This window comes from Enhygromyxa salina, from assembly GCF_000737335.2.
Lineage (GTDB): Bacteria > Myxococcota_A > Polyangia > Nannocystales > Nannocystaceae > Plesiocystis > Plesiocystis salina_C.
On record NZ_JMCC02000021.1, the window covers coordinates 57,672 to 115,342 of the forward strand.

39 protein-coding genes (1 of these 39 only partly in view) are annotated in these 57,671 nt (G+C 67.3%); 21 read left to right on the forward strand and 18 right to left on the reverse strand.

What is annotated here, in order from left to right; all coding sequences use genetic code 11:
• A protein-coding gene (locus DB30_RS41330; RefSeq protein ID WP_153258266.1) for a hypothetical protein crosses the window boundary here: on the forward strand, positions 1-1,431 show its 3' portion. It extends 693 nt beyond the left edge of the window; the window shows 1,431 of its 2,124 coding nt (coding positions 694-2,124); the start codon falls outside the window, past its left edge; its stop codon occupies positions 1,429-1,431.
• A gap of 84 nt (positions 1,432-1,515) precedes the next feature.
• Here DB30_RS41330 and DB30_RS09695 read toward each other — a convergent pair whose 3' ends face one another.
• The gene (locus DB30_RS09695; protein ID WP_052548097.1) at positions 1,516-2,928 is read right to left on the reverse strand and encodes an NHL repeat-containing protein; all 1,413 of its coding nucleotides are present in this window, start codon (positions 2,926-2,928) and stop codon (positions 1,516-1,518) included.
• A 113-nt stretch (positions 2,929-3,041) separates the two neighbouring features.
• Between DB30_RS09695 and DB30_RS09700 the strand changes: the two genes are divergently transcribed.
• Entirely contained in the window at positions 3,042-4,277 is a 1,236-nt protein-coding gene (locus tag DB30_RS09700) for a Crp/Fnr family transcriptional regulator (protein ID WP_146658396.1), read from the forward strand.
• A 77-nt stretch (positions 4,278-4,354) separates the two neighbouring features.
• On the opposite strand, the gene DB30_RS09705 is transcribed toward DB30_RS09700, so the two are convergent.
• Positions 4,355-5,164: a mechanosensitive ion channel family protein gene (locus tag DB30_RS09705; protein ID WP_052548099.1), complete on the reverse strand. Its 810-nt coding sequence runs from the start codon at positions 5,162-5,164 to the stop codon at positions 4,355-4,357.
• A gap of 57 nt (positions 5,165-5,221) precedes the next feature.
• Entirely contained in the window at positions 5,222-6,349 is a 1,128-nt protein-coding gene (locus DB30_RS09710; RefSeq protein WP_146658398.1) for a SprT-like domain-containing protein, read from the reverse strand.
• 120 nt (positions 6,350-6,469) lie between these two features.
• Between DB30_RS09710 and DB30_RS09715 the strand changes: the two genes are divergently transcribed.
• On the forward strand, positions 6,470-6,988 hold the full coding sequence (locus DB30_RS09715) for a DUF4333 domain-containing protein (RefSeq protein WP_146658399.1): 519 nt from the start codon (positions 6,470-6,472) through the stop codon (positions 6,986-6,988).
• A 1-nt stretch (position 6,989) separates the two neighbouring features.
• On the opposite strand, the gene DB30_RS09720 is transcribed toward DB30_RS09715, so the two are convergent.
• Positions 6,990-8,945: a nucleotide-binding protein gene (locus DB30_RS09720; RefSeq protein WP_146658400.1), complete on the reverse strand. Its 1,956-nt coding sequence runs from the start codon at positions 8,943-8,945 to the stop codon at positions 6,990-6,992.
• Between the two features lie 516 nt (positions 8,946-9,461).
• Here DB30_RS09720 and DB30_RS09725 point away from each other — a divergent pair.
• The 4 genes from DB30_RS09725 to DB30_RS09740 all read left to right on the forward strand — a co-directional run bounded on the left by DB30_RS09725 (position 9,462) and on the right by DB30_RS09740 (position 14,647).
• Positions 9,462-11,207: a DUF1592 domain-containing protein gene (locus DB30_RS09725; RefSeq protein ID WP_146658401.1), complete on the forward strand. Its 1,746-nt coding sequence runs from the start codon at positions 9,462-9,464 to the stop codon at positions 11,205-11,207.
• A complete protein-coding gene (locus tag DB30_RS09730; RefSeq protein WP_052548102.1) occupies positions 11,204-12,571 on the forward strand; it encodes a DUF1552 domain-containing protein in 1,368 nt (455 codons plus the stop codon). Before DB30_RS09725 ends, DB30_RS09730 begins: the two co-directional genes overlap by 4 nt.
• Positions 12,572-12,621: 50 nt before the next feature.
• Entirely contained in the window at positions 12,622-13,542 is a 921-nt protein-coding gene (locus DB30_RS09735) for a TapB family protein (protein WP_146658402.1), read from the forward strand.
• 124 nt (positions 13,543-13,666) lie between these two features.
• On the forward strand, positions 13,667-14,647 hold the full coding sequence (locus DB30_RS09740; protein WP_052548104.1) for a hypothetical protein: 981 nt from the start codon (positions 13,667-13,669) through the stop codon (positions 14,645-14,647).
• A gap of 385 nt (positions 14,648-15,032) precedes the next feature.
• On the opposite strand, the gene DB30_RS09745 is transcribed toward DB30_RS09740, so the two are convergent.
• Entirely contained in the window at positions 15,033-16,523 is a 1,491-nt protein-coding gene (locus DB30_RS09745) for a CotH kinase family protein (protein ID WP_146658403.1), read from the reverse strand.
• Between the two features lie 303 nt (positions 16,524-16,826).
• On the opposite strand from DB30_RS09745, the gene DB30_RS09750 reads away from it, so the two are divergent.
• Positions 16,827-18,578: an ATP-binding protein gene (locus DB30_RS09750; protein WP_052548106.1), complete on the forward strand. Its 1,752-nt coding sequence runs from the start codon at positions 16,827-16,829 to the stop codon at positions 18,576-18,578.
• Positions 18,557-23,563 carry a hypothetical protein gene (locus tag DB30_RS09755; RefSeq protein ID WP_146658404.1) on the forward strand — a complete coding sequence of 1,669 codons (5,007 nt, stop codon included), beginning with the start codon at positions 18,557-18,559 and terminating at the stop codon, positions 23,561-23,563. Before DB30_RS09750 ends, DB30_RS09755 begins: the two co-directional genes overlap by 22 nt.
• 27 nt (positions 23,564-23,590) lie before the next feature.
• Here DB30_RS09755 and DB30_RS09760 read toward each other — a convergent pair whose 3' ends face one another.
• The 3 genes from DB30_RS09760 to DB30_RS09770 are packed head-to-tail and all read right to left on the reverse strand — an operon-like array spanning position 23,591 to position 27,792.
• Positions 23,591-24,337 (reverse strand): hypothetical protein, encoded by a 747-nt coding sequence (locus tag DB30_RS09760; protein ID WP_052548108.1) that lies wholly within the window; start codon positions 24,335-24,337, stop codon positions 23,591-23,593.
• A gap of 59 nt (positions 24,338-24,396) precedes the next feature.
• A complete protein-coding gene (locus tag DB30_RS09765) occupies positions 24,397-26,565 on the reverse strand; it encodes a 3-hydroxyacyl-CoA dehydrogenase NAD-binding domain-containing protein (protein WP_052548109.1) in 2,169 nt (722 codons plus the stop codon).
• 21 nt (positions 26,566-26,586) lie between these two features.
• A complete protein-coding gene (locus DB30_RS09770; RefSeq protein ID WP_052548110.1) occupies positions 26,587-27,792 on the reverse strand; it encodes an acetyl-CoA C-acetyltransferase in 1,206 nt (401 codons plus the stop codon).
• Between the two features lie 200 nt (positions 27,793-27,992).
• Here DB30_RS09770 and DB30_RS09775 point away from each other — a divergent pair, with 200 nt between their 5' ends.
• Together DB30_RS09775 and DB30_RS09780 are read left to right on the forward strand one after the other, a co-directional pair.
• Positions 27,993-28,460 (forward strand): MarR family winged helix-turn-helix transcriptional regulator, encoded by a 468-nt coding sequence (locus DB30_RS09775; RefSeq protein WP_146658406.1) that lies wholly within the window; start codon positions 27,993-27,995, stop codon positions 28,458-28,460.
• A gap of 1,020 nt (positions 28,461-29,480) precedes the next feature.
• Positions 29,481-32,171, forward strand: coding sequence for a carboxypeptidase regulatory-like domain-containing protein (locus tag DB30_RS09780; protein ID WP_165703682.1), 2,691 nt, complete (start codon positions 29,481-29,483; stop codon positions 32,169-32,171).
• A 21-nt stretch (positions 32,172-32,192) separates the two neighbouring features.
• On the opposite strand, the gene DB30_RS09785 is transcribed toward DB30_RS09780, so the two are convergent.
• Positions 32,193-33,608: an RluA family pseudouridine synthase gene (locus DB30_RS09785; protein ID WP_146658408.1), complete on the reverse strand. Its 1,416-nt coding sequence runs from the start codon at positions 33,606-33,608 to the stop codon at positions 32,193-32,195.
• A gap of 103 nt (positions 33,609-33,711) precedes the next feature.
• On the reverse strand, positions 33,712-34,539 hold the full coding sequence (locus tag DB30_RS09790) for a hypothetical protein (protein WP_165703683.1): 828 nt from the start codon (positions 34,537-34,539) through the stop codon (positions 33,712-33,714).
• Positions 34,540-34,823: 284 nt separating this feature from the next.
• Between DB30_RS09790 and DB30_RS09795 the strand changes: the two genes are divergently transcribed.
• Both DB30_RS09795 and DB30_RS09800 read left to right on the forward strand, forming a co-directional pair.
• Positions 34,824-36,161 carry a hypothetical protein gene (locus tag DB30_RS09795; protein WP_146658409.1) on the forward strand — a complete coding sequence of 446 codons (1,338 nt, stop codon included), beginning with the start codon at positions 34,824-34,826 and terminating at the stop codon, positions 36,159-36,161.
• A gap of 354 nt (positions 36,162-36,515) precedes the next feature.
• Complete coding sequence (locus DB30_RS09800) at positions 36,516-36,692, forward strand: hypothetical protein (RefSeq protein ID WP_153258268.1); 177 nt, start codon at positions 36,516-36,518, stop codon at positions 36,690-36,692.
• Between the two features lie 29 nt (positions 36,693-36,721).
• Here the strand turns inward: DB30_RS09800 and DB30_RS09805 are convergent, their stop codons facing one another.
• Both DB30_RS09805 and DB30_RS09810 read right to left on the reverse strand, forming a co-directional pair.
• Complete coding sequence (locus tag DB30_RS09805) at positions 36,722-37,810, reverse strand: tetratricopeptide repeat protein (RefSeq protein WP_052548116.1); 1,089 nt, start codon at positions 37,808-37,810, stop codon at positions 36,722-36,724.
• A gap of 85 nt (positions 37,811-37,895) precedes the next feature.
• Entirely contained in the window at positions 37,896-38,462 is a 567-nt protein-coding gene (locus DB30_RS09810) for an endonuclease dU (protein ID WP_052548117.1), read from the reverse strand.
• A 234-nt stretch (positions 38,463-38,696) separates the two neighbouring features.
• On the opposite strand from DB30_RS09810, the gene DB30_RS09815 reads away from it, so the two are divergent.
• Positions 38,697-40,253, forward strand: coding sequence for a cytochrome P450 (locus DB30_RS09815; RefSeq protein WP_146658411.1), 1,557 nt, complete (start codon positions 38,697-38,699; stop codon positions 40,251-40,253).
• A gap of 34 nt (positions 40,254-40,287) precedes the next feature.
• On the opposite strand, the gene DB30_RS09820 is transcribed toward DB30_RS09815, so the two are convergent.
• The 4 genes from DB30_RS09820 to DB30_RS09835 form a co-directional block, all read right to left on the reverse strand.
• Positions 40,288-42,513: a transglutaminase TgpA family protein gene (locus tag DB30_RS09820; protein WP_052548119.1), complete on the reverse strand. Its 2,226-nt coding sequence runs from the start codon at positions 42,511-42,513 to the stop codon at positions 40,288-40,290.
• Positions 42,510-43,583, reverse strand: coding sequence for a DUF58 domain-containing protein (locus tag DB30_RS09825; RefSeq protein ID WP_052548120.1), 1,074 nt, complete (start codon positions 43,581-43,583; stop codon positions 42,510-42,512). Before DB30_RS09825 ends, DB30_RS09820 begins: the two co-directional genes overlap by 4 nt.
• A 317-nt stretch (positions 43,584-43,900) precedes the next feature.
• Positions 43,901-44,731 carry a hypothetical protein gene (locus tag DB30_RS09830; protein ID WP_146658412.1) on the reverse strand — a complete coding sequence of 277 codons (831 nt, stop codon included), beginning with the start codon at positions 44,729-44,731 and terminating at the stop codon, positions 43,901-43,903.
• Positions 44,732-44,910: 179 nt separating this feature from the next.
• Positions 44,911-45,372: a hypothetical protein gene (locus DB30_RS09835; RefSeq protein ID WP_052548122.1), complete on the reverse strand. Its 462-nt coding sequence runs from the start codon at positions 45,370-45,372 to the stop codon at positions 44,911-44,913.
• 188 nt (positions 45,373-45,560) lie between these two features.
• On the opposite strand from DB30_RS09835, the gene mtnB reads away from it, so the two are divergent.
• The 5 genes from mtnB (at position 45,561) to DB30_RS09860 (ending at position 51,447) form a co-directional block, all read left to right on the forward strand.
• Complete coding sequence (mtnB, locus tag DB30_RS09840; protein ID WP_052548123.1) at positions 45,561-46,244, forward strand: methylthioribulose 1-phosphate dehydratase; 684 nt, start codon at positions 45,561-45,563, stop codon at positions 46,242-46,244.
• A 10-nt stretch (positions 46,245-46,254) separates the two neighbouring features.
• Positions 46,255-46,701: a 1,2-dihydroxy-3-keto-5-methylthiopentene dioxygenase gene (locus DB30_RS09845; RefSeq protein WP_052548124.1), complete on the forward strand. Its 447-nt coding sequence runs from the start codon at positions 46,255-46,257 to the stop codon at positions 46,699-46,701.
• A gap of 31 nt (positions 46,702-46,732) precedes the next feature.
• A complete protein-coding gene (gene ahcY, locus DB30_RS09850) occupies positions 46,733-48,055 on the forward strand; it encodes an adenosylhomocysteinase (protein ID WP_052548125.1) in 1,323 nt (440 codons plus the stop codon).
• 233 nt (positions 48,056-48,288) lie between these two features.
• Entirely contained in the window at positions 48,289-49,173 is an 885-nt protein-coding gene (locus DB30_RS09855) for a PEGA domain-containing protein (protein ID WP_165703684.1), read from the forward strand.
• 24 nt (positions 49,174-49,197) lie between these two features.
• A complete protein-coding gene (locus DB30_RS09860; protein WP_146658414.1) occupies positions 49,198-51,447 on the forward strand; it encodes a protein kinase domain-containing protein in 2,250 nt (749 codons plus the stop codon).
• A gap of 30 nt (positions 51,448-51,477) precedes the next feature.
• On the opposite strand, the gene DB30_RS09865 is transcribed toward DB30_RS09860, so the two are convergent.
• The gene (locus tag DB30_RS09865) at positions 51,478-53,556 is read right to left on the reverse strand and encodes a M48 family metallopeptidase (protein WP_146658415.1); all 2,079 of its coding nucleotides are present in this window, start codon (positions 53,554-53,556) and stop codon (positions 51,478-51,480) included.
• A gap of 97 nt (positions 53,557-53,653) precedes the next feature.
• Between DB30_RS09865 and DB30_RS09870 the strand changes: the two genes are divergently transcribed.
• Both DB30_RS09870 and DB30_RS09875 read left to right on the forward strand, forming a co-directional pair.
• Entirely contained in the window at positions 53,654-55,564 is a 1,911-nt protein-coding gene (locus DB30_RS09870; protein WP_052548169.1) for an ABC-F family ATP-binding cassette domain-containing protein, read from the forward strand.
• Between the two features lie 147 nt (positions 55,565-55,711).
• Complete coding sequence (locus DB30_RS09875) at positions 55,712-57,094, forward strand: MFS transporter (protein WP_052548129.1); 1,383 nt, start codon at positions 55,712-55,714, stop codon at positions 57,092-57,094.
• On the opposite strand, the gene thpR is transcribed toward DB30_RS09875, so the two are convergent.
• A complete protein-coding gene (gene thpR / locus DB30_RS09880) occupies positions 57,071-57,634 on the reverse strand; it encodes an RNA 2',3'-cyclic phosphodiesterase (protein WP_052548130.1) in 564 nt (187 codons plus the stop codon). The genes DB30_RS09875 and thpR overlap by 24 nt on opposite strands.
• Positions 57,635-57,671 lie beyond the last annotated feature (37 nt).

The following is a 57,671-nucleotide window of genomic DNA, read 5'->3' on the forward strand; positions in this document are numbered from 1 at the left end:
ACCCTGATGCCCCAAAACGCCCGCGCCTGGCTCGGGCAGGTGGCCTTGTTCGATCCGCTCGAGGCCGCCGACATCAACATCCCGGTCGCGTCCTACTCGGGCGCGATCACCCTCGCCGGGGCGCCGCCGCCCGCCTTGGAGTATGACGACGCCAACATCCTGTTTCGGGATCACGGGACCGGCAACGAGGTCGTCGCCGGCAACACGCACGACGGCAGCTACAGCGTCCGCCTGGTCCCGGGCACCTACGACGTCGTCTATCGGGTCGAGACGCCCGGCCCCGTGATCCCTCGCAACGACGGCGCCGTGCTCGAGACCGTCAACGTGGAGTTCAGCGCCGTCGACAATATCGATGTTCCAAGCGTGGCGCTCGAGGGCACGTTCACGATCAACAGTGCGCCCGCGCCGGCCAGCGAGTACGACGACGCGAACATCGTGCTCGAGTCACAGACCGCGGGCACCGTCGCGCTTGGCAACACCCACGACGGCGGCTACGCGCTCAACGTGATCCCGGGTAGCTACGAGATGGTCTACATGCACGATACCGGCCCCAACGTGCCGCAGAACAAGCGCGCTCGGTTTGGCTCGTTCGACGTGTTCGCCCCCGAGGTCAAGCCCATCGACATCGAGATGGTCCAGCTCTCGGGCGCGCTGATGATCAACCAAGTTGCGGCGCCGGCCAGCGAGTTCGACGACGGCGTGGTGTACCTGCGCGGGGTCAACTCGGACGATGAGGTGCTGCTCGGCAACACCCACGACGGCGCCTACCTGGTCAATTTGATGCCGGGTACCTACGACACCTACTACTCGCAAGAGACCTCGGGCGGCACCGTGCCCGACAACAAGCACGCGCGGGTGTCGACCGGCACCACCGTCGTGAACACGGGCGAGGTCGAAGTCCACGACGTCAACGTCGCCGCCGTGGCGATCTCGGGCGCCTTCACCTTCGCCGGTGGGCCGCCGCCCGCGTCCGACTACGAGGACGGTCGCATCTACCTGCGCAGCACCACCACCGACGACGCGGTGCTGCTTGGCAACACCCACGACGGCAGCTACGCGGCGGTGGTCGTGCCCGGCGAGTACGAGGTCTTCTACGTGCAAGAGGCCGGCGGCGCGGTGCCGGGCAACCAAAACGCGATGCTGCAGAGCGTGTCGATCGGCATGGCCGCGAGCTACGATTTCGACGTCCCGATCGTCAGCCTCAACGGGAAGATCGTCGTCCAGAGCGGCGCGGCCCCGGCCAACGCCAGCGATGGCGGCCAGCTCTACCTGCGCACCCCCGGCGGCGACTCGGTCCTGCTCGGTGAGTCGTTCGCGGCCTACGCGACCAACCTGGTCGCGGGGACCTACGGGGTCTACTACCGGTCCGAGGCGAGCGTGACCATGCCAGAGAACGAGAACGGTCGGTTCGCCTGCATCACCGTCGAGTAGGCCCAGCTCAGCGCCAGCTCAGCGCCAGCGCAGTGCCAGCTCAGCGCCAGCGCAGTGCCAGCTCAGCGCCAGCGCAGTACCAGCTCAGCCTTGGGGGATCCCGCCAGAGGCCAAGTTCAGCCCCCACCCGGTCATGTCCGAGTAGGTGTAGGGCCCGTTGAGCCCGGCGTAGGCCTCCCAGGTCTCTGCTTCGGTGTCGACCCGCCACGCGCTGGTCTGCTGGTCGACGAACCACACGTACCCATAAAAGTCGACGCTGACACCACGCGCCGAGTTGGTCGGCAGCATGATCCACTTGCCCGGCTGCAGGGTCTCGATGTCGATCGCGCGCAGCCCCGGCGGGCTAAAGGTGCCCAGCCACATCGTCTTGTTCGCGTCCTCTTGCAGCCCGTAGCCAAGCAGCCCCGGCAGCACGGTGAACTGCTCGGTCTCGGGGTCGAACATGGCGGTGCCGTCACAGAACGCGCCGATCCACGGGCGGTCGAGCGAGTCGACGGTGAACCCGTAGCTGCACACCGACTGCGGCACGTCCCAGATCTGGTAGTCGAGGTTCTCGAAGTCGACCTGGACCAGCTTGCGCGGCGAGTCGTAGGTGATGAACCAATAGTCGTTCTCGGAGTTGACCGCCCCGCCGTAGCCGCCAAAGTAGCCCGGCGCGATCTCGGCGATCGGGAACTCCTCGTCGATGCTGCCATCGACGCCGTCGAGCAGCATCACGTGGAGGCTGCCCGGCTGCGACGAGGTTGAAGCCGTGCTCCACAAGAACTGATCTTCGACCTGGCAGGTGTTGGGGTTGAGCACGCCCGAGGTCCACGCCAGCGGGCGCTGGCTGGTGTAGGCCGGGTTGACCGGCGTGTACCAGGAGATGCAGTCGTCTTGGCCCCACGCGAGCACGTCGTTCTTGCCCGTCGAGGTCTGCAGGCCGGGCTGACCGTTGGTCATCTCGTCGCAATTCTCGTGCAGCGCGATCACCTTGGTCAGCCCGCCGTTGCGATTGGCGACCGCGACGTCGCCCGAGAGGTTGACCGAGGTTCGCGAGGGGCTGCCGTTCGCGTCGCTGCGCGTCCGGTAGCGGCCCTCTTCGAGCAGGGTCTCGGTGTTGACCTTGGAGATCGTGCCCTCGCCCGAGTTGGCCACCCAGATGTACGAAAATTCTGGCTCGCCGCCGCCCATGCCTTCGCAGTTGCCAACGCCAGCGTCGGGCAGACCCGGAAGGTCGAACTTGATGCCACCGTCGGGGTCCGCGTCGCCGTCACCGGTGTCCCCGTCCCCGTCCCCGTCCCCGGTGCTGGAGCTGGTGCTGGGATCGCCGTCGCCGTCACCCGTGTCGCCGTCGCCGTTGCTGTTGCTGTTGCTGTTGCCGTCGTCGGTCTCGAGCGTGGTGTGGGTGCCGAGCGTGGTGTTGGTGTCGGCGTTGAGCGAGTCCTTGGCGCCGTCGTCACCACATGCGACGAGCAGCAGGACACAAGTGAGCGGGACAAATGGGCGACTGAACATGGGAAACAACTCCTCGTGGGGCTACGGCGCATCGTATCAGGATTTCCCGCGTCCATGGGTCGCACGTGAACCCCAAAGTCTGGCTATTCTTCAGCCAGGAGACCCAACCGACGGTGCTCGAACTAACCACCAGGCTCGCGACTGTTCACCGGGCCACGAGCGCGGCCGAGCGCGAGGCGATCTACCGGATGCGCTACCAGGTTCGCGTTGACGATCGGGGCCAGGTCGAGAGCCCGGGCGTCGACCATGCCAAGCAGATGGTGTGCACGGTCAACGACGAGCTGCCGGACACCATCCACTTCTACACGGGCGAAGCTGCTGGCGTCGGCGAGATCGATGCCGTCGCGCGGATGCGCAGGTTCAACCCCGGCGACGTGCCCGACGAGGTCCGTGAGCGCTGGTCGCTCGACTTCGTCACCAACCTCGATAGCCTCGCGATCGCCGAGTTCTCGGAGCTGCTGGCGCGCCCACATGTCGCCGCGAGTCACGACCGCCTGTCGGTGCTCTCGCTGTTCAAGGCCGGCTTCGAGGCCTGCATGGAGCCGGGCGGCGCCGACTTGATCGTGTTCGACGCTCACCCCGGGCTGGTCACCCACTACGCCAAGCTCGTGGGCGCGCGTCGCTATGGCGGCGAGCCGATCGAGCGCAGCGCGGGCAAGGGCGTCGGCGTACCCATGGTGATCGCGGTCTCGGACACGCAACACCTCGAGCGGGTCGGCTCGCCCTTGGCGCCGCTGTCGTGGAAGACCTTCGTGCTGGGTCGCCGCGCCCAAGCGGACATTGGCTGCTTCTCGGTCCGCTTCGTTGATGACGTTCGCGATGACGTCCACCCCGAGCAGACCTGGCCAATGATGGAAGCGCGGTTCTTTCGGCGCGGGGTCGAGCGCTGGTCGTTCTTCGAGGGCCTGCGCCAAGCGATCATCGACGAGCTCATGGCCCGCGGCCGCGTGCGCGAGGTCGGCGAGGGCGAGCAGGTCGTCAGCGAAGGCGGCGACGACGGAGAGATGTTCGTCGTGCTCGACGGCAGCCTCGAGATCATCGCGGGCGGCAAGAGCGTGGACGTGGCGGGGCGGGGCGAGCTGATCGGCGAGATTGCGATCGTGAGCCCCGAGCGACGACGGACCGCCACGATCCGGGCGCTGGTCCCCTCGAAGCTGCTGGTGCTCACCCACGCCGCGCTGCGGTCGTTGGCGTTGGGCGACGCCGAGGCTGGGCACCAGGTGATGCTCAACCTCACCCGCTTCATCGCCGAGCGCTTCGCCGAGAAGGCGCGCCTGGTCGGCAGCTTGGACGAGGAGATCGAGCGGCTACGGCTCGAGCTGCGCGAAGCCAAGCAGGGCGCGGGCTAGCCGCTCCTCGCCCTTGGGCCTCACCTCAGCTCCGCACCGAACCCGGAACGAACTTAGGGTGTGCGGCACTAGCCGGGTCATTGAGCCGCTTGGTGAACGACGATCTGGTTGAAGGGGAGCTCGATCCCTGCCGCGTTGAGCCGATCGTAGACCGCCTTGCGGGTGACGTGCTTGGCCGGGCCAAAGTCGGCGTTGTTGGCCCACACGAACAAGCTGAAGTCGAGCGAGCTGGCGCCGAGGTTCAAGAACACAGCGGCGGGCGCGGGGTCCGTGAGCACCAGCTCCGAGTCCTTCGCGGCCTCGAGCAGCAGCTGGGTCACGACCTCGATGTCCGTTCCATAGGCGACGCCAACATCGATCTGGGCCCGGCGCTTGCCCAGGATCGTGAAGTTCGTGATCGGGCCGCCCGTGATCGCGCCGTTGGGTATGGTCACGCGTTCGTTGCCCAGCGTGGTCATGCTGGTGGCGAACAGCCCGACCTCTGCGATCGTGCCGGACTTGCCCCCCGCCTCGACGAAGTCGCCGATCGTGAACGGGCGGAACACCAGCAGCATCACGCCGCTTGCGAAGTGCGACAGGCTGCCCTGCAGCGCGAGGCCAATCGCGAGGCCCGCGGTGCCCAGCAGCGCGACGAGGCTGGTGGTCTCGACACCCACGTGGCCGAGCGCCGCGATCACCGTTGCAGCCAGCACCAAGTATTGCGCAATCGAGGCCAAGAACCGGGCCAGCGCCTCATCGAGGTCGCGCTTGCGCATGAGCCGGGTGACCGCGCCGTGGGTCCACTTGGAGACCACCCAGCCAACGACGAAAATGAGCAGGGCCGTGATCGCACCAACGATCAGCGGCATGTAGGGCTGGAGGGCCTCTGGGACTGGAATCGCGTCCATCGGCGCGACCATGGCACCTTTTTGTGACGCTGCAACCAATGCCACAGCTGTGGTCGCTCAACGCCCGCGGCCAAGTGCCTTGCGCGGCCCTTGGCTCCCGCTCGACGCGACCGGCTGCGACAGCACGATCTGACGGCCCGCGCGGCTACCTTCGGCGTAGGCGTCGTTGCGCCGGGCGCCGCCGCGACGCACGGTCTCTAGCTTGGGGTAGCGACGTCGAAAGTAGCCGTTCAGATCCGGCGCCGGCACCCAGACCAAGCCCTGCTCGCTAAACTGCTGACTCTGGGCCGCGAGCTTGGACTCGAAGCCACGCATGACCCCGGCGAGGAAGGCCTGGCGATCGCGGTTGGAGCTGCGCTGGGTCTCGCGCTTGTACGCATCCCACAGGCGCAGGGCGGTCGCAGACAAGAAGTCATGGACGTGCTCGGCCATGAGCAGGTTGGCCTCGAGCCCGCAGATCTCCAGGACCGAGCCGCGCTTGCCCTCGAGCGGGCGATACACGGGGATCCACAGGCCCTCGACGAAGAAGTAGTCGAGCAAGATGCGCGCGAGCCGACGGTCATGCTCGAGCACGCGGCCGGTCGGGCGGCCGAGGTGGCGGAAGCCATAGTCGCGCCGGGTCGCGTCCACGCCCTCGCTGGCGTCGACCTCGATGTTGAACTTGAGCATCAGCCTGCGCGCGGCCGTGGCCGCGGTCTCGGCCTCGTTTTGATTGGGGCTCTGGGCCAGCGCGAGCAGCTTGCGGATCCGCGCGACCATGCGGCTCGCGCTGTCGGTCTGACCGTCTGGCGCGTCGGGTCCCGCGTGGGTCCCCGGATCTCCACTCGCGCGCCCGTCGATTCCAAGCCGCTCGCAGATCCGGCGAAAGGTTGGCCCGTGGGCGCTCTCGTCGACGTTCATGCGCTCGTCGATGAACTGATGCGCGACCTCGTGCTTGAGCACCTCGATGACGTGCGTCCATGGGCGCTCGAGCACGAGCGGGAGCGAGACCTCGAGGCTACGCAGATCGCCGTGCCACTGCCCGAGTCGGGCCCGCGTATCGGACAGGCGCAGCACCGGCTGGCGCAGCGCGTCCTTGAAGTAGGTGTAGTTGATCGCGCGCCACTCGTAGGCCAGTCGCTCGAGTAGCTTGGCCTCGAGCTCGACGCTGAGTTGGGCCGCTTCGCGCTGGGCCTGCTCGCTCATGCCGGGGACTATCGCACGGGGTCCCCAGGGCAGAGCGCGCGAGGGCAGAACGCGCGGCCCGATGCGAGTCAGCCCGAACGATCGGGTGACGCGACCGGCGCGCTGGTGTACACGATCTGCATGTCGATGCGTCTTGGTGCCATCTCGTCTGTCCTGGCGCTCGCGCTGCTGCCCCTTGCCGGCTGCGACCTGCTCACGACCAAGGTCTCGAAGGACAAGCTCGAGGCCGAGCTCGCCACGTGGCTCGAGGATCACAACCTCGAGGCCACCGAGATCACCTGCCCCGACAATCAAAAAATGGAGAAGGGCAACAGGTTCGAGTGCCACTGCAAGGTCCAGGGCATCGACGTCCCGGTCAGGGTCGAGGTCACCGACGCCTCCAGCGGCAAGGTCGAGTGGGAACCCAAGTACCAGACGGTTCCCCGCGAAAAAATGGAGGCCGGGCTCCTGGCCCTGCCCGAGCTCGCGGGGCGTACGCTGGAGATCGAGTGCGAGACCGTCTTGGTCTCGGTGCCCGACTCGGACTGGGCCTGTGACGCCGTCGACAAGGCCGCTGGCGACCTTGCGATGGTGCTGACCGTGCACTTCACCGACGGCGAGGGCACCTACGACTGGAAGCTCGAGCCCAAGGGCTCGTAGGCTAGGGCTGCAACTTGACGAGGAACCCGTCGTCGACGCCCTGGTTTTGAACGGCGCCCGACAAGCCAAAGTCCAGGGACCCCGCGAACGAGCGCCCGGCCATGACGATGCGACCCGAGTCCGTGACCGCGATGTCGAGGCCGATGTCGGTGCCGTTGCTGCCGTAGCGGTTGTTGGCGACCAGGTCGCCGCTCGCGTTGAAGTGGGCGTAGAACACGTCGGGGTTCACGCCCGACGACGAGATGATGGCGCCGCCAAAGCTGGCTGAACCGAGCAGCGCGCCAGCCATGTAGATGTCGCCGTTTGCCGCGAGCGCCAAGCTCATCCACGTGTTGAGCTCGTAGTTGTTGGTGAACTGGTCCGTGGCGTCACCAAACCGCTTGCTCCACACGTGGCCGCCGTTTTGGTCGATGGTCGTCAAGAAGATGTCTCGCAGCCCCGCGCTGACCAGGTTTGGCCCGCCAAAGTTCATGCTGTTGGACATGAAGCCGACCATCACGATGTCGCCGGTCTGATCGTTGACCTTTAGATCGTGAACGCCATCTTCACCGGGGCCGCCAAAGCTGTCGCTCCACAGCACGGCGCCAAGCGGGGTGAGCTTGGCCAGGTAAATGTCCCGACCGCCCGCGCTGTTCAAGCCGCCGTCGAAGGGGATCGAGTCTTGGAAGCGACCGGCGATCACCACATTGTTGTTGGCGTCTGCGTCGATCCCAAACCCGTAGTCGTCGCCTGGTCCACCGATCTGCAGCGAGAACACGTGGGCGCCGTTGTTGCCGTTGAGCTTGAGCACAAAGGCGTCGCGCATGCCGGCGCTGGCGAACATCCCGCTGCCGTAGTCGACCTCGCCGGTGAAGGTGCCTGTCAGCAGCACATTGTCCTGGCTGTCTACGGCGACGCGCTCGGCCCGATCAGGGTCGAGATCGCCATAGCTGCGGCTCCAGATGTGATTGCCGTCACTGTCGAGCTTGGCGATTACGACGTCTGCGGCGCCCTCACCCGTGAGCTCGCCGCCGCCAAAGTCGACGTGGCCGTAGATGCGACCCACGTAGATCAGGTTGTCCTCGGAGTCGACGATGATCTTTGCCGAGTACTGATTGCTACTATCGCCGAAGCGCTTGCTCCACAGCGGGTTGCCGTAGAGGTCGTACTTGGCGATTACGATGTCTGCCTTGTCACCCGTGGCGACGAGCGGCGCGTCGCCAAAGCTGACGGCGCCCTCGAAATCTCCAACGGCATAGATGTCACCGCTCGAGTCGACCGCCACGCTAGCGAGGGTCTGCGAGAGTTCGTTGCCAAAGCTCTGGCTCCACTGCTCGGAGCACGGGGGCGTGAGCCCGTCACAGTTTTCGTCGAGATCGTCTGTGTAACAGTCCTCACTCTGCGGCGTGATCGCGCCTTCACAGGGTCCCCAGCTGAGGCCGTCGTCGGCACATGTTTGGGAGCCGCTCACACAAATTCCGACATCTGCGGTGTCGTCCGGGCCGTCATAGCAGGCTTCGACCTCACCGGGCTCGCACACGCACTCTGGACACCCGCCCATCGTGTCGTCCGAGTTGGTGTCGGTGTCGGTGTCGGTGTCGGTGGGATCTGGCGGGAGCAGACCGGAGATCCAGTCGCGCAGACAGCTGATCTCGTCGTCGTTGAGCACCTGGCCACCGATCGGCATGCGAGACCCACAAGTAGGGGATGGGTTGACCTTCAGATACAGCAGGCTGTCTTCGGGAAACGCGGGGTTGGCGAGGATGCCCGCACAGCTCGCGCCCGGAACCCCCGATACTCGGTCCTCGACGCCTGGCGAGGTCAGATCCAAACTCGCGGCCGTTGACTCGCCTGCGCTGTGGCAGATCGATCCTCCGCAACGATCCACGAAGAGTTGTGGGATGTCGCACTCGAGCGGCTCGCCCGTGTCTGTCTCGCTCGGGATGCTTTGGGTGTCGGACTCCCCCGTGTCGCCCATGTCGGTATCACCCGTGTCGGCGATGGGAGTGTCGGTACCGTCGGGCGTGCATCCTGCAAATCCGAGCATTCCGATGGCGCTCACTCCTAACAAAAGGCGCAGCCGACCGTTGGCTGCTCGAAATCGAACATCGTCAATAGTCATGATCTTTTCTGCGCCGAAGATGCCATGAATCCTTGGAGAATGACCACCCCAATTTGTGGCCATGGCGTTCTCTCCACGCCTGCTCGCTTCCCACCTGCATCCGACAGGTGATAGTTTCCAAGCTGGCCAGATCTGGGGGCGTGGGCCCGACCAGACGCGAGATCCTGCGCCGCAAGTCCCGCGAGCTGCTGGCTTGCAAAACGGTGAGCGCCGCTTGCCAGCGGAGTCCCTCACGGGTACGGTGGTTGCGATCGAACGCCGTCCGGGACGGGTTCTCGAACCCGTCATTCCCGCGGCGACGGGCGGCGCTGAGCGATTCGCGTGACGTACGCGCATCGGGCCGCACGAGGTTGAACCAAAGCGAGCGTGAACATGCGTGAATTGTTGCCAATACTGGTCGGACTCGTCGTCGGGGCCACCACAACAGCGGGTTGCCAGCAGCCCACGGCAGACCCCGATGGGCAAGCCGAGGATGAGTCGTCCACCGATACAGAGGGTGACGGTGACGGCGACGGCGACGGCGACGAAGAGTTGACCGCGTGCGAGGCCAACATCGAGCCGGGCCCAGCCCCCATCCGACGATTGACGCGGGTCGAATACAACAACACGATCTACCAGCTATTTGGTGACAACAGCCAGCCCGCCAACGCGTTTCCGGCCGACGAAGTCGCGGGAAGCTTCGACAACCAAGCCGCCGCGCTGGTCGTCAGCCCGCTGCTCGCCGAGCAATACGAGATTGCGGCAGAGCAGCTCGCAAGCACGCATGCGCCAGCGCTCATGGACCAGCTCCCGGCTTGCGGGGGCGTCGCGCCAGACCCAGACAGCTGCACGGCCGACGCCGAGGCGTTCATCACCAGCTTTGGCAAGCGGGCCTACCGGCGCCCGCTCACCGATGATGAGGTCAGCACCTATATTGACCTGTTCATCACGGGCACTGGGCTCGGCGAGACGTCCTACGAGCCGGTGGTCGGGGTCGAGGTCATTTTGCAGGGGATGCTGCAATCTCCACACTTTCTCTACCGTGTGGAATTTGGCGCGGCCGAGCTCGTGGCCGGGGGCGAAGATGTGGTCGCCCTGACGTCCTACGAGATCGCCTCGCGGTTGTCGTACCTGCTGTGGAACACCATGCCCGACGCGTCCTTGTTCGAGGCCGCCGACGCCGATGAGCTCCAGACTGCAGCGCAGATCGAGGCCCAGGCCCGGCGCATGATGGACACGCCCCGGGCCCGCGAGGCGGTCAAGAACTTCCATCGTCAATGGCTTGGGCTCGGTCGCATCGAGCCGCAGATCGCCGCGAACGGCAAGAACCTCGAGATCTACCCGGACTACAGCGACGACCTGCTCTCGCTGTGGCGCCGCGAGACCGAGGCCTTCATCGATGACGCCGTGTTCGAGCAAGGCGCAAACGTAGAGGTGCTGTTCACGGCCAACTACACGATGATGAACAAGCCGCTCGCGGACTTCTATGGGGTCACGGGCCCAACCACAGACGCGTTCGAGCGCGTCGATCTCGACCCCAGCAAGTACGCCGGGTTCTTGACCCACGCCGGCTTGCTCGCGCTCTACGCCAAGCCGGACCGCTCGTCGCCCATTCACCGCGGCAAGTTTGTCCGCGAGGTCTTGCTGTGTCAGTCGCCGCCGCCGCCGCCCGACATCGTCCCCGAGGCTCCCTCGGTCGACGAGAGCCAGACCACCCGCGATCAATTCCTGCAACACTCGGCCGACGCTCTGTGCGCGGGCTGCCACCGGCTCATGGATCCCCTCGGGTTTGGCTTCGAGCACTTCGACGGCATCGGTCGCTACCGCGAGACCGAGTGGGGCCTGGCGATCGACGCCAGCGGCGAGCTGATCGAGACCGACAACGACGGCCCGTACGATGGCGCCGTCGAGCTCGCCGCCAAGCTCGCTGCGAGCGAGCAGGTCAAGAACTGCGTGGCGACCCAGTGGTTCCAGTTCGGCTACGGCCGGACCAAGACCCCCGAAGACAGCTGCTCGGTCGAAGAGATTCAGGCGGACTTCGCCGCGGCCAACTACGACATCAAAGAGTTGATCATTGCGTTGACCCTGACCGACGCATTCCGTTATCGCCACGTGATCACGGCGGAGGAGAGCCCATGAGCATTCGCAAGAATCATCGCCTGAGTCGTCGCCATGTCCTGCGGGGACTTGGCGGGGCGGCCATCGCCCTGCCGCTGCTCGACGCGATGCGCAGTGACAGCGCCCACGCCGGGCCGGGTGACACGCCCAAGCGTCTCATCATCATGTACACGCCCAACGGCACGGTGCCGGCCAATTTCTGGCCAAGCGGCAACGGGCCCGACTTCACGCTGTCGCCGATCCTCGCGCCGCTCGCCGCCCACCAGCAGGATCTGCTGATCCTCGGTGGCCTCGATCTCATGTCCTCGCTCAAGGGCCCTGGCGACGCGCACCAAAAGGGCACCGGTAGCTGCCTCACGGGCACGCCGCTGCTCGAGGGCGACTTCGCGGGTGACGGCGGCCAGTCGGCGGGCTGGGCTGGCGGCATCTCGATCGATCAAGAGGTCGCCAACCACATCGGGCAGGACACCCCGTTCGCTTCGTTGGAGCTTGGGGTCGCGGTTCAAGATCCGGCCAACGTCGGCGCGCGGATCTCCTACCGGGGCGCCGGGCAACCGCTGCCCCCCGAGAACAGCCCCTACGCCGCCTATCAGCGCCTGTTTGGCGACTCGATCTCCGACCCGCTGGCGGTCGAGCGTCGCGCCGCGCGACGCCGGGCGGTGCTCGACGCGGTCGGCGATGAGCACCGCGCGCTGCGTGACAAGCTCGGCGGCGAGGACCGCGAGAAGCTCGAGAATCACCTCACCGCCGTCGAGGAGATTCGTGATCGGCTAGACGAGGGCGTGATCAGCTTTGGTGGCGAGTGCCAACCACTGCAACAGGGCGCGCTCTTGGACCCCAACTTGGTGTCGAACATGCCGTTCATGGGCAAGCTGCAGATGGACCTCATGGCGATGGCGATGGCCTGCGACATCACCCGGGTCGGGACGATCATGTGGACGCGCTCGGTCGCCAACCACGTGTTTTCGTTTGTCGATCCCAACATCAAAGAGGCCCATCACTCGCTCGCCCACAAAGGCGATGAAGATGCGCCCAAGGTCGCGCAGAACACCGCGATCAACGCGTGGTACGCCGAGCAGATGGCCTATCTCATCACGCGGCTCAAGGCGATCCCCGAGGGCGACGGCACGGTGTTCGACAACACCGTGATCCTGTGGACCAACGAGCAGGCCAAGGGCAACAATCATAGTCGCTACGACATGCCCTACGTGCTCGCTGGCAGCGCGGGCGGCTACTTCAACACGGGGCGGTACCTCACCCGGCCCGATCAGCCCCAGGTCCCGCACAACAAGCTGTTGGTGTCGCTGCTCCACGCGATGGACATCGACGCGGACAGCTTTGGCGACCCGGAATTCGACACTGGGCCGCTGTCCGGCTTGACCTGACCTGACCTACCCCGATCCGACCTACCCCGACACCGGGAGATACCTTCGTCATGCGCACTCGACAAGCCGTTCATGGTGGTTTCAGCTCGGGCGAAGCTCCTCGCCTGCCCGCAGATCGCAGGCCGCGAAGTCCGTGGTTGCTGCTCACCGCCTGCTTTGTGCTCGGGTGCAATCAGCCGCCACCGCCGGGCTCGTCTGGCGACGCGGACGACGAGAGCGGAGCGGACACCGACGGCGAGGACACGGACCCGACCACCACGCCGACCACTGGCGAGCCCGAGACCAGCACCAGCGACACCGACGACCCGGACGACACCGGCGACGACGCGACCGACGACCCCTCCGACACCGACGGCACCACGCCCTACGACGACACCCTGTACCCGCTCGCCGACGGCGCGACCTGGACCTACATCGCCAAGAACACCAACGGCCAAGTGCTTGGCATGGAGATCGTCGAGACCACCGAGATCGACTGGAACGGCGAGCAGGCGTGGTTGCTCACCGACAACGTCAACGCCAAGGGCGAGTGGACCGAGAGCGTGCTGGTCCGCGACGGCACCCTGTCCAGCCGGGTCCACAAAGAGGTCAAGTCAGCCGGCGGCACGGTGATGATCGTCGACTATGATCCGGGCTTTGCCCGCGTCGACGACACCTGGGACACGCTCGATTTCAGCGACGAGCTCTTCTATGATCGGACCGAGTACGACGGCAACGGGCTCAACCCCAGTGTCGAGAGCCGCGGCCACATTTTTACCGTGATCGATGTCAACGAGAAGGTCACGGTGCCGGCTGGGACCTTTGATTGCGTGCAGATCGAGCGGGTCCGCAGCGTGGGTGGCAGCGCGGGCGAGATTGTCGTGTCGTGGTACGCGTTTGGGGTCGGCAAGATTCGCGAGGAGCGCCCGGCCGAGTCGCGGGTCGAAGAGCTAGCGAGCGTCTCGCTCCCGGGCGGCGTGCAGCTGCCCTGAGCGCTCGCGTGGGCGCTTGGCTGCCCTTCAGCAGATGGCGCAAGTGAGCTCGTCTTCGTGCCGGTCCAATAGACTCACCCCCATGAAGTGGGAGCAGCTCGGCGGCTCGTGATAGGGTCCAGGCATGAGCGGGTGGGACCAATCCAGCAGCGTGGCGGCGTTCCTCGCTGATCTCACGCAGCGTCGCGGAATTGATGCTGCCTACATTCCGCCGTACCGCGCGTTGACCACGGCGTTCTTGAATCACCGAGCTGGTCGCCCGCTCGACCAGCTCGGCCCCGAGGATGTCGAGGCCTTTGTCGCCTCCCGCGTCGCGCTGGGGGAGCCAGACAACCGGACCAAGGCCGCACGAACCGCCGCGACCGCGTTTGTCCAATTTGTCCACTCCGGCGGCCTGATCCCCCTCACACCTGCCCCCACGCAGCCTCGTCCAGCCGAGCCCCCGCACGCAGCCCGACCCGATCAGCCCGCGCTCACCACGATGCGCGATGACCTGCGCCGGGTGCTGTCGGCCGACGCGATGATCTTCGCGGTCACCTTGATGATACCCCTGCTGCTCATGTTCCTGGGTCCCTTGTTTGGGATCATGGGTCTCATCGTGCACTACGCCGCCCTGGCAGGAGCGTTCTTCGTGATACTCGATCACGTCGCCGCCGGCCGGCCCGGCCTGCCACACGGATTGGGCGACAACCTGGCCCAGAGCTTTGGCCGCGGCTTCTTAATCACGCTAGTTGCGGTGCTACCAGCGCTCCTGACCGCCTACTATGTCGGCACATGGGGCCTGGTCCTCGCAAGCGCGATCTTGGGTGCGATGTTGGTGCCCGCAGCGGCGCTCGCGACCTACGCAACACAGTCCGGTCTGGCCGCGATCGCACCACATTTGTGGGTCCAGATCGTCCGCCGAATCCCCCACGACTATCTGAAAGTCGCCGCCCTCTACGTCGGGCTCGTAGCAGGCATGGGGTTTTGGAAAGCGACCGCCCCCGTGTGGCTCGGCCTGTTCGGGCTGCTGATCCGCGGGCCAGTCGGATGTCTGTTCGTCTTTGCCATGGCCACATCGCTCGGCGGGGTCATTCACCGCAACCGCACCGAGCTCGGAATATGAGGTCCCCCCACTCCAGGATCCAACCGACACATCCGCCCGGCGGCGTGGGTCGCTGACGGCCTTCCCCCGGTCACGAGCCGGTCACGCACCGAGCGGTGCGTGTTCGGGCATCTGGTCCAAAGCACAGCTTCGGACTTGCTACTGTTCCTTCGTCCGTTTCGACACGCAGGCGCGTTGGGTCAGGAAGGGGCCATGGTGCGCTCTCGACCGAGAAAGGAAAGCGTGGGATGATCAGGCAGTGCAAGGCGTGGCCCTCAGGTTCTGCTTGCTGCTCATGTTGCTAGCAACCGCTGGTTGCAAGTCAAGCCCCGAGAAGGCCGCGCAAGGGCTTCTCCTGGCAGGAGTTCCCTCCAGGGTGTGCACTTAGGCCGCCCCAAACGCTCGCCTAGGGCAGCTCGCAGTAGCCCTGCCCGTTGTCGACGCCTCCGCCCTTCCAGCAGAGCAGCCACTCGTCGACGAAGATGTAGCGGGCCTCGACGTACTCGTGCAGCTCCTCGACCTTGTTGACGTACAGGTTGTTCGAGTAGGGCTTGTTGACGTCCTCGAACACAGCGTCGTGGATCTGCGCCGACCAGGTGTCAATTCGCGCGTGCATCTTTTCGGGGCTGTACCCGTCGTGGACGATCTCGTCGATGAGATCGATGTACAGCGCGAACCACACTGGCTCGGTCAGGGGGATGTCGTACCACGGCCGGCCATGGGTGGTTGGCTTCTCCCACACGAAGGGATCGGGGTTGGCGGGGTACTCGCCGTCCGGCTCGTCGTTGAAGCGCTCGAACACGTTGTCCATGTCCCACGGCAGCAGCATGAACTTGCCGCCGATCGGCTCATCGTACATGTAGAAGTTGAGGCCGCCTGCCCACAGGCCGTCAGAGTCGGGGAGCACGGCCTCGGCCGCGAACACCCGCAGCCCCTGCTCGATGTCGAGGTAGGTGAACAATTCTTCAACGGTCTGCGCGTCGCGCATGGCGTCGAGGCGGTCGTCGTTGGAGGTCTCCTCGTTGGTCTTGAGCACCCAATTGGCGCGCTTCCAGAGATCGCCGGTTGGGTCATCGAAATTGCGATCGAGGAACACCTCGTCGACCTTCTCGACGCTGGTGAAGATGCCGTAGTACTCACCATTGATGTTGACGCGGGCATTGTTCGCGCACGGGGCCTTGATGCCGACGTCGCGCATGACCGCGTAGGCCAGCCGGTCGCGCAGCAAGTGCCGGTTGAACGTGGCGGCGTCGAGGGCAAGGCGCTTGATCCCGAGGAAGCGCCCGTCCGGGTCGTTGGTGTGAAACCCGATCTGAAACTGGAGCTTGTCGTCGGGGTACCAATAGGTTGGGTTGCCGCGCAGGCGGATCTCGGCGTCCTTGATGACGATGTCGCCGTACCTGAACTCTTGCAGCGCGTGATAGGGCTTGGGATTGACCCCGAGGTCTTCGTTCATTTGACCTTCGAGCCACTCGGTCTGCAGCTGCGCCCACACGACCGGGTGAATCTCCAATTCGAAGGTGGGAAGCAGATCCTGGGCGTATATCGCGTGACAGCCCTCTTCGTCGGGGGGCGGAATCTCTTCGTTGGGGTCGGGCGGCACACCCATGTCGGGCAGCGGCCCGTCGTCGGTGCTGGTCTCGGTGTCAGTCTCGGTGTCGGACTCCGTCTCGTCTGTTGGGCCGGTCTCGGTCTCCATGGGAGCGCCGGTCTCTGTCAGCGGACCGGTCGTCTGCATCGGATCCGTGTCCGTGGTCGAGGTGTCCGTCGAGGTTGCGTCGGCGTTGGTGCCCGAGTCGGTGACCGGTTGGTCCGAACACGCCGCAGCCAGGCCCACACAAAGCAGGATTAACGATCGAGGAATGTACTCTTGCATGTCATCAACGCCCAGCCTCATGATGAAAGATTAATTTCGATCTGGGAAGCCCTGTGATCGGTCGCCGAATCGCTCGGGTCGGGTCGCGTGTTGGGCTGTCGCGGGCCCCGACCCCGGACCTGGCAGTGCGCGCGAAATCGCTGAGGTTGGCTCTTGTGCCCGGCGGTGAGTCAGGATTGTGAGCGAAGCGAGAGAATCGGCGATCGTCGGATCGCGAACATCGCGAGGTTGACGGGGCGCGGCCAACGCTCGGGCGACGCAGGCAACGGGACAGCCTTGGGCTTGCTGGCAGCGAAGGCCCAAACCAGGCTACCGTTGGCGTGCATGGGCAGCCCCGCACCGGTCGATGTTGGCGATGCGCTCGATGATCTGATTAATCAGTTCTCGGATCCGATGTCGTTCTTCCGGGAGCTGATCCAAAACGCGCTCGACGCTGGCAGCGATGAGGTTGACATCGACTTCGAGTTTCAGGCCAGCGCGGAGCAGCCGGACAGTGGCGCGATGATCGTGACGGTCACCGACTACGGGGAGGGCATGGATCGCGCGATCATCGACAGCAAGCTGACCCGGCTGTTCTCGTCCGCCAAAGACGGCGACATGACCAAGATCGGCAAGTTCGGGATTGGCTTCGTGTCGGTGTTTGCGATCGAGCCCGACGCCGTGTGTGTCGACACCGCGCGGGCCGGCGAGGCGTGGCGGGTGCTGTTCGACCATGAGCGCCGGTTCAAGCGGCTGCGGCTCGACCAGGCGATCGAGGGCACGACGATCCGCATCATCAAGAACTCGACCCGCAGCGACTACGAAGCGTTCGTGACCCGGGCCCGCCAGGTCGTGCGCTATTGGTGTGGTCACGCCAACGGTGAGGTCCGGTTTCTTGGCGAGCAGGTGTCCGAGCCGTTCGGGCTCACCGCGACGGTGGCGGTCGCCTACGAAGACGACTTCTCCCACATCCACATCGGCCATCGGCCCGCGCGCGAGACCCTGCACGCGTTCTTCAACGGGGGGTTGACGCTGGTTCAGGCCGACGCGAACCACGGCTCGGCGATCCAAGAGCTGCTTGGGCTCTCGTTCAAGGTCTCGTCGCGCTACCTCGAGCACACGCTGACCCGCGACGACGTGATCAAGGACGGGCACTTCAACAAGGTGGTGGCGCGGCTGCGCGAGCTCGCCCGCGGGAGCCTGCGCGAGCGCGTGTTCGAGGCCCTCGACGCCCACGTCCGCGCGGGGGCTTGGATCAGCGGCGCCGACACGGACGGCGCGCTGGCCCGGCTGCTCGCGCTCTACGAGGCCGCGGCCTGGCACTTCAACGACGGCGCCGGGCTGTCCCGAGGCGTCGGCGATCGGGCGTGCGCGCGCAGCCCCAGCGGGCGGATCTGGACCTGGGCCGCGCTGCGCAAGGCGTTGGGTGATCGGGGCCCGCTGTTCGCGAGCCAGCGGACACCGCTGAGTGATGCGGTGGAGGCTGACGGTGGGGCGGTGATCTTGGCGTTCGGCGGCGTCCACGAGACCGGCCACGAGACCGGCCACGAGACCGACCAAGAACCCCAACAGCTCGAGCGGACGCCGCTCGCGTCGCTGATCCACGCGTGCAAGCTGATCGCCCCCAACACCGCAGCGCCGGCGTGGTTGGGCCAAGTGTGGTTCATGCCGCTCGCGCCGGAGCCCGGCGAGCGGCGAGCGTGGGCGGGGCTCGCCAGCATGGCGCTGCGCCTGCTCGAGGACAGTGAGCACCGCGTCTCCACGGTCGAGTTCGGTCGCTTCGAGGCGAGCGGCAGCCTGCTGGGCGGGCGCGCGGCGATCAGCCAGCGCGAATTTGGCGAGCTCACGCCCGCCGCCGAGGCCGGCGAGCTGGGCAAGCGCTTGTTCTCGCGCAAGCGCGCGCTTGTCGTCGACGCCGACCACCCCGCGGTCCGCACACTGCTTGGATTGTCCCAGCGCGAGCCCGAGCTCGCGGCCTACCAGCTGGTCAAGCTGTTCTTGTTGCTTGGCGGGTCGATCTCGGCCGCCACCGACTCGCAGCTGGCCGACCTTTCCATGCGCTACCGGGAGACACGATGTCCAAAGCCGCTGAGCTGATCGCCGGGTTGCAGTCGGACGCACAGTTCGACTCGGCCGGCTCGTTCTCGCTCGACCGGGACAAGGCCCGCGAGAAGATGCGTCAGTTTCAGCTGGCGGATCCACACCGCTACGTATTGTTGCTGGTCGAGGCGGCGGTGCTGCGGGGCGCGACCGCGATCACCTTCGACATCGACGCCGACGACATGCGCATGCGGTTTGACGCCGCGTTCACGTGGGAGGACCTGCAAGAGCTCTACGCGTCGCTGTTTGTCGATCGCAGCAGCGTGGCGATCCAAGCCCGCCGCGAGCTGGCGCTGGCCTGCAACGCGGTGATGGCCCTCAACCCTCGCTGGGTGCGGATCGAGAGCGTGTCGTTGGGCGAAGATCAGCAGCCGCGCGCGGTCGCGGCGGTGCTGCGGCCCGACGCCGCAGACGAGATCACGCAGCTCGACGCGGCCCCGAAGCCACCAGAAGCCGGCATGAGCCCGCCGTTCACGACGGTCCACGTCAAAGAGCGGTTCCGTCCCGGGTTGTTCGTTCGGTTTCTCAATGATCTGGGCGGAACGATCCCCGAAGAGCAGCTGCTCCGCGAGCGCTGTGCCCACGCCTCGTCAACGAGGATCATCCTCGACGGCGATCGTCTCAGTTGGGGGCTCCCCATCAATCTGATCGCGCGGGTGCTGCTCGAGACGGAGCACCTGCGTGGCGTGGCGGGCTTCCAGCGCAGCGAGTGGGGCAACCCGCGCTCGGCGTTGGTGCTGCTGTCCAACGGCGTGGAGATCACAACCCACGAGCTCAGCGACAGCGTGCCTGGCCTGTGGTTTTGGGTCGACTCGTCGCGGTTTCGCAAGGACGTGTCGCAGGGCGACGTGGTCCGCACCGATCCAAGCTACGAAGCGACGCTGGAGGCGCTCGGCAGCGCCCGCGACCAGGTGCTGGGCCAGCTCGTCAAAGCCTGGGCGGCGGGCGAGTTCTCGCCACTGACCCTGCCCACGGCGGACGCGGTGTACGATGTGATCCGCGACTGCTTCATGCGCTGGGGCGACGCGCAGTGGTTGGTGCCGGACTCGGGCCCGCTCTCGCTCGTTGGTGGCATGCCGCTCTGGCGCACGGTGGACAAGCGCTGGCTGAGCCCGCGGGCGATCGCAGAGGAAGCCGATCCGGTCCGCGGGATCATGTACACTACCAAGGACTTCGACGGCGTGACGCCGCAGGGGTGGGGCCCGGTGATCCAGGTGATCGACGGCGGCAACGAGGGCGCGGCGATCCTCCGGGTCTATCCGCAGGCCAAGTCGGTGACCGAGACGCTCGAGCGCGAGGTCCCGTGGGAGCTCGAGCGCCGCAGGTGGCGGGCGCGTGCCCACGACATCGAGCTGCCCCGCGGCACGGCCGGACCCGTGGTGCGGTTCGAGGGGGGCGACGTTCGTGGCTGCGTATCGCTGCGTCCTGGCCAGCGCAGCTCGATCCGCGTGGTCGTAGATGCTTGCCTGTTGTGCGACCTCGAGCTCGATCTGGGCTTCATTGGTGTCTGCGCCGTGATCACGGGGCCGCTCGAGCCCAGCCGCGACTTTACCCACCCGCGCCATGATCGGGCCTACGCGACGGCGCTGATGCTGCTGTTCGCCCAGCTGCCCGCGCTGATTCAACAGTCCGCGGCCCACGGAGGGCTCAGCGGGGAGTACAGCGACGTCGCGCGTCGCTATGTATTGGCGATCACCCGACCCGGGTTCGCGTTCGAGTGGCTGACCTCGTTTGGGTTCAGCGATGACGCGGCCAAGCAGGTGCTGCGCGCGCTCGGACACCCCAGCTTGATGCCCGAGTTTGGAGTGGGGGGCGCGCCCGGCCAGGCCAGCGAGCTGGCCCGGGCGATCAGCTTCGTGACCGTCGACCAGCGCCGCGTGACCTTGGTCGACATCGACAATGATCGGCGGACACGCGCGCGCGCGCCCGGAAAGGTGCTGGTCGTCGATCGCTCGGCGCCTGGGTCGGAGCTGGTCGAGGAGCTCTTGATCCACGGCGACGTCGACGACCGCCGCCTGCTGGGCGCCGCGTTCGGCGTGGACGCGATTCAAGATGACACCAAGGCCTACCTGAACGAGCTTGGCCGGCGCCGGTTCGAGGCCAAGCCCCCGCGCTTCGTGGGCCCGCCACCCGTGACCTGGACCGCGCGCATCGAGCAGCCCAGCGACGGCGAGGTCGGCAAGCTCACCGGGTTCGTGGGGATCGACGCCGGGCCGATGCGCAGCTGGGATCCCGCCAAGCCGCGGCGTGTGAAGATCGAAGTCCTCACCGAAGGCCGCACCCTGTGCATGCTCGAAGAGCGCAGCTGGCTGCCCGGGACCCAGGCGATCGTGGACTGGGAGCGGGCCCCGGCCAACCGCAATTGGGACGGGCTCACCGGCAACAACCAGCCGCTGCTCGACGCGGTCGAGACCGGGCTCGTCGAGATCGTGCTTGGCCGCGCGGCCGCGGCGGGCCGCGAACGTCCCGTCAATGACGCACGCCGACTGCTGTGGTTGGCGCTGGTGTCTGCGTTCGTCAGCGTCGAGCACGTTCGGGTCTGGCGGGCGCTGCGTCGTCACCACGTGGAGGACCATCCCGCCGCGGTCGCGGCCTACTTCGAGGTCATGACCTTGTTTCCGGGCATGCCGCTGCCGGAGCTGCGCGAGGCGATCACGATGCTGCTCGACGACGGCGCGCTCCCGACCCGCGACGCGATCCTGAAGCTCAGCGGTCGCTCGGTGCCGGCCCCGCTCCAGGGCACCCGCCGCGAGTTTCACCAGCAATTGCTCGAGTCCTGGATGCTGCTCGAGTCGGTGCCCTTGGTCGAGTTGACCTCGGGCGCGTGCATGAGCCTCGCGGAGCTCGAGGCGGTGTTCGAGCGCACCAACGAGATCGCCTATGTCGAAGATCGATCGCTGCGCTGGGACAGCGACGAGCGGGTGATCCTGCGCGGCGACGACATCGATCACGTCGGGCTGATCCGCCTGTTTGGGCGCGAGCATCTGACCGAGGTGTCCGCGTGGGTCCACGAGCGCCGCCACCAGCAGCGCTTTGGGTTGCGGCCTGCGCTCGAGCACATCCGCGTGGCCGACAAGGATCGCTTGGTCGGGGTCGAGTTCGAGCATGACGCGTTCGTTGGCGAGCTGGCGATCCCCCGGTGGGCGGCCGGGGAGGGCGGCAACATGCGGATCTCGTTTTGTCACGAGCGCCGGGTCGTCGAAGATCTCGACATCCACGCCGCGCTGCCCGTGATCGGCATCGTCGATGACCCGCACGCCGAGCTCACGGCGGACTACGCCTCGGTCGAGACCAGCAACGCCCGCATGGCCGCGCTGCGGCGGTTGTTGTCCGACGTGTTGGCGGATCAGCTGTTGCCAGCGCTCGCGGACCGCTACCCCAGCCTCGACGCGCGCGAGCGCGAGTGGGCGCGCAGCTGGATCTTCGCGCACTGGCGACGCAACAGCCCCCGCGGCGGTGACCTGCCCAATCGCCTGAGCGCCGCTGGCCAGCAGTTCGCCAAGCTCGCGCTGTTCGAAGACGTCGACGGCCAGCCGCGCACGCTCGAGCAGCTGACCAGCCGGGCCAAGGGTCAAGGGTGCCTGTGGTACGTCGAGCGCCACCCGGGCCATTCGGTCGCGCCTCGGTTTCCGGTCGTGCTCGCGCGCGGGGCCGCTCTGGCCGCGCTCACAGAATTGTTCGCCAAGCTCGAGGACTTCAGCGAGCGCTGGGGGGATCAGGTCGTCGGCGCCGAGCGGCGTCGGGCCGCCGCTGACTTGCCGCCAACGATCGCGGCGCCAGCGGGCGCGCTGGTGACGGCTGAGCTCTCGCGTCACGGCATGCAGGGCTCGGTGTGGCTGCTCGACGCTCACCCCTTCGAGCACGCCGTGGTGCTTGGCAGCGAGGGTAAGGTCGTCGAGGTCCGGCGCGCGGATGCGCTGCTTCGGGCCCAGGGGATCATCGGCGGGGCGCTCGAGGTCGACGATCGCTTCGAGCGTGTCGCGCTCTCGGGTTCGCAGCAGCGCTACCTCGACGCGCGGATCATCAAGCTGTACGCGAAGCTGCTCGACCAGCACCAGGCCCAGCTCGCGCGGCCCGAGTCGGTCGAGTTTTCCAACCCCGAGGTCGCCCGCCGCCGGGCCGTTGCGCTCGATCTGCTGCGGGTTGCCGTCGTGGGCATGGCCAAGGCGCGGCTGCAGGGTGACGGCTTTGACGCGATCCTGGGCAACCTCGAGCGACGCCTGCTCGAAGAGCCGCTGCTGCGACTCGCGACGGGCTCGTTGATCAGCGTGACGGTGGCCTGTCGGGTGCGCCCGCCCGAGCTGGCGTACTTGAACATCTGGGACCCGGATGTGCCTGCCTACGATCCAGTGGCGCACGCCGAGGAGGCTCGGCGCACGCTCGCGCGGCCGACCGACCCACCGCCGTCGGAGCCGCTTGGGCTCGAGCACGCGCCGCCGAGTCTCGACGACGACCATGACGAGGACGACGACGACGATCCGAACGAGCTCAGCTTGGCTGATCTCGAGCGGATCGCGGAGGAGCTAGAGGCCGTCGACGTGGCCGAAGCCAAGCAACCCGTGCCACCGCCGCGCGACTTCGTTGGCGAGCTCCTCGAGCGGCTTCGCGCCGAGCTTCGGCTGCTGCGCGAGCGCAAGCAGATCAGCTTGACCGAGGGGCTGCTCGACTGCATTCACGCCGAGCCCGGTCGGGGGCGCGAGCTGATCAGGATCGACGGTCGCGTGATCTTCGACAGCGAGCACCCCCGCTTCGTCCGGGCGCTCGAGGATCCTGATCCGATCTGGGTCAGCTTCCTGGCCTCGGTCGCGTACACCGGGCTCAATCGCTGGCTCGAGGAGGTCACCGACGCAGACGAGCTCGCGTTTCATGCTGGCCACGCGCAGCTGCTGATGTCGGGGTTGCTCGACGGGCCGCTCGACGGGCCGCTCGACGGGCCGCTCGACCTGCCGCTCGATGGGGCGGCACGAACCTTCGACACCTGATCGAGCAGCCCAGGGCCCAGACCGGGCTCACACGCGCAGGGCGTCCACGCGGGCGCACACGACCTCGGTCGTGGTCGCCAGGGCCGCGAGCTCGGCGAGGGGATCATCGGGGGCGCGGGTCGCCTCGAGCCGCGAGCGCAGGGCCATGACCGTGGGCGCGACAGGGGCGACCGAGCTGCCAGCCCAGGCCAGCAGCCGCCCGAGCAGCGCGGCCTCGTCGCGTGGGGGCTGCTGACCTGCCAACGCCAGCGTGTGGTGCCCGATCATTGTCAGCAGCTCCATGCCCTCGCGCAGCAGCGCGTCGAGCCGGACCTGCTCGGTCGCAAGACACCAGAGCATGCGGTTGCGCAGGCGCTGGGTCAGCGTCCGCAGGGCTCGCTCGATCTCGTGGCGCAGATCCTTGGCTGCGATCTCGAGGCCCTGGAATGGATCGCGGCCGGCCAGCAGCAAGTGGTGGTCGCGCCAGGTCGCGATCTCGAGGGCGTGGACGTCGACCGAGCCGGCCAGCTCTGCGCCCGTGACCGTGCGGATCTGCAGACCCGCGCGCAGCGGCTGGGCCAGGCCCTTGGCGAGCGCGCGCAAGCTGGTCGCGTCCAACAGCTCGGCGACGATCAGCAGCTCGACGTGGGCACCACGCATCGAGCGGCCGCGCTTGGCCGCCGGGCCGATCAGACACACGGCGATCAGGTGGTTGGCGAGCGCCCGCACGATCGCAGGCTTCGCCGCGTCGATCGGTTGCCGTACTTGCTCCGAGAGCCAGTCGAGGCTGGTCACGCCGACACGATAGCCGGCCCGGGGCAGATCAGGGAAGGGCCGTCCCGTGCGTGGGCGCCTCAGCCTGCAGGATCCTGGCCGGCGGGGAAGAACTTCGAGCCTGTCTCGGCCATCTCGCGCAGGGTCTTGGGCGGCGCGTAGCGGGGGCCACAGGTGTCGCTGAGCTGATCGAGCTCCGCCACCACCGCGCGCAGATCCTGGCGATCCAAGAACCCGAACGGACCGCCGGTGTGCGGCGCGAACCCAATCCCGAAGATCGCCCCAACCTCGCCGTCGCGAGCGTTGCGAAGGATGCCACCCTCGAGGCAGTGGACGGCCTGCACCGCTTGGATCAGCAGCAGGCGCCGCGCGAGGTAGTTGACCCCAGTTGTGGTTGGTGTCGCGCCAGCGAGCTTGGCGAGCCCGGACCACAGGCCCGTTCGGCGGCCGCGCTCGTACTCGTAGAACCCGGCGCCAGCTGCCCGGCCGCCGCGATCATGCGTCTTTACCATGGCCTCGACCAGCGCGAGCCCGTCGTTGTCCACGGCCGCGTCGCCCAGGTATTTGCGGCTCTGGGCGCTGGCTTTGAGCGGCAGGGTCAAGGTGACCTCGTCAAACACCTGCAGCGGCGGGACGACCATGCCGGCCTGTCGCGCGGCCCACTCGATCAACACCGGATCGTGGCCCTCGGCGACCAGCTGCGCGCCCTCCATGATGTACGACGAGAACACTCGCGTGGTGTAGAACGCGTAACCGTCGTTGACGACGATCGGCAGCTTGTTGATCCGTCGGCAAAAGTTCAGGCAGCGCGCGAGGGTGTGATCGCTGGTCTTGGGACCCATCACGATCTCGAGCAGGGGCATGACCTCGACCGGCGAAAAGTAGTGCAGCCCGATGAAGCGCTCGGGCCGGTCGGACACCTGGGCCAGATCGGCAATCGGGATCGCCGAGGTGTTGCTGGCCCAGATCCCGTTGGCGCTGAGCTGGCCCTGGGCCTCTTGGGTCACGCGATGCTTGAGCTCGAGGTTCTCGAACACCGCTTCAATGATCAGATCCGTGTTGGCGAGCGCGGCCAGCTCGAGGCTTGGCGTCATGCGCGAGCGGATCGCCTGGCGGCCCGCGTCGTCGAGGTGACGCTTGCGCTTGGCGAGCTCGGCCTCGAAGTGGGCGACGCCCTTGTCGAGCGCGTCTTGGTTGATGTCTTTGAGCACGACCTCGTAGCCCGCGTCGGCGCACACGAACGCCAGCCCGGCGCCCATCATGCCGGCGCCCAAGATCGCGACCTTGGAGATCTCTGCTTGCTCGTTGGCCCCGAGCGTGGGCAGGCCCTGGTGCTCGAGCGCGGCCCGGCGGAAGAACCACAGGGTCCGCATCATGTCCTTGGACTGATCACCAACGACGAGCCCGACGAAGTAGCGGGCCTCGACCTCGAGCGCGCGCTCGAACTCCAGGCTCAGCCCCTCTTGGATCGCGCTGAGGGAGGCCTCTGGGGCATGGAACACGCCCGCGGTCTTCTTGCGCAGCATCGCCGACGCGGCCATGAACAGGTTGCGAGCGTCAGGCGAGCCGGGGCGCGGGCCGGGGATCCGCGCCCGCTTTTGATCCCACGGCTGAACCGGCTTGGGGTTGGCGGCGATCCACGCCAGCGCGGCGGCTCGCAGCGCGTCTTTGTCGGCCACGAGCTCGTCGACCAAGCCGGCCTCGAGCGCCTTGTTGGCCCGAAACTCCTTGCCCTGCAAGATCGCCTCGGCGGCGGGCTGAATGCCGATCAGTCGGGGCAGGCGCTGGGTCCCGCCACCGCCTGGGAGCACGCCGAGCTGGACCTCGGGCAGCCCGAACTTCACGCGTGGATCGTTGATCGCAATGCGCCGATGACAGGCCAGCGCCAGCTCATAGCCGCCGCCGAGCGCGGTCCCGTTGAGAGCGGCGACGACCGGCACGCCCGCGGTCTCGAACCCGCGGTAGAGCTGATGCATCTGCATGACCGCGGCGTACAGCGCCGCGGCGTCGCGCATCTCGTAGATCCGGTTCAAGTCCGCGCCCGCACAAAAGTCCTTGTGCGCCGAGGTCAAGATGATGCCCTTCAACCCCGAGCGGCCCTTGGCCCACGCGAGCGCGTCTTGCAGCCCGTGGCCGTAGCTATCGTTGATGATGTTGACCTTGCCAGGCATCGCCAGCGTCAACGTGGCGACGCCGGTCTGGGGGTCGAACTCACAGCTCAGCGCGTCGTTGCGGTGTTGCTCGGTCATATCGCTCATTCCCTTCCGCGCTCACACGCGCTCGATGATCGTGGCCACGCCCATGCCGCCGCCAATGCACAAGGTCACCAGCCCAACGTTCTTGTCGTGCTGTTCGAGGGCGTCGAGCAAGGTCCCGAGCAGCATGCAGCCGGTCGCGCCAAGCGGGTGACCAAGCGCGATCGCGCCGCCGTTGACGTTGAGCTTGGCCGGGTCGATCTCGAACTCTTGCAGGTAGGCCATGGGCACGGCCGCGAACGCCTCGTTGACCTCGAACAGATCAATGTCCGAGATGCTCATGCCAGCGCGCTGCAGGATCTTGCGGGTCACCGGGATCGGGCCGTCGAGCATCAGCATGGGCTCGGAGCCGATGCTGGCGACCGCCCTGATCTTGGCCCTGGGTTTGAGCCCGAGCGACTCGCCCTTCTCGCGGGAGCCAAACAAGATCGCCGCCGCGCCGTCGACGATGCCCGACGAGTTGCCCGCGTGGTGGACATGCTCGATCCGCTCGACCTGCGGGTAGACCGGCTTGGTCAGCGCGTCGAGGCCGAACTGCCGACCCATCATCTCGAAGCTGGCTTTGAGCTTGGCGAGCGCGGCCAGATCCGTCCCGGGCCGGGGGTACTCGTCCTTGGCCAGCATGGTCAGGCCGTTGCGATCCGTGACCGGGACCAGCGACTTGTCAAAGTCGCCGCGCTCGATCGCGGCCGCGGCTTTTTGCTGGCTGTTCACGGCGAAGCTGTCGACGTCCTCGCGGGTGAACCCGCGCAAGGTCGCGAGCAGATCCGCGGACACCCCCTGCGGGACCGAGCCGACCTCCCACTGGGTCTGCGGATCCCAGATCGCGCCGCCGTCCGAGCCCATCGGGACCCGCGACATGCTCTCGACGCCGCTGCCGATCACGAGGTCCTCGAACCCCGAGGCGACCATCGCCGCAGCTTGGTTGCAGGCCTCGAGGCCCGACGCGCAGAACCGGTTGAGGGTCACGCCCGAGGTCACCAACGGATAGCCAGCCGTGAGCGCGGCGAAGCGTGCGATGCACGAGCCTTGCTCACCGGTCTGGGTCACGCAGCCGGCGATCACGTCGTCGACTTGGGTGGTGTCGAGCTCGTTGCGATCGCGGAGCGCTCGCAAGGTGGTTGCGAGCAGGTCGACAGGACGGACGGTGTAGAGGCTGCCGCTGGACTTCCCCTTGCCACGGGGCGTACGCACGGCGTCGAAGATCATCGCTTCTGACACGGAAGGCTCCTTGCTGCGTCATGGCTGGTCGACCGGAGCACCCGGACGCCAGCGAGGACAAATGCTAAGCACGCTCATCGTTCTCGGCAAGCAAGCCTCGCGAACGACGCCTGGCACGGGGCTTGGGGCTCACGGACGCTTGGCCGGGCCGGGTCAAAGACTGCTTGCGAGGCGTACGGGGCAGCGGCAAGCTGCGCGCCATGGCCAGCCGTGTCGACATCGCCCAGCGCCGCAAGCAAGCGGACGCCGCGCTCGAGCTGTCTCGCATCAATCGGGAGATCGAGCGGCGTGTGCAGCAGCTGCTCGAGCGCGAGAAGCTCGAGGACGTCACGCCCGCGCAGGCCAACGCGATGATGATCTTGTTCCAAGAGAAGTCGCCGATGACGGCCCGGCAACTGGCTCGGCAGATGAACCTGTCGGAGGTCACCGTTGGGCGGTTCGTGCGTGCGCTCGAGGGGGCGGGGTGGGTCAGGCGCGAGGCGGATCCGAAAGATACTCGGGCGATCCTGATCGTGCCTTCGAGGCGGGCGTATCGGGCGTTTTCGCGGTTTTTGAACGTTAGTAATGCGTTGTTGGATGTGGCGTTTGCGGGGTTCACTAAGAAAGAGGTGGAGACGCTGGGGCGGTTGGTCGAGCGGGTGCGGATGAACGTGGTTGTTGAGCCGTAGGTATGTGCTGGGTTTTGAGGCTGTGTGGGCGGGGATGCGGAGGGTTGGGGGGACGGCGGGGATGCGGAGGGTGGGGGTGACGGCGGGCAGCCCGGCGGGCTCCGAGGGTCCCTCGGAGCGAAACCACTCACCGCTGGCATGTGGTGTGTCGGTCTTCTGGTAGTACGAGTGACCTTCACCGCTTCGATTGGGTCTAATACGCCGTGAATTTTCGCTCCGAGGGACCCTCGGAGCCCTGGTTGCCGGGCCGTCGTGTTGCAACCGATTTCTCCGCTGCGATCCGAGCACGATGCACTGTGGGTGACCGTGGTCGTGCGCTGTCCCTGACTTTGACGGTGGATGAGACTGTGGTTGTGACGGCGGGCAGCCCGGCGGGCTCCGAGGGACCCTCGGAGCCCTGGTTGCCGGGCCGTCGTTTTGCAACCGATGTCTCCGCTGGGATCCGAGGACGATGCACTGTGGGTGACCGTGGTCGTGCGATGTCCCTGACTTGACGGTGGATGAGACGGTGGTTGTGATGGCGGGCAGCCCTGGTTGTCGGGCGATCGTCGTGCAATCGGTGTCTCCGCTGCGGTCGGGAGGCCGGTCGTGACGTTGCATCGCGATGAACTGTCGATGCGGTTGTGTCATGTTGTTTTGTGGTGTGAATGGTCGGGGGGGCTGTTCAGTGCTCTGGCCGCTTGGAGTTCGTGTGGGGCATGCAAAATCGGTATGTTTGCGGGGGATGGAGCGGAACGTCATCTTTGGTAAGGGCGGAATCGGAGAGTCTGCGGTCGCCTGCGGCATCTCGGCCAGGCTGGCCGGCGGTAAGTGGGCATGAACGCTCGTCCTTCAGCGAACTCGAAGCTGCGATGGTTGGGTGCGCTCGGGCTGCTCGTTGGGTTGGTGGTTGTCGGCCTCATGGTTCGATCTCGAGGCTCAGACGCGTTGGGCGGCGATGACCTGAGCGCGTCGCGGCCGTCAACGCTTGTGGGGCATTCGCGCTCGCGCGAGCGAGCCGAGGGGTCCGAGCGGCGCTATATGTCGGTCTCGGTTGTCGATGAGTTGGGGCAGCCGATCGCTGGGGCCGTGGTCTGTCTGCTGGGCACGGGGCGCGGGGTCCAGGCGCAGCGCTGTGAGACGACAGATGCGAGTGGCCATGTCGATGGGTTCGAGCTGGTCGGGGGGGAGCGCTGGCAGCTCGCCTGCTCGGCGGAGGGTCATCGTCCGTTGCTGATCCCCCGGCCCGGGGAGTTGTTGCCGAGCGGTGAGCGCGTGCAAGTGACGTTGCGGCGCGGTGGAACTCGGGTTGTTGGGGTCGTCGAGGACGCGACCGGCGGGACCATCGAAGGTGCGCTCGTACGTGTCGAGAACGGGAGCGGGGCGGCGATGGCCGCGGCCGTGTCCCAAGCGGATGGCGAGTTCGAGGTGTGGGCGGACGAAGGCCACGCGGTCATCGAAGCTGGCGCCGACGGCTACGTGAGCAGCCGTGAGCAGCTGGTCGTGCCCAGCGGTCCGATCCGCATGGTGCTGCTCCCGGAGGCGGTGATCGCCGGGCGGGTGCTCGACGCACAGAGCATGACTCCGATCGCCGACGCGTTGGTTGTTGCGCGGCCGAGCGATCGTGACAATCGCGTTGGCGGTGACCTGGGCGTGTATCGAGCGCGAAGCGACGAGCAAGGCCGCTACGAGCTTCGCGGGCTGCCGGGTGGGGTGTTCGGGCTCAGCAGCCAGGGCCCGTGGGGCGAGGGCGCGAGCGAGGGCGCCGTGCTGGTCGAGTTCGGCAGTCGGACCGAGGATGTCGACATCCTGATCCATCGCGGGACGATGGTCCGCGTGCGGGTCGTCATCGCCGAGAGTCAGCGTGGTTGTCTCGGTGCCGAGGTCTCGCTCACGGACGAAGACGTCGGGCGTCGGCTGTCGAGCACCGCCGACCTCGACGGGCGCGTCGAGTTGTCGGTAGCGATCTCTGGCAGCTACCGGGTTGGCGTACGCTGTGAAGGACATCGGCTCGTGGGTGCGCCGCCGGTGCTCGAGCTGAGCGGCACGCCCAGCGAGAGTGAGCGGCTCGAGCTCACGGTCGAGCGCGGGCTCGTGCTTCGTGGTCTGGTTTCGGGCGAGAACCAGCCGATCCGCGAGGCCGTGGTCGCGCTGATCCCCGCGCAGGGTGGGCCGCCAGCCGCGATCGCCGTCGCCGACGCGGTGGGGGAGGTCGAGCTCTCGGGGCTCGACGGCGGCGAGTATGTGGTGACCGGTACGGCGCCGGGCTGGTTTCCGGCCGAGACGGAGGTCCGCGTGACGATCCCCCGCGACGACGCGTTCGAGCTCACGCTGGTCTCGGGTGGATCGCTGCGCGGGTCGGTCGTCGAGCCCGACGGCCGACCGGTGTCCTCGGCGCGGGTGCTCGCGCATCGACGCTCGAGCAACGGCCGCTGGCGCGGCGAGACGCTTGTCGACATGGACGGACACTACGAGTTCGCCGCGCTGCCGTCGGGCAGCTACCGGGTCGACGCGCTCGCCGAAGGGGGCCAGCCGCTGACGACCCCGAGCGGCGCGGCGGCGTCGGCGACCGTGAGCGTCGAGCGTGGCCAGGCGACCGAGCTGCAGTTCGTCGTCACCGCGCAAGTCGGGGTCATCACTGGGCTCGTCGTCGACGGCGACGGCCAGCCGATGAGCGCCGCGTTCGTGTGCGCCAACCCGGATGCGCTCCCGCCGGACGCCATCGTGTCCCGCGGTCGCTGTGCGCCGCGGATGACAGACGTCGACGGCAGCTTCGAGATCCGCGGGCTCTCGGCCGGCGCGTTCACCCTCACTGCACGGGTCCGCGGCGGCGGGGAGGCGGCGCTGTCCGGCGTCACGCCCGGGGAGCAGGTCGAGCTCGTCGTGGGTGACTGCGGCTCGCTGCGGGGCAGCGCCCACTATCGCAGCGACGCTTCGGCCCCGGATCTCCTCATCGTCGAGCTCGTACGAACAGACGCGGCAGTGCGCCGCCGCGAGGTGTTCTTGCGGACTCGAGGCGAGTGGTCGATCGACGGGCTGCCGGTTGGTCGTTATCAGGTCCGCGTCAAGGCCAGCGTGGGCGCGGGCGCGGTCGAGGCTGAGGTCAAAGCCGGAGACAACCACGCTGGCGACGTCTCGCTCGACGATCTGACGCGGCTGAAAGGGCGCGTCGTTCGACTCGAGACCGGCGAGCCGCTCACCGACTTTCGCGTTGTCGCAACCGCGCTCGACGCTCAAATGCGCAGCCGCTACATCCACGATGACGCGCGCAACGTCAGCGACGCGAGCGGCCGCTTCCTGGTCTCGGATCCACCGACCGGGCGGGTCACGCTGCACGTGATTCCCAACAACCTGCACGCCCGACCGCCCGACCTGACCGAGGCACACTTGACCGTGACCGTGAACCCGGGCGTGCCCCTCGACGTCGGCGATGTGTCCGTGCCCACGCGACGCCTGGCGCCCGAGCAGCCGGCGGCGTCGTTCGGATTTCGCCTGGTGCGATGGGATCATGTGGGCGACCAAGCCGACCAGGTCGCGCGCGTCATCAGCGTGGAGTCGGGCGGCGCGGCGGCGGCGGCGGGGCTCGAGGTCGGCGACGTGATCACGACGATCGATCGCTACGAGATCAGCGGGCGACGCTACATCCTCCAGTACCTGCTCGCGGCACCGGTTGGGACCACGATCGTGTTGGACACCGAGCGCGCGCCGGGGCTGGTGTTGACAGGACGCTGACATGGCCAGCGGGCTGCCCGGCTAGAACGGGCACGTCGAGTCGAAGGTCAGCGCTTCACCCGTGATGGGGTGGCGAAACCCGACCGACGCGGCGTGCAGCATCAAGCGCCCGTCGCCACCAAAACCGTAGAGCAGGTCACCGATGATCGGCGCGTCGAGCCCGCTCGGGTGTGCGGCGTGGAGTCGCAGTTGATGGGTGCGCCCGGTCTTTGGAAACAGGGCCACGCGGGTCGTGTCCAGCGCGCGCTCGAGCACTCGCCAACGCGTGAGCGCGGGCTTGCCCCGGACGGGATCGTGGATCTGGCGGGGTCGATCAGCGAGGTCGCGCGACAGCGGCAGATCGATGACGCCACCGTCGCCAGCCACCGCGCCCCGGACCAGCGCCTCGTAGCGCTTGTCGACCTCCCGCGAGGAAAACTGACGCTGCATCGCGACGTAGGCCGGCTTGTGCTTGGCCGCGATCAGCAAGCCCGAGGTCGCGACGTCGAGGCGATGGACCAAGCGCGGCCAGCTGTCGTCTTCGAGACCCGCGCGCTGCTGCAGCCGATACTCGACGCTGTCTCGCCGCCGCGGGCCTCGACCGGGGACCGAGAGCAACCCCGACGGCTTCTCGACCACGAGGATCGCGTCGTCCTCGTGCACGACCCACGGCGCGTCGGCGCTGACGGCCTCGATCCCGACATCTGGCGCGGGCTCGCAGGCCAAGCCCTCGAGCATGAAGGGCAGGATCTTCGCGCAGCGGCCCCGACACGCCGGATAGAACACGCCGTGTTGCCGACCCCCACCGGGCGGCGAGCCACCCCACCAAAACTCGGCCAAGGCCAGCGGGCGAGCACCGAGCGCGAAGGCACGGGCGAGCAGCTTGGGCGCCGCACAGTCGCCCGAGCCCCCGGGTGGCGGCAGCGGATCGAACAACGCACACAGCTTGCGCTGCTCGCCGCGCGCGTTTGCCAGCAGGTAGGTGTCGAGCAGCTCGGCGTGCAGGCTGCGCGACAGCTCCCGCTGGGTCTGCACGGTCTCTTGCAACAGCTCCTGCGCCGCAGGATCGGGCGACGCCGCGTGGCGCATGGTTCGGACCTCGATGTCGAGCGCGGTGATCCGTGCGCCGCCGTCGTCCCACAGACGCTCGTACCTCGGGACATCGAAGGCCGGCGGCACGAAGCCCTCGACCTCATGCTGACCCCCCAGCATCCCGGCGAAGCCACGCAGGTACCCGACCCGGCCGTCAGCGTGACGCATGACGAGCACGCCGATCATCTTGCCGCCCAGCGGGCCCTCGAACATCTGGGGCTCGAGCCACGGCAGCAAGGCCAACGCGGCCTGGGTCTGCTCGGCTGCGAGCGCGGCGAGTGGGTGCGGTGGGCCCGGCCGAAACGGCGTGGGGAACAGCTCCGGCAAGCTCGCAGCCGGCGGTTGCGGGTCGAAGGGGACGAACACGAAGGCGGCTATCTACCCAGACGCCGACGTGTTGTCACCTCGGTGAATCAGCTCGCGTGCTTGCGAGACGCTCCGTGAACAACCACGGTCGGCCCGACCACCGCTAGCCAGCTGGCTTGCCCGAGACGAACACGCCGATGTGGCCGTTGGGCTCGTCGCCGTAGAAGTCACAGACCTTTCGGCGAGCGTGGGTCACCCAGACCTCGTGCTCGGCGAAGGTCGCGTGTCCACCGCGAAACAGCGTCTCTTGCTCGCCGGCGAACTCGAAGGTCAAGCCCACTTCACGCTCCGCAGTGCTCTCGTAGCAGTCTGGCGTGCACGCGTCAGTGACCACCTCGACCGAGATCGCGTCGATCCCGAGGCTCTCGACGAGTGGCGCGTAGTAGAAGGCGTGGCGCCCCGCGAGCGCCAGGCTCTGGTCGAGGTGATCGAGGCGCCAGTCGACCTCCGGCCAGTCGGTATTGTCGGCGCTCACCGTCAGGTGCAAGGTCGCATCGACCTCGAAGTTCGGCGTCCACGGCTCGTTGAGCATGAGGTCAATCGTGACCATATCGAAGCTCGGGCAGTCGAGCTCGACCTGGGTCGCTGAAACGCTCAGTACCGTGCAGTCCTCGTCGAGATCATAGTCGGTCTCCTTGGGCGAAGTCGTGATCTCTACACTCTGCGCCGGACCTGGGACTATGTCGCAGCCCATGTCTGGAGGCGGGTCCACGCACACCTTGCACCAGTCTTCATAGGGGTGGCCGTCGCCGTCACCACCGTCGCCATCGCCATCGCCATCGCCATCACCTCCATCGCCGTCGCCACCATCGCCATCGCCATCGCCATCGCCATCGCCATCACCATCACCATCGCCGCCGTCACTGTCACTGTCACCGACACTGTCACCGGTCTCGTCGGCGGGGGAATTGCCGGTTTCACATGCGCCCAACGCGAGACACGCACTGAGCGCGAGAACGGATATGTTCTTTGAGGTCACGCTCGGCAAGTGCCACGAGGTGATCGAACGATCACGCTCGCGCGCACTTCCCAACTCAACCGAAATATCGTGTCGGTGTTCGCACCAGAGCGCGGGTTTTGGCGTGGCATGGCGAAACCCTTGCTTCACACGTCCGTCGCCAGTGACTTCGAAGCGCTCTTGCGCCTGAGCACGCGAGCTCCGACCGTCGGGCGCGGCGTTCATCGCTCGACGCGTCCGGCGTATACTCGGCGCCGATGCTGGTCTCCCCGCCTCGAGCTTTGCTGCGCTGTCTGCTTCCCCTCGCCTGCGCGACGGCGGCGCTCGCCGGTTGCCAGGCGGACGCACCCAAGGCCGAGGGGGCGAGCTGTGAGTCGAGCGATCTGGGCTGCGATACGAGCGACGCGAGCTCCGGAGGTGAGTCCGCGGGCAGCGAATCCACCGGCACGGAATCAGACGAGGGCACGGAGACGGACGAGGGCACGGAGACAGACGAGGGCACGGATACCGGGCCCTCGAGTGACGCTCGGATCTGGGGGCGCTTCGAGTCGGGCGGGCCCGTGAGCGCGTGTGGCCAGATCAAGGACGACTGGAACGCGGCCGATGGGTCGCTGCTGCGGATGGCGTTCGACGTGTGCGGCGACGACATGGACGCGCTGGCGCAGACCATCGTCGCCAACCTCGATGCGATCGCGGCCCGCGATGGTCGGGCGCTGCTCGTCCTGCACCAGGGCATCAATTTGCCTGAGAGCTGGCTGGCGCAGTGCGAGACCTTCGCCCTCGACAGCGGTAGCTTCCAAGGCGATCTCTGCCTGCCCTGGGACGCCGACTACCAGCAGCAGCTTGGCCAGGCGCTCGGCGATCATCTTGGGCCTGCGCTCGCCGATCACCCCGCGCTCGTAGGGGTCTACTTCACGATCACGACGATGACGAACGGGGCCGAGATGCACTTTCGTGTCGCGCGTGACAGCTTCCCACCCGAGCCCGAGGACGGAGCGTTGACGGCGTCCTATCTCGCGGTCATGGACATGTATGAGGACGCCTTCGACGTGCCGATCGTGTTCGAGGCTGGCCACTGCATCTTCGACCTGCCCGGGGCCGACCCTGCCGACGTCGACTGCGAGACACCGCTGACGCTCTATCGCCACGCCCGCGACAGCTACGGGCCAGCGTCGGTCGGGATCGCGCTGTGGAATTGCGCGGAGCGCTTTTGGCACGGACCCACCGCCAGCGAGGACCACGTCCGGCCGCTGCTGGAAGAGGCGACGGCCGACGGGGTGAGCATGGGATGTCAGACGGTCGGGAACTTCACCAACCAGGCCTGTCGCTTCAGTGACCCGGCCGTGGGCGACTACGGCACGCTGATGGGGATCGGTCCGGCGTCGACGTGTGTGCCCACGGGAGGCAACGATGCCGAGGCGGCGTGCGTCGATACCCTTGGATGGTTTGCGGGGGCGTCTTCGCAGTCGGCGACGAGCGTGGTGCTGGAGGGGACGTGGGTGGAGTCGTGGTCTGCGGATACGCAGCCTGGTATGGGGATCAACGTTACGAGCCCGGCTTGTGAGGCGGCGGTCAATCACTTCGAGGGGCCCTAGAGAGGGGGAACCGCTGAGTCGCGTGCACTGGGGGGCCTCAGTTGAAGCGCGCGCCTTGGTATACGGGTGTGATGGCGGGGGATGTGATGGCGGGGGTGCGGAGGGTGGGTGTGATGGCGGGGGTGCGGAGGGTGGGTGTGACGGCGGGCAGCCCGGCGGGCTCCGAGGGTCCCTCGGAGCGAAACCACTCACCGCAGGCATGTGGTGTGTCGGTCTTCTGGTAGTACGAGTGACCTTCACCGCTTCGATTGGGGCTAATACGCCGTGAATTTTCGCTCCGAGGGACCCTCGGAGCCCTGGTTGCCGGGCCGTCGTGTTGCAACCGGTGTCTCCGCTGCAGTCGGGAGATCCGTCGTGGCGCTGCATCGCTGTGAATGGGCGGGTGGTGTTGATGTAGCTATATTCTTTGGTGTTGCGAACGCTCGTCTTGAGCTTGGCTTCGCCGTTGTGGTCGACCGAGCGCGTGAGGCTGACTTGATGAGCTTCTGGCTGGAAGCCCAAAATGACAGTTGTGACGAAGCGGATAGCTGATCGCAGCCAGCTTGGCAGAACGGATCGCCTCAGTTGAAGCGGGCGTTTCGGGCCCGGTCCACGCGTGCGAGCAAGCGTTGGGAGGCTTCCGAGTTAGGCCACAGCTCCAACACGCGCAGCAGCGCGGCGCGGGCTTGGTCGAGGCGACCGAGCTCGTGGAGGATCCTGCCCCGGGTGAACAGGCGATCGGGGTCGTCGGGGTTGCTGACCAAGCTGGCGTCGATCGCAGCTAGCGCGTCGGGCAGGCGGCCCAGCTCGATCAGTACTTCTGATCGATACGCCTGCATGTTCTCGAGGTCGGGAGCCTCGAGCCAGGCCAGCTCCATCGCTTGCTCGAGCACGCTCAAGGCCTCGGCGTGGCGGCCTTGTTTGTTGAGGTTGGCGAACAGGTTCCAGCGCGGGCCCAGGTGTTCGGGATCTGCGGCGATCGCCTGGCGATGGTAGGTCTCGGCTTCAGCAGGGCGACCCAGCGCGCTCAGGCAGCCGCCGAGGTTGCTCGAGACCACGCAGCGACCCGCGTGGTCGGGGTGGTCGTTGAGGAAGGCCTGGTAGATCAGGATCGCGGCTTCGTGCTCGCCGCTCTCCGCGAGCGCGACACCTAGGTCGATGGCGACCTCGGGCCGATCCGCGGGGGGTCCCCCGAGCGCCATGACCTGGCGCAGCAGCGGCACGGCCTGCTCGGGCCGCTTTACGTCGACGAGCAGCTTGGCCTTGGTGTGGAGCGCCTCTGGGTCGTCGGGGTTGTGTTGCAGCTGGATGGCCACGGCGTTGAAGGCCAGGCGATACAGACCACGCGCACGCAGAGCCCGGATCTTGGCGGTGCGCGGGGGGAGCTCGCAGTGCTCGCGAACACGGGCGAGGACTTGCTGGTGATCGACGCTGCACTCGCCGCATGGCTGCGGCTCGGCGCTGGCGGGCGGTCGGGCCGCACCGCAGTTCAGGCAGCAGGCGTGCGCAGACGGCGGGGGGCCGATCATGCACAGCTCGACGGTGCGGCCGCAGCAGACGGGGCAGCGCCAGCGGACCCCAAACACGAAGTCGGGGCCAAACGCGACGGCGGCGTCAAACTGGGTAGGGGAGGCGGAACAGTGATGACAGGTGGGTGGTGACCAGGACATGGCATGGGGCTATCGGCCCGCCATCGATCGCTTTGCAGTAAATTGTTGGTGACCGACGCGGGCTCGCCGGGGCCGCACGCACAGGTCAGGCGCGACCGCGGCTGACACCCTCGGCGTAGCCCCCCGCGACCAGGTGGGCGATCCGCACCGGCTCGGGGAGCTTGCCGTGGACCGTGAGATCCTCGATCACCTGCGCCGCCTGCTCGAGCTCGAGGCCCGCGCGCTGCACGAAGAGCCCCGCGCAGGGCTGCATGGGCCCGGCCTTCTCGATCAGCGCCCACTTGCGCGCGCCGCCACGCACGTGCTCGAGCAGAGCCTCGCGGATCACCGCCAAGCGCGGACGCTTGCGCGCGAGCACCAACACCGGCATCGACAGGCGTTGGTGCAGCGCGTGGATGTCCGCGACGTTGAAGCCGGCGAAGGTGATGCCGCCCAGCAACAACACCTGGGCGTGGGCGGCGAAGGGCGAGCGTTCGATCAGCTCGGCGATCGCAGAGGTCGCGTTGGCCCCGTCCCGCCGCAGCTTTCCGGTCATGACCCCGTCCAGGCGGGTGCGCGTGAACACCACACCCACGATCGCCACGTCGCCGCGGTGGCGACGATCGAAGGGGGCATCGTCGATGCCGATCGAGTTGCTGAGGCGGCGGGTCACTGGCAAGGATCGAAGCAGTCGCCCGTGGCCCGTGCAACCTGTGGAAGAAGGTTCGACGCCGGTCACCGAGTGCGATGACCGAGGCGGCCTGGGGGCAGGAGGCCCTACCGGCTTGTGGGCCGCTTTCTCGGGCGATTGAGGACGTCGCGCGACGCTGTTGGCCTGGCTGCGGCGGGCGTTTGTGAGCGCGGTGTTCCCGTGGACGCGCTCCGACGCTGCTGATCACGTGATGAGATGAAATCTTGGATCGGAGACGCTATCGTCGGGGCCCATATGGATTATGTCGAAGAGCTGTCCGGCGCGGGTGTCCGGTCGGGGCAACTGCAAGCCATCTGCATCGGGTCGGGTGGGTTCGTGCGCCGCAAGCTGCCGTTGTTCGAAGAGCTCCGCCGGTTGTCGACGTTCAGGAGCAACTACGCCGAGGACACGCGGCACCATCATCATCGCCACGGCGACGTGTTTGTCCGCCGGCTGGGCGCGCGCAGCTTGTACCTGTGCCATCCGCGATTGGCCGAGCACGTATTTCGAACCAACGTGCTCAACTATCCCAAGGGCCGAGACTACGACATGCTGCGGCCGCTGATCGGCGAGGGCATCATCGTCAGCGACGGAGAGGTCTGGGCGCGGCAGCGACGGCTGCTGGCGCCCGAGTTTCGGCTCAATCAGGTCGGCCGCTACCTGCCCACGATCAACGCCGAGATCGACTTGCTGTCAGATCAGTGGCGGGCGGCCGCGGCCGCGGGGGCGAGCGTGAACGTCGGCCAAGACATGCAGAACTTCGCGCTGCGGGTGTTGGGTGGCGCGATCTTTCGCTCCGACTTCAGCCGCGAGGCCGAGGTCATCGGCGAGACCCTCGAGATCTGCCTGGTCCAGGGCACCAAGCAGATGTTGTCGATGGGCTTGCTCCCTCCATGGCTCCCAACCCCGGGCAACCTCCGCGCCCGCGCGGCCGAACAACGCCTCAACCACAGCGTGCGCGGCTTGATCGCGGAAGGTCGGGCCTTGTCGCGTGGTGGGTGCCCGTTCAGCGGCGGCGCTGCTCGAGCTCCGGGACCCGGCGAGGCCGCAACGCAGGCCGCGGCAAAGCCGGCAGGCCAGGCAGCCGGCGCGGCCGACCTGCTCACGCGCATGCTCGACGCCAAAGATCCTGACACTGGCGCGGGCATGAGCGAGCAGCAGCTGCTCGACGAGATCAAGTCGCTGATCCTCGCGGGTCACGAGACCTCGGCGCTGGTGCTGAGCTGGGCGCTGTACCTGCTCGCGCGCCACCCCAGGATCGAGGCGCGAGTGCTCGAGGAGTCGCGGCGGGTGCTCGGCGATCAACCCGCGCGCCTCGAGGACGTCGACTCGCTCGTCTTCACCCGGCAGGTGCTGCTCGAGACCATGCGACTGTACCCACCCGTGCCGGGGGTCACTCGCCAGGCGCTGGCCGATGACTCAGTCGAGGGCGTCGAGATCCGTGCGGGTGAGAGCGTGACGATCCCGCTGTATCTGCTTCACCGGCACCCAGAGTTCTGGGCCGACCCCGACCGCTTCGATCCCGATCGCTTCGCGCCCGACCGCGTCGACGCGATCGATCCGTACAGCTACCTCCCGTTCCTTCGCCGCCGCCGGGCCTGCCTTGGTGAGCACTTTGCGATGCTCGAGCTCGTCGTCGCGCTGGCGAGCATCGTCTCGAGGTTCTCTCTCGCGCGGGTCGATGAAGGTGAGATCGGCATTCGCCCGATCTCGACGCTGCGCATGGCGAGGCCGCTGGTGATGCGGCCGCGCGAGCGGGTCCCCGCGACTTGAGCGCTCCCCGCTCGAACCCCGGAGCTGCCCTGGGTCAGCGCGGCTCGCTCGCCAACACCGCGTCGGCTCGCTGGCGCAGCTCGAGCAACATCGCGGGACTGGGTCGGTCCGCCGCGAACCGAAGGCCGTCGTAGTAGGTCGCAAACTCGCGCAGCGCAGCGGCCTCGGGCGCGCCCTGGTCTTGCAAGCGATCCGCCCACGCCCGGGCAGACTCGTGCGGGTGGCGGCCTCGCTCGCGCCGCTGCATGGCGGCGAGCAGCTTTTTGTAGATCTGGATCTCCAGGTGCGACGGATCGCCGCGCCGTCGCCAGCTGCGGTAGCCAAACACCAGCATGAACAGCGCGAGGCCCAGCGCCGCCGCGCCGATCAGCCATGGGGCGAGCTGCCGCCAGTTGATCTGAATGTTGCTGCCCTGGCGCTCGACGCCCAGCTGCTCGAGGACCTCGATCTGATCACTGAGGTTGTAGTCGATCACGTACGCGAGGTAGGCGTTGCGCAGCGCGTCGGCGACGTTGGCAAGGCGTGGAAACCAGCTCGCGTTGTCGCCAGCGGTGCGGCCACCCGGCGGGGTCGGATCGAAGGTCACCCAACCCAGGCCGTCGAAGTAGACCTCGACCCACGAGTGCGCGTCGGCCTGGCGAACCGCGTAGAAGCCCCCAAGGCTGTTGTAGTGGGCGCCGTAGAAGCCGTTGACGTTGCGCGTGGGTACGTCGACCTCGCGCAGCAGCAGCGCCATCGCGGTCGCAAAGTACTCGCAGTGGCCAGCCTTGGTGTCGAACAAGAAGCCCTCGATCGGATCCAGCTCGCCGCTGCGGACCCGCTCGGACAGGGGCTGATCCAAGCTGTAGCTGTAGTTCTGCAGCAGGTAGCCCTGCACCGCTTCGACCTTGGCCAGGCGGGTGTCCGCGTTGGCCGTGATGCTGAGCGCGAGCTCGTGAAACTGGGCAGAGAGCTCGGCGCGGTCGATGTAGGGGGCCAGGTGGGCGGGCACCTCTGGGTCGCCAATCACCCGCAGCTCGCCGCGCTCGGGCTCGCCGATCCGACCCACGAACTCGTACTGGATCGGCCCAGGTTGGCGATCGAGCACGCGGACCTGATCGTCGACGTCGAGGCCGAGCCGGTTGCGCTCTTCCAGCGGCCCGCGCGGCGCCAGCGAGAACGCGAGCGGCCGACCGGCGCTGAACAGCAGATCGGTGCCGATGTCCTCCATGGTCACCAGCACCCGCACGGTCTGGTTGGCGCCGGCGAACCCGGGGATCCGGCGGGGCTCGATCGTCTTGCCCGAGGTCCCGCCAAACCGGTATGGCGCCGCGATGACTTGGCCAACCGGCTGGCCGTCCTCTTGCAGCATGTAGTAGCCAAGCCGCGAGATCAGATCCCCGTGCAGGGCGTCCCGCGAGCGGCCCCAGCTACCAGCCGCGTAGCTGTCGAACGCGCTGCCACGCAGGTGCCAGGTCAGGCGGGTCTGCGACTGATCGCCGTCGAGCGGCAGCAAGTGCATCACCACCGTCGCGTCGTTCTTGATCGTGCCAAACCCACCGAGCCGGACCGAGTCCGAGAACCCAACGGTCTCGTTGCCGTACAGGTTGCCGCGCAGGAACACGCCGGCGCCAAACCGGGGGAACAGCATGAAGGTCAGCAGCCCCGCGGCGGTGGCGATCATCGTGACCTGCAGCGCGGCCCGGTTCAGGCGCGAGAGCTCGCGGGTCGCGTAGCGATCGACCTCAAACTCGACGCGTCGACCCAGCCGCTCACCCTCGGACAGCAGATGGTTGACGATCAGCGCGAGCGTGGCCACCGGCAGGTACAGGGCCAGCAGCACCGGGTAGTGCAGCTCGGCGTCGATCACCGCCGCGATCACCATGAGCACCGCGCCAAGCATCAACAGCTGCATGTGCTCGCGGGAGCGCTGGCGGTTGAACAGGCGCTGGACGATCATCAACAAGAAGAAGTCGACGCCCGCGACGAGCAGCTCGCCGCCAAACACGAACGCCCGCGCGCCGCTGATCACGATCGCCAGCACGATGCCCAGCGTCCACAGGGTCTGCGAGGTCTTGCTCGCGACCTCGGGCAGCGGCCGGGTCATCGCCCACGCGGCCAGCAACACTGTCAGGCCAACCGCCCAGACGCTGGCCGACTGGGCCGCGCTGACGGCCACGACCGCGATCGCGGCTTGCAGCAAGCTGGCAGTGTCGCGCAGGCGCACCAGCCCGTGACGCCTGCCGCCGAACACCCGGGCGAGCCGCTCGAGCCAGGTCACGCGGCGGCCTCCGATCCACGCGCGTCGTCGCGCTCGCGCTCGCGCTCGCGCTCAGCTTCGGCGGTGAGCAGGGACTCCAGCGGATCGCGCTCGAGCCCGACCAACGCGAGAAATTCCAGCAACCGGCGCTCGTGGGCGGGGCCGATGCCGGGCTCGACCACAAGCTCGTCGGCGTAGCGCAGACCGGTGGCGACCCGGCCCTCGCGGAGCAGGGCGACCACCTGCGAGGCGACCTGCTCGATCGCGGCTTCGAAGCTGTCCTCGCCCGCGCGACCGGGGGCCAGCTCCAAGATCTGCTCGGCCTCACCGCGGGCCTCGTACTCTTGCACGACGGCCCGCCCGAGCCGCGCGGTGGCGGGCCAATGGATGCGGCGCAGCTCTTGACCTTCGCGGTACTCGGAGAGCCCGAAGAACTCACCCGCGCGATCCCGGGCGCCCTTGGCCTCGCCGACGCCTGCGCGGGCCTCTTTTAGCAGCGCGGGATCGACCGGGTGAATCCGCGGATACACGAGCACCCGCTCGCGCCCCGGCAGGTCCCGGCGCTTGACGAACAGACCAAAGGGAAAGCGCGTGGCGACGACGGCCTTGGGCAGCGAGTGAAGGCCCCGGCGCTGCATGGTCACGCTGGCGTGCAAGGTGGTGGCCCCGCCGCCAGGAACCGCGACCGAGAACACGGGCTCGGTCTTGTCAGCGCTGTCGACCCGATCATCGTCCTCGACGCTCACGGAGATCATGTCCCCGCGCGCGCTCGCGTTGCGCAGCTCGATGATCAGCGCTCCGCGCCCACCAGCGTGCAGCGGGGAGGCGATCCGCCGCCGCACGATCGCGCGGCGGACCATGTTCTCCGACAGCATCCCGCTCGCGATGATCAGCCCGATCTGGCAGCCAAACAGCACGTGCAGCAGGTTCGCGCCCGAGTTGATCGCCGCGAAGCCGACCGCGAGCGTCAGCACGATGAACAGGTAGCCGGCCTTGGTGATCTCGAGGCTGCGACCCTGCGCGGTCAACATCCGCCGGACGAAGGGGAGCTTCTTCTTGGTCGGGCCGTCGTCGTTCGTGCGCGCGCTCAAGTAGTGCTTTTATACCCCAGTCGGCCCGACTCGGCCTTCGTGCCCCAGTCGGCCCGACTCGACCCGTGCTCGGCTTCGCCTCCGCGCGGTTCGACACCCTCGGTCTGGCCGACTGGGGAACGGGCGGGCGACCCAATCACGAGTGATTGGGTCCCACACCCTTGGTTTTTCATGCCCCAGTCGGCCCGACTCGACCCGTGCTCGGCTTCGCCTCCGCGCGGTTCGACACCCTCGGTCTGGCCGACTGGGGAACGGGCGGGCGACCCAATCACGAGTGATTGGGTCCCACACCCTTGGTTTTCATACCCCTACCCGACTCAGGACCGGCGACGGCCGCGTCCGAGTCCCGCGAGGCACAGCAGGCCGAAGCCCATCAGCGCCGCGCCGCCGCGGGCCGGCTCGTCCGTGACCGCGCACGAGACCGACGCCGATGCCTCCGCTTCGAACTCCACCTCGATGTCCAGCAAGTCGCGCAGCGCGTTTGCGCAGCTTTGCACGTTGCCGACGTCGACGAACTGTCCGTCACAGAAGATCGCGCCCTCGGGGGACTCGCACTGGACTTCGCAGCCGCCCTGCAGGTCGGCCTTGCACTCCACGTACAGGTCGCTCTGGCAGCCGATCTGGCAGTCCATGTTGACCTGGGCGCGGCACTCGCCGCCGCAGCAACCCTGGCACTGGGCCATGCAGTCGGCCTGGCCGGGCTCGATCGTGCAGCTGGCGTCACACTCGGCGCCGCAGGTGGCTTTGCACGATGCTTGGCACTCGGCCGAGTTGCTGTCCGAGGCACACGAGGCCGAGCAGTCGGCCGAACAGTTGCTTTCGCACGAGGCTTTGCAGTCGAAGGTTGCGGGGTCGATCTCGCACTCGGCTTCGCAGCTACCCTGACAGCTGGCGGTGCACTCGACGTCCGCGTCGATGTTGCAGCTGCCCTGGCAGGTCAGTGAACCTTCGGCGGCACACGAGGCCGTGAACGCGACCGGTTCACACTCGGCGAGGCAGCCGCCTTCTACTAGAACTTCACAGTTGGCGCCGGCCTCGACGAAGATGTCGCCACAGGCGTCGAGCCGGCCAGCGTTGGCGTCGGGGGAGAAGAGGGTGATAACTGCCAGCGCCGCCGCGCCAGAGAGGAACGAGAAAGTGTTACGCATGTTCATGGGGCTAGTTTCCGTGGGGCGTTCGACGCAGTCCGGCGCGCATCATTGCATGCGCTGCGTCACTTGGTGGCAAACAAATTTTGAAGTCGGATCTGTCTACAGCTCGCGCGAGGGCTTCTCGCCCGCTTGCGGACGCCTCGATGGACTGGCGAAGCTGGATTCAAATGGGGGCGTCACTCGACCTCGTCGAGGTAGTCGAACAGCTTGGCGCAGTGCTCGAGGCCCGGGGCCGTCACGTTCACGGCCAGCTCGGCGGCGGCTTGCTCGAGGGTGCGGCCCGGTGTGGTCGACTCGTCGCCGGTCTGGCGCAGCGCGGTGCCCCAGGTCGTGCGCAGCTTCAGACCGCTGTAGTAGTCTCGGAGCGTGCCGTCGGCATAGTCGTGGTCGACCGCCTTGCACATGTCATCTAGGTCACGCAGTTGGTCGGCGTGCGCGGGATCGGGTGCGGGCTGGACCCGCGGCTCGGTCTGGCCAGCTGTGGCCGCGGTCGCGGTCGCGGCCGGGCGCTCGGCGCCAACCATCTCGGTCGGCGACGCATCGCTCGGCGCCGGCTCGCTCGCGCGACAGGCCGCGCACCCCAGCGTGCAGCCCAGGGTGAGGAGCAAGGAGATCGCGGGGTGGGGGCGGTGGCGCACGCCCGGATGCTAGCAGCCCGTGGTGCAATGCCGCGCGCCCCTTCGTTGGTGTTTCGGGTGCGCCGCGCCGTGCTGTCTCGCTCTCAGAGGCCCAAAAACAGCGTAATTCGTACGAGCTTTCGCACGGTCCGCCACCGGGCCAGGGTGTGGTCGCGCGGGCGTCACGGTATATCCTTCGCCCGCCTCGGATGTCCTCGCTCGCCGCAGAACCTTCCAGCGCCCCCCAGCGCGATCGCAGCACAGCCAAGCTGATCTGCGAGCTGTGCCAGCAGTTCTACGGACTTGGCTGGGTCAGTGGGACTGGCGGCGGCATCTCGATCCGCGACGAGCACGGCGTGTGGATCGCTCCTTCGGGCGTCCAAAAAGAGCGCATCGATCCCGCCGACGTGTTGCTGCTCGCCGACGGCGTGTGGGACCGGGTCGAGGTCTTGGAAGCGCCCCGCGACCCCAACTTGCGGATCTCGGAGTGCCAGCCGCTGTTCTTCAACGCCTTTCGCGACCGCGACGCCGGGGCGGTCCTCCACAGCCACTCGCTGTGGGCGGTGCTCGCTGCACGTCTGGCCAGCCCCTCTGGCACGGCCGGCGAGTTCCGCAGCACGAACCTCGAGATGCAAAAGGGCCTGCGCGGGCACGGCTGCTTCGACGAGCTGCGGGTGCCGATCATCCCCAACACGGCCCGCGAGTCCCAGCTCACCGACTCCATGGCCGAGGCCATGCACGCCTACCCAGACGTCGACGCCGTGATCGTCGCCGGCCACGGCATCTACGTGTGGGGTCGGGACTGGGTCCAGGCCAAGACCCAAGCCGAGTGCCTGGACTACCTCATGCGCGCCGCCGTCGAGGCCCACCGCGTGGGGATTCCGTTCAACTAGGAAGCGAAACATGCAGCTCGCCTGGATCGACCCCCAACCCAACTACCCCGCGCTCGACGTCGAGCACCTGCGCAGCGTCGGCGTCACCTACGAGTGTCTGAACCTCGTCGACAACGCGTATCAGCCCAGCCTCGACGCGCTCAAGCGCGAGCGCGGCTACATCGAGCAAGACGTGATCGAGCTGCACCCGGACACCGCCAACCTTGGCGCGATCTGTGCCAAGTTCGCCGACGAGCACCTCCACACCGACGACGAGGTTCGCTTCGTGCTCGCCGGCGAAGGCATCTTCGACATTCGCGACGACGCGGATCGTTGGATGCGCGTGACCGTCGAGGCGGGCGATCTCATCGTGGTCCCCAAGGACCGCTACCACCGGTTTTACCTGACCGATAGCCAGCAGATCCGCTGCGTGCGCCTGTTCCAAGACAGCGCCGGCTGGGTCCCGCACTATCGCTGAATTCACCCTAACGAGAACACACGGATACATCATGTCAGCAGCGCGTCAAGACAACACTCCCGACTACAAGGTCGCCGACATCTCGCTCGCCGAGGCCGGCCGCAAGCAGATCGCCCTCGCCGAAAAAGAGATGCCTGGGCTCATGAGCCTGCGCGAGCGCTACGGCGCCCAAAAGCCCCTGGCCGGCTCACGGATCTGCGGCTGCCTGCACATGACCGTGCAGACCGCGGTGCTGATCGAGACCCTGACCGCGCTCGGTGCCGACGTGCGCTGGTCGTCGTGCAACATCTACTCGACCCAGGATGAAGCCGCCGCCGCGATCGCGGTGACCGGTGTCCCCGTGTTCGCGTGGAAGGGCGAGACCGAAGAAGAGTACTGGTGGTGCGTCGAGCAGACCCTGACCTGGCCCGACGGCAGCGGCCCCAACTTGCTGCTCGACGACGGCGGTGATCTGACCGTGCTCGTGCACCGCGATCACCCCGAGCTGCTCGAGGGCATCAAGGGCGTGTCCGAAGAGACCACCACCGGCGTGCACAACCTGCACAAGATGGCCGAAAAGGGTGGCCTGAAGATGCCGGCGATCAACGTCAACGACTCGGTCACCAAGAGCAAGTTCGACAACCTCTACGGCTGCCGCGAGAGCCTGGCTGACGGGATCAAGCGCGCGACCGACATCATGGTCGCGGGCAAGACCGTGGTCGTGTGTGGCTACGGCGACGTTGGCAAGGGCAGCGTCCAATCCATGCGGGGCTTTGGCGCCCGGGTCCTGGTCACCGAGATCGACCCGATCTGCGCGCTGCAGGCCGCGATGGAGGGCTACGAGGTCACGACCATGGAAGACGCCGCCCCGATCGGCGACATCTTCGTGACCACGACCGGCTGCTGCGACGTGATCACCATCGATCACATGCGCAAGATGAAGGACGAGGCGATCGTCTGCAACATCGGCCACTTCGACAGCGAGATTCAGGTCGCCGCGCTGGCCAATGATCCAGAGATCAAAGAGATCAACGTCAAGCCGCAGGTCGATCGCTTCATCTTCCCCGATGGCCACGCGATCATCTTGTTGGCCCGCGGCCGGCTGGTGAACCTGGGCTGCGCGACGGGGCACCCGAGCTTCGTGATGTCGAACAGCTTCACCAACCAGGTGATGGCGCAGCTCACCCTCTGGCAAGAAACCGACAAGTACGAAGCCGGCAAGGTTTACGTGCTGCCCAAGCACCTCGACGAAGAAGTTGCAGCGCTTCACCTCGAGAAGGTCGGCGCCAAGCTCACGAAGTTGACGGACGCCCAGGCCGAGTACCTTGGATTGCCCGTTCAGGGCCCGTACAAGCCTGAGCACTACCGTTATTGAGCATTGGGGCATTTCGCCCAATCGGGTCATCGTGTGGTCATTTTCGACCGCCGATGGCCCTTCTCAATTGAGGCGTGCGGCGTCGTGGCTGGGCACCCTGTCACGCGGAGCCAATTGATGAGCTAGCATGTTGGAATGCGCTGTGTGTTCCGGCCGCGAGCCGTGGGTGCTGTACGAGATTGGTCCGCATGTCGTGTGCCCCGTGCAGGGATCATGGGGGGAGGAGGCGACAGGTGAGCGGAGTGGCGCTGGCCGTGTTCGGCCTATTGGTCATGCAAGAGCTGCCTCCCGGGCTGAGCTTCAGCGAGGGGATACCGGATCACGAGCGGGTCTCGCTGCGGGCAACTCTCGAAGCGGTGCTCCCGCGCGCGTGCGAGCCACCACCTTGCATTGAGGATTGTCCCGATGATGTCCCTGCGATCGGGCTCTTGATCGGTGGAAACACGCGCGACTACACGCTGCATTGGGAGGCGACGGCGCTCGGGCTCGATGGGCCGTTGATCGTCGACTCGCGCTGCGAGCTGTGCAGCCTCGCGGAGTTCGAAGCACAGTTCGCGAGTGATCTTCACGCGCTCTGTGGTCGGCTCGAGGCGCTCGACGACGCTCCCGGGCGGCTGCAGGTCACCAGTGCGCCCGCAGAGGCCCGGATCCGCATCGACGGGCGCGGGACGGGTCGGCAGCGCCGGACGCCCTGGGTTGGCGAGCTGCCAACCGGCGAGCACCTCATCGAGGTCTCGGCGCCCGGATATGTCCGTCAAGAACGTACGGTCCAGATTGTCAACCGCGTCAACGAACAGCAGCACTTCGAGCTGCTCGCCCTGTCCAAAGGACGACCGAGCTGGCCTGGCTGGACCACCACGACCCTGGGGGTCGTCATGGGGGTGGCTGGAACGGCGCTGATCGCTTTGGACAACAAGCCATGGCGAGGCCGCTGCACGGGACGCAACATTGACGCATATGGGAATTGCCAATTCGTGTACGCTACCCTTCCTCTCGGCATAGGCCTCGCCACCGCCGGTGCGATTGCGGCGACGACGGGCGTGGGTCTAATCGTGTGGGCCCAACGCGGGAACCTGGGGCAGGGCAGCGCGGGCTTGACGGTGCAGGGGCGATTTTGAGCCGAGGTTGACGGATTGAAGGACATGGCAGCAATACACCCAGGCACCCATCGAACGTCGCAGCTGAGCCACACTCAGCCCGATCGGCTGTCGAGCACGGCAGAGGTGGCCAGTAGCGGTGATCGCCAGCCCAAGCTGGTTGCAGGCAGCGTGATCCCCGGGACGCGCTATCAGATCGTGAGATGGCTAGGGCAGGGGGGGATGGGCGCGGTGTTCGAGGTCCAGCACCTCGACATCGAACGGCACTACGCGGCCAAGTTGCTGCACCAGAGCGAGAACCCCTCGCGCACCCGACACTTTAGGCAAGAGGCGCGAACGATCAGCCACATTGGGTCGCCGTGGATCGTCGAGATCTTCGACTTTCAAGAGCTCGCCGACGGCCGGCTCATGTACCTGATGGAGCTGGTCAATGGCGCGAGTCTGCACGCGGTCCAGACCGCACGGGGGGGGCCTGAAGGCGCGAGCCCCTGCGATCCCGCCCGGCTGATCGGCCTGGCGCGGCAGGTGTGCAAGGGCCTCCAAGCGGCCCACGAAGTCGGGTTTGTCCATCGCGACATCAAGCCGGACAACATCATGCTCTCAACCGATTCGCGCGGGCGCGAGCACGTGAAGATCGTCGACTTTGGGCTGGCCGCGCTGCTCGAGGGCCCCAAAGAATCCAACGGCGCGGGGACCCCTGCGTACATGTCACCCGAGCAGTGCAAGGGCCAGAACACCGACGCGAGGACAGACATCTACTCGCTCGGGATCACGCTCTACGAGCTCGCCACGGGTCGGCTGCCTTTCAATCGTACCGACGCGGCGCGCCTGCGGGACGACCACCTGTTCGAGCAGGCAGCGCCGCCCTCGGAGCTCGTCGATGGCTTCTTGCCGGCCGGCTTTGACGCGTTGATCTTGCGGTGTATGGCCAAGCAGCCGCGCGATCGCTACGCCAGCGCCGCGGAGCTCGAGGTCGCGTTGATCGAGCTGCAGCTCTCGCTTGGGCTGCGGACCGCGTGGGACGAGATGCCCGCGCCCGTGCTCCCGGGCGACACGACCGCGCGGCTCGAGCGGGGGCTTGCCCAATTGCGCAGCGAAGAGCGGCGGTCGAAGCAACGACGGATCGGGCTGGTCGCCGCGTTGGTCGGGCTGGTCGCGGTGGGTGGCCTGATCGGATGGAAGTTCGACGCTGACGCGCGCGAGATCGTGCTGACACAGGCCGAGCAGGAGCTCGCCGCGTTGAGCAAGCGAGCCAGCGTTGCAGCTGCGCACGCGCGGTGGATCTACACCCCGCCCGACGAACCCGACGCCGACACCGCTTATAAAGTGCTGCTCGAGCTCGAGCGGCTCGACGATGGCGGCAGCGATCGCGCGCACGAGGTCGGCGGGCAGCTGCGCGAGGAATTCTCGAGCACGCTCGTTGGGCTTGGCGACACCTACTGGGAGCGGGCCGGTGGGCGCGGCTTCGCCCGCGAATTCTATGCTCAGGCCCTGGTGTTCCAGCCGGACCACGAGCGCGCGAGCGAGCGGGCGGGGCTTGGCTTGGTGGCGCTGGCCGGGCTGCGGGACAAAGCTGCGAGGGGGAAATTTGCCCACTACGAGCTGGTCGCCGTCACCCCGCTCGCGAGCTTGGCGTGGACCGATGCAGAGGACCGACTCCATGCGTTGGAGACGCTGCGCGACACCGGCGAGCTCTCGCTTCGATCTGCGGCCGAGGTCGACGTGTTGCTCGAGGACCTGCGCTTCGAGTCCCAACGAGCAGAGGTCGCGCAGCTAGACGAAGATCCCAGCGGCCAGGCGGCTGCTCCAGACTCCAAGCCGGGTCCCGCGTCCAACGATCCGGTTCCCGGTCCAATTCGCTACACGGTGATCGAAGACACCCCGACGCACCGAGCGGGCACGCACGGGGGGCACGGCGGCAACGGCTCGGGTAGCTTCGACGGCCTGCTCGACGCGGCCAAGAGCGCCTACCGAGCGCTCGATCTCGACCGGGCCGCGAACCTCTATCATCGGGTGCTCGACCTCGATGCCCACAACGTCACCGCGCTCGTCGGGCTACACCACATCAGCTTCGACCGTGGCGAGTTCAAAGACGCCCTGCGCTACGCGGAGAAGGCCGCGCAGCTGCGACCCAAACGCGGTGACCTTCACCTGTTCATGGGCGACGCATGCATGAAGGTCTTCGACTACGGGCGCGCCCGTGATCACTATGAACGGGCCGACCAGCTCGGTGACAGGCAAGCGCAGCAGCGCATCGCCTTTCTCGATGATCTGCTTGGAAAGGCGCCGAGCTAGGCCTCACGATTCCGGGGACTCGTGAGGGGTTCAGTCGAGCACGCGTTGGCGACGCACGCGCTGTTCGGCGTCTGCCGGGATGACCATCGCGGTTTGAGCCGCGACGTCGTCGCGGATGACACCCGTCATTCGCTCTTCGATCGCCTCGCGGTCCACGAACAGCTCCCAACACGGGCGGCCTGGGCCCTCATCGTGGGGGTTGGGCTTGGACAGCGCGTGGGCCCAGCGAAACCGATCGGCGGGGCGCGGGTGACTGTCGTTGGGTGAGGGCTCGGCGTTGACGTGCGCCTCTACGAGCTCGTCAATCCGCTCAATCTCGTCGGGGATCTGGGCCGGCGTATAGGTGTAGAGATTGCGCAGACCGTGGCGGGCCTCGAGGACCTCGCTTATCGTCGCGTTGGCGTGGAGCTCGAACCGAAGTTGAGCCGCGATCGCGTGACGAAGCCCGCGCTCGAAGCTGGCGGCCCCGTAGCAGTGCGCGGCCCAGCGATCAGCCAAGACCTCTTGCAGCCGCGACGCGCCCTGCGAGATCCGCACGAACACCTTGTGAAAGCCGGTGAGGAACAGCCAGGCCGGGTTGTACCAGTCCGCGGCGCCGACCTCGGCCAGGCCGACCGCGCTGTGGACGATCGATCGACGCACGCCCAGGGCGAAGTTGCCTCCGGCCGTGTCTTCGTTCGAGAAGTGCCCGTACTCATGGGCGAGGATCGCTTCGAAGGCCTTGGTGTCGAGCCCGTCGAGCACCGCGACGCCAAGCAACAAGCAGCGCTCGCCCTTGCCGCGTAGTTTGGCGAGCAGGCCCCCGCGCTCGAACACGGCGATGTCGGCCCCGGTGCTGAGGTAGACCCGGTCGACTGGCCGGGTCCCGACTTTGGCGGCGACCTCGTCTAGCAGCGCGCGCAGCTGCGGGGCGTCACTTGGGTCGAGCAACTCCCCAGGCGGCGAGTCGTTCGGGCGCGTGAAGAATGACTTCAGCACCGCGCCGACGCTGCCAAATGCAACGACCACGACAATGATTGCGAGCTTGATCGGGAAGTACCCAATGTAAAACATCCCGATCACCAGCCCGCCCGCGAGCGCGACTATTATCAGCAAGACCAGCGGGACGGACAGGTAGTAGTAGGCGCAGCACAGCCACAGGATCGTAGCGTAGGCCTTGCGTAGCTTCGAGTCACTGCCGCGGGCCGACGCCTGCGAGTTGGTCAGGGCGCTCTCGGCTTCGGACAAGGTCAGTCGACTCAGGAAGTAGCCCGCCGCGACCAGGGCGAGCGCGGCGGCGATCCAGATTGAGAAGAACAGGCCGATCCGCTTGCCATAGTAGGCTTCGGGAGACACTGCTTGCTCGAAGCTGGAGCTGAGCGTTTTGTAGGTCTCGTCGTCCAGCCCCGCCGCGTGGGCGAGCTCGAGCGCGGCCTTGGCCTGACGCAGCTCGCCCTGCATCGCGTGGTGCAAGGCCGTGAACACCTGCGTCTCCCACGTATTGGTGTCCAGCTTGCGGAGCACCGCGGAGCAATCGCCGAGCAGCTGGAGGTCTTGAAGGTTCAGCGCGACCTGGCAGACCGACAGGGTGGTGACGAAGTCGTCGTCGTGATCGCGCAGGGTCGAGGTCGCCAGCGAGCGGGCCAGGTTCTGGTCGCGCAGCGCCGACGGAGCGCTGAGCACGATGGCGAGGGTGACCACGTTCTCGCGCCGCTTGGAGAGCTCGTAGGCCGCCCGGCACTCGGGGATAGCGAGGGAGTAGAACTCTTGCTCGGCGTAGATCGAACACCGACGGCGCAGCGCGTGGTCAAACTGCGGGTGGTTCTCGAGCACCGCGCCATAGAGGTCTGCCGCCCGGTCGAGTTCGTTGGCGTCGCGGGCCGCGGTCGCCTCGGTCCACAGCGCGCGGACATCGGGCTCGAGCGCGGCGAGCTGGTCGAGGACTTTGGCCTCGAACGCGTCATGTGAGGCGCGGACAATAGGCGAGGGGTCTTGCGCGTGGGCGCGCAGCGGGATCAGCCACGCGAGCGCGAGCACCAGCAACGCGAGGGCCTGCTTGTTGTTGCCAGTACGGGCGAGGACTCTCGGGTGCAGCGAACTGTTTTCAGCTCTGGCGAGGGCTTCTCTCATGGCCGGAACACTATCACGCTGCGCGCGCCGCGAAGCGACGAAATGTGCCCCCCCGGCGGCCCTGGTGTTGTCGATGCTGGCGGTTATGCTCCGCGCCTTGACGATCCTCAGCGCACGCGAAGTTCGCCGCACCTACGGCATCCACGAGGTCCTGTGCGGCGCGAGCATGGCGATCGACGAAGGCGAGCGCGTTGGCCTGGTCGGGCGCAACGGCTCGGGCAAGTCCACGCTCGCGCGGATCATCGCGGGCGCCGAGGAGCCCGACACGGGCGAGGTCGTCCGCCGCGGTGGGCTGCGGGTCGGCTACCTCTCGCAGGAGCCCAGCTTCGCGCCGGGTCTGCGGGCCGTCGACGCCGTGCTCGCGGGGCTCGAGAGCTGGCAGCAGGCCGTTGATCGCCACGATGAGGTCTCGCGGCTGTTGTCTGGTGATCCGGGCCCGCGGCTCGACGCGCTGCTCCACGAGCAGGCTGATCTCGCCAGCAAGATCGAGCGCCTGGGTGGGTGGGATCAACGCCACGAGGCGCTCGCGCTGCTCGGCATGGTTGGCATCACCGATCCCGAGGCGATCGTCGACACCATGAGCGGCGGTGAGCGGCGCCGGGTCGCGCTCGCGCGACTGCTGGTCACCAACCCCGATCTGGCGATCCTCGATGAGCCCACCAACCACTTGGACCTCGAGACCATCGAGTGGCTCGAGGGCTGGCTGGCCAACCGGTTCACGGGCGCGCTGATCTTGGTCACCCACGATCGCTACCTGCTCGATCGCCTGGTCACCCGCACGATCGAGGTCGAGCAAGGGGTCATCCACGTGTACCAGGGCGGCTGGGTCCGCTACCTCGAGGCCAAGGCCGAGCGCGAGGCCCACGCCGAGCGAGTCGACTCCAACCGCCGCAATTTCCTGCGCCGCGAGCTCGAGTGGCTCAGCCGCAACCCCAAGGCGCGCAGCACCAAGCAAAAGGCCCGCGTGGATCGGGTCGAGGCCGTGCGTGACCAGGTCGGTCCCAAGCGCGAGGTCGCGGCCCGGATCGAGATCAGCGGCGAGCGGCTTGGGCGGACGATCTTGGACGCCGAGGGCCTGGACGTGGAGATCGGCGAACGCCGGCTGCTCGAGCAGGTCAACCTGCAGCTGAGCAAGGGTGAGCGGCTTGGAATCGTCGGGCCCAACGGCTGCGGCAAGACCACGTTGTTGCGGGTCTTGACCGGCGAACTCGCGCCCGCGGCCGGCGAAGTCCAGCTAGGCAAGCGCACGCAGATCGCGTTCTTGCAGCAGTCGCGCGGCGGCCTCGACGACAACGAGAGCGTGTTCGACAACGTCGGCGACGGCAGCTCGCGGGTGGTGTTGGGCGACACCGAACTCGACCTTCGCAGCTACCTCGAGCGCTTCTTGTTCGACACCCACGCCCAACGCCAAAAAGTTGGCACGCTGTCGGGCGGCGAGCGGGCTCGGGTCGCGCTGGCCAAGACCCTGCGGACCGGCGCCAACCTGGTGATCCTCGACGAGCCGACCAACGATCTCGATGTCATGACTCTGACCGCGCTCGAGGACGCGCTCGGCGACTACCCGGGGGCCGTGCTCGTGGTCACCCATGATCGCTGGTTCCTCGATCGCGTGGCGACGGGCCTGTTGGTGTTCGAGGATCGTCAGCTGGTCCGACACGCGGGCGGGTGGGCCGACTATGTCGAGCGGCGCAAGCTCGCCGCGCGCGACGAGCCCGCGCCAGCGCGCGCCAGCGGTGGTGGGCGCGGCGCGTCGGAGCAAGCTCCGCCTCCGCCGCAAGAGGCCAAGCTCACCTACGCCGAGGAGCTCGAGCTCGAGACCCTGCTCGAGCGCGTGGATGCGGCCGAGCAGCAGGTCAGCGCGCTCGAGGCCGAGCTCGCCGGGGCGGACTTTTACGAGCGACCGGTCGCCGAGCAGCAGGCCTTCTTCCCCAAGCTCGAGGCCGCGCGAGCCGAAGCCACGCGGCTCGCCGAGCGCTGGACCGAGCTCGAAGATCGCCGCCCACGGTGAACCAGTCTACGAATGCGTCCGCAAGCGGGTAGAGCAGCCCTCGCCCGAGCTGAAGACAGATCGCAAGTGACCAGAATGGGCCCCTTGGTCGTCGCCGCCGGACCGGGGCTTTGGCCGCTGCGTCTGGGTTCATGTACATAGCCAGGGTTGGCGAGCAAGGACAGGATATCGGTCGCGGCGATCGTGGTCTCGCAGGTGGCGCCGCCGTTCATGTTCTCCGGGGTCGCCGTCGCGTTGCCGAGCATGGGCGTCGAGCTAGACGCTGGCGCGACCACGCTGGGGTTGGTGGCCACGGTGTTCCTGGCCGGCAGCCTCGCGTTCTTGCTGCCGCTCGGGCGGCTCGCCGACGCGACCGACAAGCGCACGATCTACAAGGTCGCGCTGTTGCTGTTTGCGATCGTCACCGCGGCGATCGGGTGGATGTCGTGGATCCCCGGGATCTTGGCCTTGCGCTTCATCCAAGGTGTGATCGCGGCCGCGATCGGGGCGACCGGCCCGGCCTTGGTCGCCGACATCGTCCCGCCCGAGCGGCGGGGCAGGGCCTACGGGGCGCTGCTCGGCGCGGTCTATGCCGGGCTGACCTTGGGGCCGGTCTGCGCGGGTCTGTTGATCCGCGTGGCGAGCTGGCGCGCCGTGTTCTTCATCGGCGCGGGGCTGTTGCTGCTCGCGTTCTCGTTGGTCGCGCTGACCTTGCCCTCGCGCTGGCGTAGGTCAACGCGGTCCGCCCAGCTGCCAAGCGCGGCGCTGATCGTGGTCGCGGTCTCGTGTCTGGTCGCAGGCAGCGCGACGCTGCGACTTGGCTCGCTTGGGATCGCCCTGTTGTCCGCCGGGGTCGTGCTGTCGATCGTGTTCGTGCTGATCCAGCGCCGGCTCGAAGATCCGCTGCTCGATGTCCGCGCGCTGGCCCGCCACCGGATCATGCGCGACGCGCTGCTCGTCCAGCTGTTGGTGTACATGAGCGCCTATTGCTTGGTGTTCATGCTGAGCATCTATCTGCAGGTCTCGCTTGGTCACTCGGCGGAGAAGTCGGGGTTGCTGCTCGCGCTGGCCTCGCTGCTGATGGCCGCGTCTGCGCCCGTCGCTGGCGCGCTCTCGGATCGTGTGTCGCCGCGGGTGATCGCCAGCCTGGGGGTCGGGTCCGTGCTCGCGTGCACGCTGATGGCCACCCAGCTCGGGCCACAGACCAGCTTGGCCTACGTCGCTGTCCTGGTCGTGCTGCAGGGGCTTGGCTACGGCCTGTTCGCGTCGCCGAACATGACGATCATCATGAACAGCGCCACGGCCCAGACGGTTGGGATGGCGTCCGCGCTGTCGGCCAAGTCGCGCGCGCTTGGCATGATCTTGGGCATGTTGGTGACCGTCGTGCTGATCTCGTGGAAGCTTGGCGACGCGCCCGTCGAGCAGCACCCAGCCGAGTTCATCGAGGTTGTCGTCGTGGGCTTCGAGGTGCTCGCGCTCGTGGGTGCGGTCGCGCTGTTGATCTCCGTGTCGACTGGGCGCGCGCGCTCAGGTGAAGCCCAGCCCGGCTGAGCTCAGCGCGAACACGGCCTCGGTCCGATACTTGGGCCCCTGCCGCGATCGAATGCTCGAGTACAGGCGCACATGCTCGACGCGAAAGCTCGCCGAGGTATAGAGCGCGTGATTGCGGACCCACTGGTGGGTCTCATGACTGCTGGCTTCGTGGCCCATGCGCGCGACCGTCACGTGGGGCGCCCACTTTCGGTGTTCACGTTCGATCCCGCATGCGTCGATGATCCGCGCGCAGCGTTGGTGCAGCAGCTCGAGCGGCTCGAGCCCCCGGGTCACCCCGATCCACGCAACGCGGGGCTGGCCGCGCGGCGGGAACACGCCCGCGCCGCCAAGCTGCAGCTCGAACGGGGGCGCCTCGAGCTCACCGAGCGCCGCGATCAGCCCCCGGGCCTCGCCGCCGCCGAGCTCGCCAAGGAAGTGCAGCGTCAGGTGCAGCTGCTCGGGATCTTGCCAGCGAGCGCCCCGGATCCCGCCAACCATGAGGCTCAGGTCAAAGTCGACTTCATCTGGGAGATCGAGACCGAGGAACAGACGAGACATGGTGCGCCGGTGGTTTAGCCTACCAGTTTGGCTGGCT

Bases quoted from the DNA above. Each gene is read 5' to 3' on its own strand.
- DB30_RS09755 (WP_146658404.1), top strand. From the start codon at position 18,557: ATGTCCAAAGCCGCTGAGCTGATCGCCGGGTTGCAGTCGGACGCACAG.
- DB30_RS09795 (WP_146658409.1), top strand. From the start codon at position 34,824: ATGCTGGTCTCCCCGCCTCGAGCTTTGCTGCGCTGTCTGCTTCCCCTC.
- mtnB (WP_052548123.1), top strand. From the start codon at position 45,561: ATGTCCTCGCTCGCCGCAGAACCTTCCAGCGCCCCCCAGCGCGATCGC.
- DB30_RS09730 (WP_052548102.1), top strand. From the start codon at position 11,204: ATGAGCATTCGCAAGAATCATCGCCTGAGTCGTCGCCATGTCCTGCGG.
- DB30_RS09735 (WP_146658402.1), top strand. From the start codon at position 12,622: ATGCGCACTCGACAAGCCGTTCATGGTGGTTTCAGCTCGGGCGAAGCT.
- DB30_RS09865 (WP_146658415.1), bottom strand. From the start codon at position 53,556: ATGAGAGAAGCCCTCGCCAGAGCTGAAAACAGTTCGCTGCACCCGAGA.
- DB30_RS09740 (WP_052548104.1), top strand. From the start codon at position 13,667: ATGAGCGGGTGGGACCAATCCAGCAGCGTGGCGGCGTTCCTCGCTGAT.
- thpR (WP_052548130.1), bottom strand. From the start codon at position 57,634: ATGTCTCGTCTGTTCCTCGGTCTCGATCTCCCAGATGAAGTCGACTTT.
- DB30_RS09710 (WP_146658398.1), bottom strand. From the start codon at position 6,349: ATGAGCGAGCAGGCCCAGCGCGAAGCGGCCCAACTCAGCGTCGAGCTC.
- DB30_RS09720 (WP_146658400.1), bottom strand. From the start codon at position 8,945: ATGGGCGACACGGGGGAGTCCGACACCCAAAGCATCCCGAGCGAGACA.
- DB30_RS09830 (WP_146658412.1), bottom strand. From the start codon at position 44,731: ATGCGTAACACTTTCTCGTTCCTCTCTGGCGCGGCGGCGCTGGCAGTT.
- DB30_RS09775 (WP_146658406.1), top strand. From the start codon at position 27,993: ATGGCCAGCCGTGTCGACATCGCCCAGCGCCGCAAGCAAGCGGACGCC.
- DB30_RS09695 (WP_052548097.1), bottom strand. From the start codon at position 2,928: ATGTTCAGTCGCCCATTTGTCCCGCTCACTTGTGTCCTGCTGCTCGTC.
- DB30_RS09745 (WP_146658403.1), bottom strand. From the start codon at position 16,523: ATGAGGCTGGGCGTTGATGACATGCAAGAGTACATTCCTCGATCGTTA.
- DB30_RS09860 (WP_146658414.1), top strand. From the start codon at position 49,198: ATGGCAGCAATACACCCAGGCACCCATCGAACGTCGCAGCTGAGCCAC.
- DB30_RS09705 (WP_052548099.1), bottom strand. From the start codon at position 5,164: ATGGACGCGATTCCAGTCCCAGAGGCCCTCCAGCCCTACATGCCGCTG.
- DB30_RS09815 (WP_146658411.1), top strand. From the start codon at position 38,697: ATGAAATCTTGGATCGGAGACGCTATCGTCGGGGCCCATATGGATTAT.
- ahcY (WP_052548125.1), top strand. From the start codon at position 46,733: ATGTCAGCAGCGCGTCAAGACAACACTCCCGACTACAAGGTCGCCGAC.
- DB30_RS09750 (WP_052548106.1), top strand. From the start codon at position 16,827: ATGGGCAGCCCCGCACCGGTCGATGTTGGCGATGCGCTCGATGATCTG.
- DB30_RS09725 (WP_146658401.1), top strand. From the start codon at position 9,462: ATGCGTGAATTGTTGCCAATACTGGTCGGACTCGTCGTCGGGGCCACC.
- DB30_RS09805 (WP_052548116.1), bottom strand. From the start codon at position 37,810: ATGTCCTGGTCACCACCCACCTGTCATCACTGTTCCGCCTCCCCTACC.
- DB30_RS09845 (WP_052548124.1), top strand. From the start codon at position 46,255: ATGCAGCTCGCCTGGATCGACCCCCAACCCAACTACCCCGCGCTCGAC.
- DB30_RS09765 (WP_052548109.1), bottom strand. From the start codon at position 26,565: ATGACCGAGCAACACCGCAACGACGCGCTGAGCTGTGAGTTCGACCCC.
- DB30_RS09715 (WP_146658399.1), top strand. From the start codon at position 6,470: ATGTCGATGCGTCTTGGTGCCATCTCGTCTGTCCTGGCGCTCGCGCTG.
- DB30_RS09780 (WP_165703682.1), top strand. From the start codon at position 29,481: ATGTCGGTCTCGGTTGTCGATGAGTTGGGGCAGCCGATCGCTGGGGCC.